Below are 42789 nucleotides of genomic sequence, written 5' to 3'. Positions count from 1 at the left end.
CAGGGCACGTTGAAAAGTGCTTGGATGACTTGTGGCTAGGGGTGAAATTCCAATCGAACACGGATATAGCTGGTTCTCTCCGAAATAGCTTTAGGGCTAGCCTCGATAAGAGTCTACTGGAGGTAGAGCACTGAATGGGTGATGGCCCCACCTCGGGGTACTGATCTCAATCAAACTCCGAATGCCAGATAGATATGATCGGGAGTCAGACTGTGGGTGATAAGGTCCATGGTCAAAAGGGAAAGAGCCCAGACCGCCAGCTAAGGCCCCCAAGTGTCCGTTAAGTGGAAAAGGATGTGGAGATGCACAGACAACTAGGAGGTTGGCTTAGAAGCAGCCATCCTTTAAAGAGTGCGTAATAGCTCACTAGTCGAGTGACTCTGCGCCGAAAATGTACCGGGGCTAAACGGACCGCCGAAGCTGCGGATTGACACGAAGTGTCAGTGGTAGGAGAGCGTTCTAACAGCGGAGAAGCAGTACCGGAAGGAGCTGTGGAGCGGTTAGAAGTGAGAATGCCGGTGTGAGTAGCGAAAGATAGGTGAGAATCCTATCCATCGAAAGCCTAAGGTTTCCAGGGGAAGGCTCGTCCGCCCTGGGTAAGTCGGGACCTAAGGTGAGGCCGAAAGGCGTAGCCGATGGACAACAGGTAGAGATTCCTGTACCACTTAATAAACTGAAGGAGTGACGGAGAAGGCTAAGTTGAGCGTGTGAATGGATTCACGTGTAAGCAGTGAGGTGGTCATGTAGGCAAATCCGCATGGCGAAACATTGAGCTGTGATGCCGAAAGCCCGAAAGGGTGAAGTCAGCTGATGTCACGCTTCCAAGAAAAGCTTCTAGGGATAATTTATTAGGTGCCCGTACCGATAACCGACACAGGTAGGCGAGGAGAGAATCCTAAGATGAGCGAGAGAACTCTTGTTAAGGAACTCGGCAAAATGACCCCGTAACTTCGGGAGAAGGGGTGCTTGTGAAAGCAAGCCGCAGTGAAAAGGCCCAGGCGACTGTTTATCAAAAACACAGGTCTCTGCTAAACCGCAAGGTGATGTATAGGGGCTGACGCCTGCCCGGTGCTGGAAGGTTAAGAGGAGAGGTTAGCGCAAGCGAAGCTTTGAATTGAAGCCCCAGTAAACGGCGGCCGTAACTATAACGGTCCTAAGGTAGCGAAATTCCTTGTCGGGTAAGTTCCGACCCGCACGAAAGGCGTAACGATCTGGGCGCTGTCTCAACAAGAGACTCGGTGAAATCATAGTACCTGTGAAGATGCAGGTTACCCGCGACAGGACGGAAAGACCCCGTGGAGCTTTACTGTAGCTTGATATTGAGCACTGGTGACACATGTACAGGATAGGTAGGAGACGAAGAGACCAGGACGCCAGTCTTGGAGGAGTCGCTGTTGGGATACTACCCTTGTGTTACTGGGGTTCTAACCCGTGGCCATGAGCTGGTCAGGGGACAGTGTCAGGTGGGCAGTTTGACTGGGGCGGTCGCCTCCCAAAGAGTAACGGAGGCGCCCAAAGGTTCCCTCAGAATGGTTGGAAATCATTCGAAGAGTGTAAAGGCAGAAGGGAGCTTGACTGCGAGACCAACAAGTCGAGCAGGGACGAAAGTCGGGCTTAGTGATCCGGCGGTACCGAATGGAAGGGCCGTCGCTCAACGGATAAAAGCTACCCCGGGGATAACAGGCTGATCTCCCCCAAGAGTTCACATCGACGGGGAGGTTTGGCACCTCGATGTCGGCTCATCGCATCCTGGGGCTGTAGTCGGTCCCAAGGGTTGGGCTGTTCGCCCATTAAAGCGGTACGCGAGCTGGGTTCAGAACGTCGTGAGACAGTTCGGTCCCTATCCGTCGTGGGCGTAGGAAATTTGAGAGGAGCTGTCCTTAGTACGAGAGGACCGGGATGGACACACCGCTGGTGTACCAGTTGTTCTGCCAGGAGCATAGCTGGGTAGCTACGTGTGGAAGGGATAAACGCTGAAAGCATCTAAGCGTGAAGCCCCCCTCAAGATGAGATTTCCCATTCGAAAGAAGTAAGATCCCTTGAAGACGACGAGGTAGATAGGTCAGGAGTGGAAGTTTGGTGACAGATGAAGCGGACTGATACTAATCGATCGAGGACTTAACTAAATAGGAAAGGCAAAAACGAGCGGTTATCACAGGCAGAAAGTGAAAAGAACTGAGGAATCACGAAGGTGATGAACAGTTATTGAACTTTACCACTGTGATGCGAGAGTTGCCGGACAAGAAGAAGTAAGCAGAAGATATCTAGTTTTGTGAGATTGATAAGATCTGACAGAAGGTCTAGTGATAAGGGCAAGGAGGGCACACCTGTTCCCATACCGAACACAGAAGTTAAGCTCCTTAGCGCCGAGGGTAGTACGCAAGTGCGAGAGTAGGACGTCGCTAGGCCGAAAAAAATGCGGGTGTAGTTTAATGGTAGAACTTCAGCCTTCCAAGCTGACTGTGAGAGTTCGATTCTCTTCACCCGCTCCAAATAGCCAATTAACATCCTTCGGGATGTTTTTTTATATTATGAAGCTTAAATCGTATGTTGTGGGAGATAAAGAAGGATACGAAATGAGATTTCCCGTCTATTTATAAAAAATCTATAAAAATAGCTTGCATTTATGGGTTCCATCATTTAGAATATAACTAACAATTTAGTTTGAATAAATCCTTTGATAAAGAAAGTAGCAATAAGTTAAACTGTTAAGCGAGCTAGTGAGGGTGGGAGTCTAGTCAGTACTTATTCGTGAAACGCCCTTTGATGGAGATTATCACAAATATATGATAAGTATAGAGTATGATAATCGGGTACTCCCCTTACAGAGCAGAGTGGATACAATTTAGTTGTATTAATTAGAGTGGTAACGCGGTGAATCATCGTCTCTTATGGTAAATAAGAGGCGATTTTTTTTATCTGTCATAATTTCTAATAAATTTAACTATAATGTATCAATAAGAGTGGTACCGCGGTAAAAGATCGTCTCTTATTCAAGAGAGGGTCTTTTTTTCTTGGTCAAAAAGGAGCTCAAATTAAATCATGAAATTTAAGAGGAGGAGATTGTAATGAAAAAGGTATTATTAATGATCATGCTCGTATTCATTGGAATGGTAGGATGTTCAAAACAGGGGGTTAGCATTGAGGATATTCAAAAGGAAGGAACGCTTTTAATCGGGTTATCGGGGGATTATCCTCCATTTGAGTTTTATAAAATGGTAGATGGGAAAGAGACACTTGTTGGTTTTGACGTCATGTTAGGTGAAAAAATTGCGGAAGAACTAGGCGTAGAGGTTAAATTTAAAAATATGGACTTCAACTCATTAATTGGGGCCTTACAGTCAGGGCAAGTGGATATGGTTATTTCAGGAATGTCACCTAATGAAGAGCGTTTAAATCAAGTTGATTTTTCAGACTTTTACTATACGGGAGAAAATGCAGTCTTAGTCAGAAAAGAAGATGCTGATCGTTATCAAACAACAGAGGATTTAAAAGATGTTAAAATCGGGACACAATTAGGTAGTATTCAGACACCAATTGCGCAATCATTAACAACAAATGTGAAAGAACTCGCATCAACACAATCCATTGTTTTAGAGTTAAGTAATGAAAATGTTGAGGCCGTTATTTTAGGAAATGATATTGCGGCACGTTATGCAGAACAATTTGATAACGTGGTTGTCTCAGACATTAAAATTGAATCTGAGGAAAAAATGGCCGTTGCCTTACCAAAAGAATCAACAGAATTAACAGAGCAAGTCAATAAAATTATTTCTACATTAAAAGCCGACGGAACCCTTGGAAAAATGTTAGAAGAGGCAATGCAGTTGGCAAACTAGATGATGCTTTTCTTTAAAGATAAAGAATAGCCAGATTACAAATGAAAAAATATAGTTTAAACGCCGTGACACAACGTTCGGTGAAGAGTGGGATCCTATTTAAGGAATAGGGTTCCTACATTTAAAAAGGATTCCTTTAAAAAGGCTAAAAATTCCTTTACTAACTTCTAAAAGAGTGAGGAACGAGAATGAGGGAGCCTGTTAGAGGAAAAGAAGAATTAAAATGAAGTAGGTGGAAAAATGTTTGACTTTATTATTGATTATTATCCCATGCTTTTAAAGGGAACTGGGATCACAATATTATTAGCTTTATTAACGGTTGTTTCAGGAACATTAATCGGAATTTTAATTTCTATTTTAAGATTTAATAATAAAGGGATTATTGGTAAATTACTCAATAAGTTAGCGGATGCATACATCGCCTTTTTCCGTGGAACACCGCTCATGATTCAGTTATTTATTTTTTGGTTTGGGATTCCTCAATTATGCGGAATTCGTTTAAAACCTCTTGGTTTTATTCCAGCAGAATTTATCGTAGGGGCAATTGCCTTAGCTATTAATTCAGGGGCCTATGTAACCGAAATTTTTAGAGCAGGAATTCAGGCGGTCGAGGTTGGACAAATGGAGGCGGGACGTTCACTTGGATTAAGTGAACGACAAACGTTAAAGCATATCATTTTACCACAGGCCATTAAAAATGTTCTCCCTGCACTTGGAAATGAGTTTGTTGTTATTATTAAAGAATCTGCTATTGTTTCTGTTATTGGATTGGCTGATTTAATGTATAACGCAGATAAAGTAACTGCAGCTACATTTAATGCGTTTGGTGTTTATATAGTAGCTGCCCTGATTTATTTCCTTTTAACATCAGGCTGCTCAAAACTTGTGACTATATTTGAAAGGAGATTACAACAAGATGCTTAAGGTAAAACAATTATCAAAGTATTTTCACGGAAAACAGGTGCTTCATGAGATTGATTTAGAGATTAAAGAGGGAGAAATTGTAACTATTATTGGTCCCTCAGGATCGGGAAAGTCAACCTTATTAAGATGTTTAAACTTACTTGAAATTCCGGAATCAGGGGATGTTTTATTTGAAGAAACAAACCTTTTAGATAAAAAAACGAATTTAAATGAAATTCGTGAGCAAATCGGGATGGTATTTCAAAGTTTTAATTTATTTCCAAATAAAACAGTTGGAGAAAATATTACATTAGCGTTAAAACTTTTAAAAAAAATGGATGAGGCGCAGGCAAATGAAATAGCTCTGGGGTTATTAAAACGTGTTGGCTTAGAGGATAAATTTAATGTCTATCCCTCTAAACTATCAGGGGGTCAAAAGCAACGTGTTGCGATTGCTCGTTCACTGGCCTTAAAACCAAGGGTGATGTTGTTCGATGAACCGACATCTGCATTAGACCCGGAAATGGTAACCGAAGTACTTGATGTGATGAAAGAGTTAGGAGAAGAGGGAATGACCATGGTCATTGTTACCCATGAAATGGGGTTTGCTCGACAAGTTGCCTCACGTGCCATTTTTATTGATGGTGGAAAAATCTTAGAAGATACTACGCCAGAAACATTATTTACTCGACCGACGCACCAACGAACGAAAGAATTTTTAGCAAAAGTATTATAAAGTCATAAAAAGCTACCAGCGAAAAGGCAGGTAGCTTTTTTTCTCGTTCATTAATTTCCTCGGAAATTAAGAGAAATATTCGAAGATTAGCAGGGAAAGAGGGATGATATAGAAAAAAACTGAAATTTGTTGTATAATAGGAAAATAGGAAGGGGGGGCAATGAATTAGTTATGAGAGAGAAAAATTAGGTGTGTGAAGAAGGGAATGAAATAGAGCTTTAAGTAAAAATGGGAAAAGGGGGAATTGTTTTTGTTAAGGGTCTTATTGGTGGATGACGAGGAGGATGTTTTAAATAAACTTTTTTATATTGTCGAATGGAAGCGCTTTGGTTTTTGTGAGGTGAGACGATGTAGTGATGCAACAGAAGCACTGATACTCTTGTCTCAGGAAATGTATCATTTAGTGTTTATTGATTTAAAAATGCCTAAAATATCGGGGATTCAGTTAATTCAAGAGATGAAAAGGCGCTATCATCGGGCCCTAATTGTTGTGCTTAGCAATCATGAGGACTATGACCAAGTGTCCCAGGCCATGCGATTAGGAGTGTTTGATTACTGTATCAAGAAACATTTAAATTCCGAGGAGATGCAATCTTTGATCAGGCGTGCATCGATTTGCTATCCGACGAGTCAGGAGATGGCACACACAGGTCCTTTTCTTTTGTATTATCTTACTTTTCAACGCAGTCTCGACACCAGACACGGTAAGTTAGTTGAAGAGCGAGTTAAAAAAGTATTTCTTGGATGTAATGTTTTTCGATTAAATGATAGTGGATTTGCCGTGGTTATCGCAAAAAATGGAGTTTTTCATGAAATCAGTTGCTTCGATTATTGGATGAAACTGCGTGCTCAATTAAGGGACACCTTAAAGGTGAAGAATGAGGTCTCCCGTGGAATTATGGTGGAGTCTATAGAAGCGTTACGGAATTACCTGACTTCGGGGATTGAAGAAACAGCTAGCTATTATCGACAAGAGGTATTTAATAGTTTAATCTACATTCATCAATTCTACATGAAACGAATCTCAGGATGCGAGTTAGCACGAATGGCCTGTTTACATGAATCGTATTTAGCCCGTCTTTTTAAACAGGATACTTCTAAAACGATTTGTACCTATATTAATGAATTAAGGGTATATAAGGCGACAGAACTGTTGAGAATTCCTGGTATTAAGATTAAGGAAGTCGCCCAATTAGTTGGCATTCAGGATCAACTGTATTTTAACCGGTTATTTAATCGTCAATGTGGGGTTAGTCCGAAGCGTTATCAGGAGAGAATAAAGTTCGACGGCATCATTTAGAACAATTCGATAGAATATGAAAAAAACTGTCTTTTAAAAGGCAGTTTTTTTCATATTTTTGTTGAATGATGACTAAAATGAAGTAGGAGGCGATGTAAATGAAAAAGGGGTGGCTTCTTGTTGGAACTCTTTTTTTACTAAGCGGATGCATAAATAGTGGAGAAAATAAACTTTCTTCTGTTAATCGGGTGGAGGTTCGATTTGGAGAGGAGGTTAAATCTACGATTGAAGAGCCCGAGGATGTCGAACAACTTGTTGATATTTTATTGAAAGCAAAAAGAGGAAATCTTGTTCGTGAAGAATCCTATGTCTTATCTGAACCGCTTGTTTATGAATTTTATGAGGGGGATCAGTTGGTACAGACGGTGCTGTTTAATGGGGAGGATACGACGCGCATCTTAAAGGGAGGACTTTGCTATGAAGTAGAATACGAGGGGATTTCTGTATCAGAGTGGTATGAAAAGTTAATTCTTCCTTAAGAAAAAATTAAGAATGATTCTATCTTTTTATTAAGATTTTTGCGTTATAGTTTTAAAGTAAACGAATGAGGTAGGAGGAGGCGGAAGTCGATGAAAAAGGAGCGACGCATGGGATATTTCAAGAATGAACAAAGTATAGGTTATATTCTCCAAAATCTGATGACGGTAGCTTTAATTGTTGGCGTGATGATTCATTTCGTTATGCGATAAAAAAATGTTGGAAAATATCAAAATTAATGTATAATTGTAAATAGATAATAGAGTATTGTCGTTAAGGGGGATATAAGGTCGATGCAGCGTAAAGCGATGTATTATGGTGAGCAAAATCATGTTGGAATTGGATATGTATTGAAGAATATGATGACGATTCTTCTTGTTGTTTTAGTGATGTATCATTTCATAATGAAAGGTTGATGATTTCTAAGGTAGAAATCATCTTTTTTTATGTGACAGATTGTAATATTAAGTGCGACAAATAAAAAAAGCTCATAAATAGAATTCTTTGTTATAGAATGAAGTTACCACACCAAATTCTTAACAAGGAGATCTATTTATGAGTTATAAACATCTTAACACATTTGAGCGTACACGTATAGAAGTTCTTTCAAAAATGGGTTATTCAACGAGACAAATTGCGGGGCAATTAAATCGTCATCATTCAACCATTGCTCGTGAACTAAAACGAAATACTCAAAAGACGTATCAAGCAGAGCTAGCAGATGAATTAGCCGAGCAACGTCGCTTAGTTTGTCATCGTCCAGAGACCAAATCTGAAGAAGTTATTCAAACCATCCAACATTATTTAAAGTTAACCTGGTCGCCTGAACAAATTTCTAATACGGTTTTAAAGGGTGTTATTTCATTCAAAACTATTTATCGTTGGATTTATGACGGAACGATTTTGTTAGGGGATTTAAGCTGTTTAAGGCAAAAGGGAAAACGCCGAAAACCACGAGAAACACGCGGACGATTTAACATTGGGACATCAATTCATCAACGTCCGAAAGAGGTAAAAAAACGTCAGGCATTTGGTCATTGGGAACTTGATACAGTTGTTTCAAGCCGTGGTAAAAGTAAAGGATGTTTAGCTACATTTATTGAACGTCAAACACGATTTTATGTCGCCGTTAAAATCGAAAATCGCTCAGCATCTGAAATGTACCGAGCGATTAGTGAGTTATATGAACATTTTCCTAAAGACACCTTTAAAACTTATACCGTTGATCGAGGAAAAGAGTTTGCTTGTTATTCCAAAGTAGAAGCAGATTTAAAGGTTCCTGTTTACTTCGCTGACGCCTATTCCTCTTGGCAAAGAGGAAGTAATGAAAATGCCAATGGTCTTCTTCGAGAATTCTTTCCGAAGAAGACGGACTTAGCACGAGTTAGTGAGAAAGAGATTGATGAAGCCCTCCTCCTCATTAATCATCGACCACGAAAATGCTTAGGTTGGAAAACTTCATTCGAGCTATTTCATGAGAAACTGTCGCATTTGTATTGACAATTCGTCATGTAGAAATATAATTCATGATAAACGCCTCGGGGTATTAAGAAATTATTAAGAATTAATCATGTTTTTTATTAAGATATTTAGGGTAAAATGGGGGAAGTGATAGTTTATTGAAAGGTGGGTTATGAATGAAGAAGCGAGCTAACATCCATAAAGTGTTGATTAGAGTGATCGTTATTCTGATGATTGGCTTAGGTGCTATCGGTATTTATTCACGCTACCCGCAAATGCGAGAGCGTGCCATTAAAATGACGGATAATTTTTACGAGTCTTACATGTTTTTGTGGAATTTTTCCGAAGGAATCTATTCGTTAGACAGTGTCTTAAAAGAAGGGGAAGCAAGTCAGTTTTATACGTTGTCGCAAAGTTGGCAACGGGATTACCAAAAGGACATGGATTATTATCTTAAACAGGGGGATGAGGTATTAGAACATAAAGGGGATCAATTAGCCGAGCTATTAACGGAAGGGGCAGCCGAAAAGACGGATGATTTGTCAGCGTATCAGTATGTGCTCGCCTTACAATTTGATGGGGAAGGACAACTAACGATTAAGAAGATTATCGGGGCCAGTTCGACGGAAACACGGCAACGATTAGAAGGGTATTTATCAAACTATCCAACCGATATCAAAGATACAACGATGGTTTTTGGTGTCCATCAGAGTTTGTCTAAGGATGGATTGCTCAATCATAAAATTGAAAATTACTTAGGTGGGGAGTATTTACAAATTGTCGTTGTCTATTTAGTATCCATTACGCTTATTGTTTTAGTTATTGTCTTTATCCTCCCATTTTCGTGGTTTGAGGAACTTGCTACTGTACGAGGATTATTGCTTGTTCCATTGGAACTGAGATTCATTTTTGTCATTGTGACGGCAATTGCCTCAGCGTTTGCTCCACTCCTTGTTGTGCTGACGCAGGCTCACCAGTGGACACAGTTGATTGACCCTGCACTTGTTCATTGGATTAACCTCATTTGTTGGGGAGGATTTATTGCGGTTGTCCTACTTCATGCCCTTTATGTAAAAGAATTTTTTGTGATTGGCCCATGGCAGATGATTCGTCAACATACGATTTTAGGTCAGTTAGTCTATTTTTGGACTCGACCAAAAGTAGTGGTTGAAACAGAAACAGTAGAAAAAGTGATTTTCAAGGAAGACCCTCGTGTTGATTTGATGGTTTCACGTCTGGAACTTTTAAAGGAAACGTTAACGAGAGTGAAGCATTCTGTTGAGAATACCGCCGATATTGAAAATGTTGCTGTCCAAATCGAGTCTCTTTTGAAATTATGTGCACTAAATCGCCCAAAGACAACGGTTAATTTAACGAAACTCATCTCTGATACATTAGTGCAATTGGAACAAGAATATATACCATTAGAAGTCAAACTAAGATTTCCAGAAAAGACAGTATCTATTCAGGCGAATGAGGAGGACTTAAAACTCTTGATGGATTCTTTATTAATGGGAATTGCCACGTCAGCTTTACAACAGACGCGCGTGTATTTACAATTAGCAGAATCGGAAGATTTAGTGGTGTTTACAACACGTAGTGTGATTCGCTCAGAGGTGAATGAGACATGGCCTGCAAGTTTAAATCAGTTAGCCGAGTATATGGATGCCCAATTAGAAGTAGTAATAGATGGGGATTTATTAAAAATGGATATCGCATTTAAAAAATAAAAGAGGGGTGAACCCCCTCTTTTATTGTAAAAAAGTATACTTTTTAGGTCGATAATGGTATAATTTGTTTGAAATTGTTAAGAAATTTTTATTAACAGTTTAAAGGATGTAGGCCAAAAAAAGTAAAATGAGGTGTATTGAAGTGAAGAAACGATGGAGTTTGCTACTTATGAGTGGTTTATTATGTTTGGCAGGGTGTCAAGGAAAGACGCAGCAAAATGAAATGGAAATGGTGACGTCGATTCAGGAGCCAGTTGAGATTGAGTTTTGGCACGGAATGAGCGGGGCGTTAGGTGAAACAATGACGGAATTAGTAGCCGATTTTAATGAAGGAATTGGAAGCGAAAAAGGAATTAAAGTAAAGAGTACATACCAAGGTAATTACGAAGATTTAAAGGCTAAAACGATGGCTGCGATTAAAGCCGGAAATAATCCCGCAGTTATTCAAGGGACAGTTAATAATATCATGGAGTTTATTGGGTCTGGGATTGTTCAACCGTTAGATGATTATATTTTTAACCAAGAAATCGGAATGAATGATTTCGAAGATATTTATGAAGGGTACCGTTTAGAAAATTCAAGTTATTGTGAGGATCAACGCTACTATGCTTTACCGTTTTCTAAATCAACAGATTTACTCTTTTATAATCGCACATTTTTTGATGAACATGGATTAACCGTTCCAACAACGTGGGATGAGTTAACGGAAGTTTCTAAAAAGATCTATGAATTGACGGGGAAAACGGCGTTTAGTATTGATAACCCAGCGAATTATTTAATTACTTATTTAATGCAAGCAGGGGCTGAGTATACGAATTCAAAAGGAGACCTACTTTTTAATAATGAGGCAGCGATTGAGGCATTAACGATGCTTCAAGATAATGTGAATGCAGGGTATTGGCGTTTAGCAGGTGAGGATAGTTTTTCATCAGGTCCTTTTTTAGCTGAGAATGTTTATTTATATATTGGATCAAGCGCAAGTGAAGCTTTTTTACCAGAAGAAAACTTTGTTTGGGAAGCGGCAATGATCCCACAATTAAAAGTTGATCAACCGCAAAATATTCAACAAGGAAACAATGTTGCCATTTTAAACAAAAATAAAACATCGGAAGAGGTTTATGCGGCTTTTGAATTTATTAAATATTTAGCATCTGATGAAGCAAACTTAAAATGGGCAACAAGCACGGGGTATTTACCTATCCGTGAATCAGTGGCGACGTCAGAAGACTATGCGTCATATGTGCAACAGGCCAAGCAATCAGCTAAGGAAGCGGGAATTGAAGCTGCAAAGAGCGGATTTGTTGAACCGCTGTTCTTAATGGATCATAAAAATTCTAATTTAGTCCGTACCGAAGTGGGAGCAATGATTGAAGAAATCGTGTTAACAAATGCTGATGTTGTTGAAACAATTGAACGCTATATTCAAAAATTAAATTAGGAAAAAGGGACAAGTATTCCCTTTTTTATGTTATAAATACAAAAAACGGAAGCCTATTTATGGTGTAGGAACGACACCTCTCACAACGTATGGCAAGCCAGGGCAAAATGTTTAGCCTTCTTTAATCAGGATTTATAAGGGTTTCTTTGTTTGAAATAAATTAAGAAATGGCACTTGATCGGGTTCAACTAAAAATTAGCTCTAATAGGGCTTCATTAGTAATGACAAAACGCCTAAATGCGACTGCTGTGATGTGGCAATTTTTATCAACTTTTTGTTAAAAAAATATTTAAAGATGAAATATGGGTGGGTAAAGTATATAGAGTCTATATGATATATAAATTAAAAAAGTAGCTGAGTGGCTACTTTTTTAATTTATTTTTATCTTCTCTTAATTGGCTAACAGTAAGTACGGGTAATCCCGTTTTAAACGCAATTGTTGTGTCATCTAGAACGTCTAATAGGTTCTTGGCGATTTCTAAATCCCGTTGCATCTTTCCTTGCTCAATTCCTTCATCTCGTGCTGTTTGTAGACGGCTTGTTTCATCAAGTAGAGCCTTTAAGCGAGCCTCATAGTATAAACGGTATTTTTCATTACAGCTTAGGACAAGGAGTTCGTCCTTTGCTTCGCGAATCGTTTCATCCTGACGTGCCAACTCATAGCTGACTTGACTTTCGGGATGTTTAATAAATTCGAGCCAGGCTTCTAATTGTGTTTTTATTTCATCCGCATGGTGGATGTCTTTTATCTTATCTAATTCAATGAAATGGATTTCTAAAAGGTCGCTTAATTGTTCATTTCGCTCGCGTTCTTTTAAAACGTAACAACTATGATACTCGGCAGTTTCAAGTAAGTCAAAAGATAAGAGATTGATGCAGACTGTTCGTTCTAACTTCTGATAAGGAATACCACTTTGAAGTTGCCCAGAAAACAAACGACTCCAATAAAATAAACTGCATTCAATCATATTTTTTTCATCTGCCACTTGAACCTCGACATTAATTAACTCCCCTTTATTGGTGGTCGCTAAAATATCCAAAGTCCCCATTTTATCCTCTTTGTATTGCTTGTCAATAGTTCGGTCCTTAAAGGTAATCGAAGTAATCGGTTCATCTGGCGTCAAAACGGCATTTAAAAATGAAATTAACAGTTCTGGTCTCTTCTCGTTTCCAAACAGCCCCTTAAATACAAAGTCCATTGTTGGGGGTAATAATACCGGTCCCACGTTTTCTCCAGCCCCTTTCGGTTGTTTCATTAAATCATCTAAATTTATCATAATTAATTACCTCCATTATAACATATTAACGATGTCAAAACCTCTTTCTATCTTACAATACGCGTATAAACGGAGATTTCCTTTTTAAATTAAAATATTTTGAATCTTCACAGCAAATGGCACGTGATCGGGTTCAACTAAAAATTAGCTCTAATAGGGCTTCATTAGTAATGACAAAACGCCTAAATGCGACTGCTGTGATTCGGCTATTTTTATCAACTTTTTGTTAAGACTCAATTCTTGTGGTGATCCTGAAAATGGATTAGTTAAATTTAAGCCTTTAAAAATAGCTCGTTTTTGCCTGACAGTTAATGCTAGATAAGTTAATATGTAAAAAAAGGAAGATGGGTGATGGGGTGAAACAGATACTATATAAAAATCCAGTGGCTTCAATGGTGACATTAAATTTATTTACTTTTCTTATTTATATATTTTGGTTTTATAAAACAATCGGTATTTTGATTTTTATCCCGTTAGCTGTTTTAAATCGACGGGTTATCATCAATCATCTAACTCTTACGCAATTAAGAAAACTCATTATTTATGGGAGTTTCTTTTTAATGTTTGGGGGTTCAGTTTGTTATGGTCTTTATCTCATTAATTTTGTGTCAAGATAACGGATGAGTTTCAAAAATTAAATGAGGTAAAAGGAGGATTTGAAAGAATCCTCCTTTTAATATTTATATAACTTTCATAATCGAAACGCTACCATTTATCATAAGATAAAGTAGGGCTTTATCTGTGAGGGAGGCGGATGAGATGAAAAGAGTGATGCGATTGATTGTTTATATGATGCCCTTAGTGATTGTGTTTTTAGGGGAAGTATTAGCTAAAACAGAGGGAAGCCGAGCCCAAATTTATGTTCCTTTATTAGCATTATTTCCATTTCTTTATTTTTTGCAAGGAATGCTCGTTTCTTTTTATGGAGGAAATTTGCATGTCGCTGTTATGATGACTTCCATTTCCTATGCCATCACGCTTTGGCTATTTTTAAGTCCAGCTTCATGGGGAATGATTTTGATTTATCTACTTGTTGTCTTCTTCCTTGGATTATTTTTGGAAATGAGGCATAAGCACTAGGAAATGGCAGGTTAGTGAAAGCTATTTTCATAAAGTTGAGCGAGTTCTTTAAGACGACGATCGATTCGTCGTTTTTAATTTGGAGGAATTCACGAAAGGGGTTTTAGTGACCACTTATGTTTATTAGATGAAAAAGGCTCTTTCACTTCAAGGGAGTCTTTTTTTCATTGAAAAAAGCCCGATTCGAATCGGGCTTTAATAATGACGGCAACCGTTTTTTTGGATGAATCCACCGTGTTCTAGTTGATAAAATTCATGAGATTCTCCGACGACGCGTGGTAAGGAACCAATTCGTAAAACTGTCGTGGCGTGAGAGGTTGTCGCAGGTTCAGTGTAAACAGCTGTGTTACTAATGACTTTAACGACGAAACTTTCCGGTAATGGTTGTACAACTTCATTTGATGATTGATCTAAGACATGACAAGCTTCTTTAGCAATCCAACCCACTTTTGTTTTAAAGTGTTGAGGTGTTTCGCTTGTGACTGCAAAGACTTGGTCCTTTGCTAGATGAGCGGTGACCTTTGATTGAGGATTGTCCTCTTTGTGCGCTGTACACGATTCATTGATTGCAACTAGAAATTTATCTTTTGGGACATAAAAACTTGACGCATTAAATCTAACATTTGCCATTTTTCATCATCTCCCTTAGTGAAACATCGTTTGCCATTAGTAATATATGTTTCTAAACAGAGAAATACGACAAGATAGGATGTTGTTTTTGAAAGGGGCAATGGGCTGAAAAAAGGAAGCCTCTTTTCAAGGCTTCCCATCAGTTATTTGTTGTTTTTTAACCACATGATGGCATTATAGGCGTGCATCGCGGCACCAGTAGGTAAAATATCTTCATTAAAGACTACTTTTTCATTATGCATCGGTTTTCCGAATAATGGGTTTTCCTGCTCTGTTCCAGCTCCAAGTAAGAGATAAACACTTGGCACATGGTAGGCGTATGACGCAAAGTCTTCAGAACCCATGCCTCCCTGTTCAAATTGAATGACAGCCTGCTCACCAAGTAGGTCTTTCATATAAGAAGTTATTTCATGTGCTAACGGTGTATCATTCGTTAGCGGTGGAACAGAAGAGAGCTCAATCAGTTCAGCCGAGCCTCTAAACATTGTCGCTGTAGAAACGACGATTTCATTTACTCGATTAACCATGTAATCTAAAAGTTCCTTATCAAGGCTGCGGATGGTTCCCTCCATCACAACTTCTCCGGGAATGACGTTCGGTGCTTCCCCTCCAACAAATTTTCCAATGGTGATGACAGCTGGTTTTGAAGGTGACACTTCACGTGCAATGATTTCTTGAAGTGCGAGGTAGATATGGACGGCGATGTTAATCGGATCAACACCTGTTTCTGGCATTGCCCCGTGGCACCCTGTCCCCTTAACTACAATTTGGAATCGGTAACATCCGGCAATCGTTGTGCCAAGTCCACATAAAACGAGATTAGACGGTGTTTGGGAGTGAACATGCATCGCCAAAGCGGCATCAACTTTAGGATTTTCTAAGACACCGGCTGCTATCATTTTTTTAGCCCCGGTGAAGCCTTCTTCATCAGGTTGGAAAACTAGCTTAACGGTTCCCTCAAGTTGATCCTGATTCTGTTTTAAGAGTTTTGCAGCCCCAAGGAGCATGGCAGTATGCATATCGTGTCCGCAAGCGTGCATGCAACCATTTGTTGATTTAAAGTCGCAGGCTGACGTTTCTTTCACTGGAAGAGCATCCATATCGGCACGTAGCATTATGGTTTTTCCAACCGATCCTGTAAGGGTCGCTACAATTCCACTTTCACAAATTTCAATCGGATCATAACCCAATGATTTTAGTTGTTCCATGACATAAGCTTTCGTTTGAGGTAAAGTTGCGCCCACTTCAGGAATTTGATGAAGGGCGCGACGGTAACCGATTAATTCGTTCTTAATGGCTAGTGCTTGTGTTATTAATGTGTTCATCGGAACATCCCCTTTTTCTTTAATTTTATTGATTATAAAACATTATACAACAAAATTTTAAGATTCTTAAAGGGTGAATAAAAATCTCTCTCTTATGATGCACATCACGTCAGGTGAACAGGGAGGGCGTGAACTTAAACACGAGCACACGGTATTAAAAGAGATCGATGTCTTTCCTCTTCTAAAAGGCTCATTAAACCATCATCGTTTTTAAATAATCCGCAATATTGTATAGTGCCGCGCCAATAGCGGGGGTGTATTTTCCTTCAATTCCAAGAATAATATTTTCACGGGTGAGTGGGAAAGGGGCAATTTCTTTTAAGTAATGTTGAATAAAGGTGAGATCTTCTTGATTAAAGTAAGGGGCAAGGTGTCCGCTAATAATGACGACGCCATCGACGATAACGGTAATATTTCGAATCGCCTCTGCCAAGTGAGTCAAGTAAGTTTTCCAAATGGTTTGACAGTGATCATCGCCGGCGCGTAACTTTTCAAAGAAGTCAGGAACACTCATTTTTGCTTGGGAGACAAGTGCATGGATAGAACAGTAAGTCTCTAAGCATCCACGGGAACCGCAGTAACAAGTGGGGCCTTGTTTATTAAGGGAGAGGTGCTCAATAATTCCACTTCTCATTTGAAGTCCATTATGAACTTTACGGTGGGTCATAATAGCGCCACCTAGGTTTTCATTTAAAAGGAGAAGGATGGCACTATCAAGCTCTTGGTGGTGCCAAAGTTCGAGGTAGGCAGCTGCCTTAGAGTCGTGAGTCAATCGACAAGGATAGGGAATGAACTCAGCAAGCGTCGAGCGTTTTAACTGGTCATTTTGAAGGATGGGGCCATAACTGACGGACTCACCATCTGAAGAAATGATGCCTTGAATAGCAATGGATACACCTAAAAGGCGATCGGGGTTAATGTTGTTTTTTTCGATAAATTGTTGAACGAGCTTACCTATTGTTTGATAGTACGGTGTTTCATCCGAGTAGGGGATGGGATGGGTTTGTTTATGCGTGACCTCACCGTATAAGTTGACGTGGACAAGCTGAATACAATCCTTTAAAATGCCAAGACCGATTGATGTTCGGGCTAATTTATTAATGGTGATTAAGTGGGCACGTCTTCCCCCTGTTGATTCTAAATATCCCGTTTTAAGGATAAGTTCTTGATCTTCTAGCTCTTTAAGATTTTGGCTAACGGTGGAAAGCCCCATCTGTAAAGATTGAACCAATTGTAGTTTTGATGTTTCCTTCTCTTGATAAATGGCAGTGTAGACTTTCTTTAAATTAATTTGTTTAATGGCCATGGTGGTCATTCCTTTGCTTATCATCGGGTACCTCCTAGTTTTCATCATCTATTTCAATCTAAATATAAACGCAAAAATGTTGCTCGCCAGCGATTAGAGTGTGGGTCTTATCAGGGGGGGCGCGTGTTGCCAGCGTAGGAATTGGCGTAGAGATTTAGGCAAGGAAGAGTTAGACTCATTCAGATTTCTAGGGTCGCTATCGTCAATTTTCTTTTGGATCGGTGAGGAAAAAATAAGGATCTGTGAGAGAATGCGACCACTTGTGCACTCAAAATTACACAAAGTCTGGCTAATCTTTTTCACGGTAAATATTTAACAAGAAGTGGTGGGCAGTGCTAGGCTGCGAGAAACATTTAGGACAAAATCATCCAAAAGAGCCGATTTTTTTAGTTTTAGTTTATATATAGAAAATATTTCTGTTTTTCTCTAGTCGTAATTATAGTACATTCAAGGCAATAAATCAAAAAAAGCTCAAGGGAGTAAAAAAAATATAAAAAAAATTTTAAAAAAGCGTTTACAAAACAGAAAGTTTAGGCTAAAATAAACTTACACTTAACATTAAGTCTAAAGTTAAAGTGGAAAGTTTCTAGGAGAGAAAGGATGAATAAAATGAAAAGTGCGGTATTTTACGGGAAACATCAATTGAAAGTAGAGGAAGTGACTCTTCCTGCTGTTGGAGAACATGAGGTATTAGTTGAAGTAAAAGCATGTGGTGTATGCGGGACGGACGTCCATATTTATGAAGGTGATGAGGGAGCGGCACCTGTTACACCACCGACCATTTTAGGACATGAATTTTCGGGGGTTATTAAAGAGGTAGGTACCGCAGTTAAAAGTTGCGCGGTTGGAGACCGTGTGAGTGTGGATCCGAATTGTTATTGTGGGGTTTGTGATCCATGCCGAAATGGAATGGCACATTATTGCGAAAATATGATCGGGTATGGAACAACAGTGAATGGTGGATTTGCTGAATACTGTGTGGTTAAAGAAAGCCAAATTTATAAATTAGGTGATCATACGTCTTTTGAGCAGGGAGCAATGGGGGAACCTGTGGCTTGTTGTTTACATGGAATTGATATGTGTGAAATTAAACCTGGACATCAAGTAGTGGTCATCGGTGGGGGAATGATTGGATTATTAATGATTCAATTGGCTAAATTAGCGGGGGCAGCAAAAGTCGCTTTATTAGAGCCAGTCGCGAGTAAACGTGAAGTGGGATTATCGATTGGAGCAGACGTTTGTATCGATCCGTTAACAGAAGATGTTGAAAAAGTACTTAAGGAAAATGGCATGACATGGATTAATACGGTTATTGAATGTGTTGGGCGAATCGATACGATTGAGACAGCGATTAAGGTTGCAGGAAATAAAGCAGTTGTCATGATGTTTGGATTAACAAAACCCGAAGAAGAGTTACGCATTAAACCGTTTGAAATTTTCCAAAAAGAGTTAGTCTTAAAAGCGTCTTACATTAATCCATATACACAAAAACGTGCGTTAGATTTAATTGATTCAGGTCGTTTAGATGTTGAGAGCATGATTTATGAGGTATGTGGACTTGAACAATTAGAAGAGATTTTAAGCGATCCAAAGTTACGTGCGAAAGGGAAGTATTTAATTTCTCCTTCTAAATAGGAAGAGATTAGAGGGGGGATAGTATGAGTCCAGCATTTATTGCAGATCCACAGCGGCTAGTGATAGCCGCCTTATGTGGCGTTTTGTTATTACTCGTTTTAATTGTTAAATTTAAGCTTCATCCGTTTATTTCGCTCCTTATTTCCGCGTTTGTTATAGGACTTGGAAGCGGTCTTCCTGTCCCAATGCTTGTGTCTGCTGTTGAAGAGGGAGCGGGACAAACGTTACAGGGGATTATCTTACTGATTGGACTGGGATCTATGTTCGGGGGAATATTAGAGGTCTCAGGTGGGGCCCAGGCAGTAGCCCAAGCCTTAATCAAAAAATTCGGTGAAAAAAGAGCGGGACTTGCTCTTGGGTTAACAGGGTTAGTCGTAGGGATTACCGTATTCTTTGAAGCAGGTGTCGTTATTTTAATTCCACTGGCTTTTGGGTTGGTGAAAAAGACGAAACGATCAACGCTTTATTATGTGATTCCGTTATTGGCCGGATTGGCCTCAGCCTTTGCGTTTATTCCACCTTCTGCGGGCTCAGTGCTAGTCGCTAATCTTTTAGGGGTTGACCTAGGGATTATGATCGTCGTTGGTGTGATTGTCGGGCTAATGGCCTTACTTGTGGGAGGAATCTTTTTCTCACGCTTTATTGGTCATCGCTTGCATACCACTTTACCGACCAATGTGTTGGAAGTAGAGGAAATTGATGAAAGTCAACTTCCATCTTTTAAGCTAGTGGCAACTATTATTCTCATCCCACTTCTTTTAATTCTAGCGAGTACTGTATCGGTTTATCTTGAGGGGCTTCGCCCGATTCGACCGATTCTTGAGTTTTTAGGGACGCCGTTTGTGGCATTAGTGATAGCTGTATTAAGTGCCGTTTATCTTTTAGGGATTAAACAAGGGTATAATGCGGAACAAGTGCGAAAGATTTTAGAGCGCTCTTTACGGCCAACTGGACAAATTTTACTTGTCATTACAGGTGGAGGTATAATTAGCTTTATTTTACAAGCTTGCGGCGTAGGAGAACTTGTGGGTGGCCTATTAGAAAGTAGTGGCTTACCTTATGTTTTAGCAGCTTTCCTCATTGCTGGATTTATTCGTTTTTCTGTCGGAGCTGCGGTTGTGGCGATGACGATGGCTGCCGGAATTATGGCATCGATGCCTGCTGTGATGGAATTGTCACCCCTTTATTTAGCCGCCATGGTTTGTGCGATTAATGGGGGAGCGACGGCCTTTAGTCACTTTAATGATTCAGGGTTTTGGTTGGTGAGCTCACTTTTAGAAATCGATGAAAAAACAACATTAAAATCATGGACAGTTATGGAAACATTAATTGGAGTGACAGGGTTGGTTTGTGCCCTTGTGATTTCGATGTTTGCTTAAAGTCGAAAAAAGGAGGATAAAAACGTGTTTCAAATTGAGGTTGTTTTAAATAGTATCACGCATGCGAAAGATTTAGTTTCAATTGCAGAAGGAACACCGTGTGAGGTTTGGCTTCATTGTCATCGTTACGTGGTTAATGCAAAATCATTACTAGGAGTGCTGAGTTTACCTTTTATGGAAGAGGCGAAATTATCACTTGAAACAGAGGATCAACAGGTGATTGATGAGGTTTTAAAAAGATTAAGCACTTTTCATTTACTAAAAGGTGAAAGCGCTATTAATGATAAGGCGTATGATTTAGTGGCGCTTGGGGAAATTTTGATTGATTTTACACAAGAGGGTGTCACGGCATCCGGCCAAAAAATATTTGTTCAACATGCTGGAGGAGCTCCTGCTAATGTTTTAGTTGCTGCTAGCAAACTGGGATCAAAAACGGCATTTTTAGGAAAGGTGGGTACAGATGCTCACGGTAGGTTTTTGAAAACAACACTAGAAGCGGAAGGAGTGGAGACTAAGGGACTCATTCTTGATTCAAATTTCTTTACGACGCTCGCCTTTGTAGAATTAGATGAAAGCGGGGAGCGAACCTTTTCATTTGCTAGAAAGCCGGGGGCGGATACCCAAATTCAAAAAGAGGAACTTCCATTAGAAATTTTAAAACAGAGTCGCATCTTTCATGTAGGATCGCTGTCTCTTACGCATCAACCGAGCTATGAGACGACGTTTTACGCGGTTAAATATGCAAAGGAACATGGGGCGATGATTTCCTATGACCCAAATTATCGGGCGTCCTTATGGGAGAGTGAAGAAATCGCGAAAGAGGTCATGCGCCAGATGATTCCTTATACGGATATTATGAAAATCTCGGAGGTTGAGATGGAGCTTTTAACGGATCAATCGACTCCAGAGGCTGCTGCCACGTGTTTAATTAATCAAGGGGTTCAAATCGTATTGATTACACTCGGAAAGGATGGCGCGTATCTTTATACGGAAGAAGGCGGGCAGTTGATTCCAGGGTATTTAAGCCATGTCATCGATACAACGGGAGCGGGAGATGCCTTTCTAGGCGGCTTTTTACATAGTCTTTCACAACACCCTATTTTGATGTCACAACTATCTTTAAAGGGATTAACGTCTCACGTCAGACTTGAAAATGCGGTTGCAAGCTTATGTGTTGAACAAATGGGGGCGATTCCAGCGATGCCTCTTAAAGAATCAGTTTGTAAACGTTTTATTGGATTTGCGTAGTCTAGTAGGGACGAGGGTGATCAGGACAAGTCGCCCCCCTGGTTAAGAACAAACAAAAGGATGACAGTTGACACTCGTCATCCTTTTGTTTACGTTTTAAGCGCTCTGTGCATCAGATCTTAAGAAACCTTAGCTGATTGCAACTGACGGAAGGTTAAATCGCGAATCGCTATCTTTTATGAAATAGTTGCAGATGAGTGATAGGCGGGCTTTGATATGTTATAATGAAGAAAATGAATGATGTCCTCTTTTGAAATCGTTATTTTCTTTATAGGGGCCCCTTGCTCATCAAGTGTCTGACCTCTTATAGGAGTTCCCAACAGAGAGAGTCACGTAAAGGTGAAAAATTCAGTAGGATGGTGGGTCGCTATTTTATTTATCGGACGTAAGAAAGGGGTTGTAGCCAAAAATGACGCTTGCTAGCGGATGAAAAAAAGGCGAGATGTTTTAATAAAAGGAGGATAGCTTGCATAAGTTATTAAAAAAGGGCATAGGGTGGGATTTCTATGAAATTATTTGCATCAGATTACGATGGAACCTATTGGAAACATACATTTAAAGGTCAGGTAGACCTTGTTAAAAATATTAAACAAACGAAACAGTGGCGTGAAGAGGGGAATCTTTTTGTTTTTGCAACGGGACGTCCTATTTCCATGATGAGGCTAGAAAAATATATGCATGGCATTGTTTACGATTATATTGTAGGGCTAAATGGTGGAATCATTATCTCTAAAACAGGAGATATTTTATTTCGGGAAACTATCAATAACTCGATTGCTCGAAAAATCATGATTTTAATTCAACAAAAAGAGGTGTTACATTACTCGGTCAGTGATGGATTATGTGGCCACTATCATACGGCTTTTGGATGGTCCCACAAGACTTTTTATTTATTTGCCTTTTTTAAATTATTTTTAAAAACTTATGGGCTTACTTTAGATGAGGCGTTAAATCGACCCGTTGTTCAAATTTCAGTCAAATTAAAAAGTGCCGACGAAGCGTCTTCCTTTGCTCATCAAATGAATCAATTGTTTGGAAAAGATATTGTGGCTTTTTCTAATCTACGCCATGTTGATATTGCGGCTAGGGGTCTTTCGAAGGCAACGGGAATTGAATATATTGCGAATCGGCATGGGATTGATGCGAATGATATTTATTGTATGGGAGATAGTTTTAATGATTTGCCTATGTTAAAACGCTATCATGGATTCACGCTTCCAGAGGCCCATCAGACGATTAAAGAAAATGTACGTGGAGTATTTGAAACGGTGGGCGATGCGCTCACACAAATTTTAAAGGGGTAAGGAAAGGTCAAAGGGAACTTTGGCTTTTTTTGTGTGAGCTATCACCAATCGGGGCTAAAGTGGATATACTATCAGTGAATCGTTCTATTGACGTGTGATATCATTTGTCAACAGATTGGTTAAAGGGGAGTGAGTTTATGTATGATCGACCACGTTTTAATCGCCGTAATCCTTATTCTTTTTTAAGGGGATATCGTGAGAATCATGAAGGGGGCTTTGACCCAAATTTTGTTCCGGTTCCGTATCCAGGTGAATTTGGTGGATTAGGTTCATTTATTGTCGGAGGGTTAGCGGGTGCCTTTTTGGCGAGTGCCTTTGGTAATAAGCATGATCAGGCGGCGCATCCAGCACAAGCTACGACCAGTTCGGTTCAACCCGTCATTCAACCGGTACCGGTCGTCCAAGGAATGCCTTATAATTATTCGCCTTATGGATATATGTCACCGACATCGCAATTAAAGGAGCCTAAGGTGAAAGAAAAAGATGACGACGAGGAGTTATATCCGGATTTTGATGAGTGGAAAGGAAAACAACCGGTAAAAGAAACACATCAAGTCTATACCATCCCAAATCAGGCAACGTCTAACAAAATGCCAACGTACCAACAGGCGCCCATGTATCAACAAGTGCCCGTGTATCAACAGGCGCCCGTGTATTACCAACCGATGATGCCGGCTTATCAGGTGATGCAACAATCCATGATGCCTTACCCATCAAGAAATGGTTCGGCCCGTTGGATAACAACAGATGTTTCTCCGTATCAGGAAAGTTCCGGTCCGTTTATGGCAATGGTTCCGGTCGTGACACATCAAGTGGCGTTAGAAAGTCGTCCAGCAACTCAGGTGATGCCTTATTATATGATGCCTGTCCAACAAAGTCCGCTTCTTTAACAGTGGAATAAAAAAACTCGAAGAATGTCCCGCTAATTTGGAGTTTTCCTCGAGTTTTTTTATGATTATTTTGTTAAAAATCATCATTTTCTTCAATCGCGTGGTATTTGTTTGGCGGGTCTTCCGGTAACTTGAACGGGTTAACGTGAACGGTACAGTGTTTAATTTGAGGAAGGTGATGTTCAAGTTGATAGTGGACCTGCTCTGCAATCGCATGGGCTTTAATAAGGCTTAAAGTAGGATCGACAGAAATTTCTAGATCAACATAAATTCGATTGGAATGGATCCGCGTTTTTAATGAATCGATGGCAAGGACGCCGTCTACCTGTTCGATTTGCTGTTTGATTTGAGCAATGAGTTGGGGGCTTGCCGCTTTATCAATCACTTGGTTTGTGGCCTCAATGAAGATTTGAATAGCTACTTTTAAAATAATGACGGTAATAATAAGGGCCGCTAATGGATCAAGGATGGGAAACCCTAAACGAGCCCCGATAATTCCAATGAGAGCTCCAATCGATGAAAGAGAGTCGCTTCGATGATGCCACGCATCAGCGGCAAGGGCCGTGGAATTTATTTTTTTCGCCTGGTATAAGGTATAATGATACATCCACTCTTTAACAGCAATCGATAACAAGGCGGCCCAGATTGTCACTGATCCCGGGGTTAAATAATGGTGGGATACAATGGTTTCAATAGCGGAATAGCCAATAGAGAGTCCAGTTAAACATAAAATAAACGATAGAATTTTGCTTAAAATAGGCTCGAACTTTTCATGCCCATACGGATGGGAACAGTCAGCAGGTTTTTGTGAAAGACGAAATCCGATAAGGACCCCAATAGAACTAATGACATCGGATAAGGAATGAATCCCATCAGAAATCATTGAGGCACTGTGTCCCACGAGTCCAGCAACTAGTTTAATCATCGTTAAAATCGTATTCATCACAATTGTGACGAGTAAGGTATGATTTCCAATCTGCTCCCGATTAGATGAATTCACATCAAACACCTCCATTAGTGGTTTGTTACTTATAGTTTATGAGAAAAAGTTAGGATATGTGCCTAAAAATGTATAATCATCGGTGAGTCGGGGATATTAAGAGTAACCCAGTTAGAAAGGAAGGGGATTTCAATGAATATGACATTAATGATTCAAATTGGATTAATGCTTTGTGTCATTAGTATTGTGATAATGGGACTTGTCTTCTTTATTGCCTATGATCATCAACTCAGACGAAGACAGGCTTTACAATATCATTTAGATGAAAAAAAAGGTAATCCTTTTCCTTTTTAAAGGGTTACCTTTTTTCTATTGTGAAGTAAATGTGATTAAAGATCGGCAGGCCGTTGTCCCAAAGTTGTAAGAAGTAATCGGTTGATAATGTTCGATTTCCCGGTGCCTCACCGTTTTCATCGTCCTGACGAAGCGAATCAAAGAAATAGACCTCGCTTAGTGATTGATCAAATCCAACAAGTGTCATGTAGTGTTGCCAATTTAAACCATCACCGACTAAGACAATAACAGGTGTTCCCTCAATCAATCGACTTTTTAACGTCTCAAATGTTCCGCGATAGAGTGTCGCCTCATAGGCACTATCTTTAAAATAACTTAAAATTCCCTTCGGTAAAACATAACCAGAAAAGGGTAACTTATAGCCGAATTTTTCGTACAGCTCAAGCCCCGTCTGAGACTCCCCAAAGTGTCTTAATACGTAGGCGGTTGAGAAGGCCGAGCACTCGTTATGAACTTGAGTTTCAAAGCTATTTTCCTGATCAATTGAATAAGAGGAAGGAACGCTTTTTGTTAGAGAATCCCGTTGGGGAAAGGGGGTTAAATAATAAAAAATGATGAGCACGAGAAGAAGTAGACCTAAACTGCCCCAAAATAACCATCGTTTCATTGCATATCTCCCTTTGTTTTAAATGTATCCTCAGTATAGCATAGTTCCTTAAAAAGCGTCAAATATTGGTATTATAAGTAGGGAAGATTTTGATAGGATCTAAAAGGCTAATCGTCCTTTTTAAATCGTAGTTTTTTTGTCTAAGAAGTGATAAAATAAGAGAAAATGTGAACGATGAAGGTTTGGAGGAGTAGCGATGAGTAAACGTGTCGTGTTGGCGGAAAAACCGTCTGTTGGTCGTGACATTGCTCGTGTGCTTGGATGCACGAAGCAAGGTCAGGGATATTTAGAAGGAAAAGATTATGTCGTGACATGGGCACTTGGTCACTTAGTGACACTTGCGGACCCAGAGGCATACGATGTGAAATATAAATCGTGGAATTTAGAAGATTTACCCATGTTACCGAAAGCGTTTAAATTTGTGGTGATTAAAAAGACGGCGAAGCAATTCAAGGTAGTGAAGGAACAGCTGTTAAGAAAGGACGTTTCTGAAATTGTCATCGCGACGGACGCGGGGCGCGAAGGAGAATTAGTGGCACGTCTCATTATTGAGAAATCGGGTGTAAAAAAACCACTTAAACGTTTATGGATTTCTTCAGTGACGGATCAGGCGATTAAACAAGGATTTAAATCATTAAAAGATGGACGTCACTATGATGATTTATACGCATCAGCGTTGGCGCGTTCTGAGGCGGATTGGATTGTCGGAATGAATGCGACACGGGCCTTAACAACGAAATACAACGCTCAACTTTCATGTGGTCGCGTGCAGACCCCAACCTTGGCCATGATTTCAAAAAGGGAAGAAGAAATTAAACAATTTAAATCAGAACCTTATTTTGGGTTAACGGCCATGAGTGAGTCCGTGAAGTGGACGTGGCAAGACGGAAAGTCAAAAAGTACACAGACATTTGAAGAACAGCGTATCGATGAGTTAATGCGTGCGCTTAAAGAGAAACCGTTACAAATTATAGAAGTTAAAAAGGCCGAGAAAAAGGTTTATGCGCCGGGCTTGTATGATTTAACGGAATTGCAGCGGGATGCAAATAAAAGGTTTGGATTTTCGGCGAAAGAGACGTTATCAACGATGCAAAAATTATATGAACATCACAAGGTGCTCACATATCCGCGAACGGATTCACGCTATCTTTCAACGGATATTGTTGCTACTCTCCCTGAGCGCTTAAAAGCGGTCGCTATCGGACCTTACCGAGGGGTGGCGAACCAACTGTTAAAGGGTAAAATCGTCACAAATTCTTCGTTTGTCGATAATAAAAAGGTAAGTGATCACCATGCGATTATTCCAACCGAGCAAACACCCCTGTTAAGCGATTTAAGTGATAAAGAACGAAAAATTTATGATTTAGTCGTGAAACGATTCCTTTCTGTCTTTATGAAGCCATATATTTATGAGCAGACGACGATGTTGGCTAAAATGGGTCAGGAATCGTTTGTTGCGAAAGGAAAGCGTGTCGTGTCATTGGGGTTTAAAGAAATCTACCACGTGGATGAAGAGGAAGGGGATGGGTTAGCCAATCTCCCAGTTGTTGAGGAAGGGACGGTCTTATCTCATATTAAATTAATCAAAATATCAGGACGGACTCAACCACCCGCTTATTTTAATGAAGCGACACTTTTATCAGCGATGGAGAATCCATCACGATATATGAATCAGGCCTCAAGTGAGGTGGTTAAAACATTAAAGGAAACGGGTGGATTAGGGACGGTAGCGACACGCGCCGATATCATTGAAAAGTTATTCAATAGTTTTATGATTGAGAAAAAGGGCCAAGATATTTATTTGACATCAAAAGGGCGACAATTATTAGAACTGGCGCCTAAGGAGTTAAAGTCACCTGAATTAACAGGACAGTGGGAGAAAAAACTTCAAGATATTTCAAATGGGCGCTTAAAGCGCCAACAGTTTGTCGGGCAGATGCGCGAGTATGCAAGTCAAATTGTGCATGAAATTAAAGGAAGCGAAGCCACGTATAAACATGAGAATTTAACAACAACGAAATGTCCAACGTGTGGCAAGCCGATGCTTGCCGTGAATGGAAAGCGTGGAAAGATGCTCGTATGCCAGGACCGTGAATGTAACACGAAAAAGACGGTTTCTCAATTGACGAATGCTCGTTGTCCAAATTGCCATAAAAAGTTAGAACTTCGTGGTGAGGGAGACAGTCGAATGTTTAGCTGTGTGTGTGGGTACCGTGAGAAGCTAAGTACGTTTAATAAGCGAAAATCGGAACAGAAAAAACAAGGAAGCAAACGTGACGTCCAAAAATATTTGCGTGAACAAGAAAAGCAACAAGAACCAATGAATTCAGCGCTCGCTGATGCGTTAGCTAAATTAAAATTATAAAAAAATAGGCCTTTGGGTGAATTTCATCGAGGGGCCTATTTTTTACATTTTCTGTTGTTTTTATACACGCATTATATGATTTTTTAGAAGTTATGTGGTAGGGTGAAATAGACGGGAGAGTCATGAATAGGATGGCAGTTGCATAGACTGTTAGAAGTTTTATAAAGGAGGAAATAAAACGTATGATTAAGAAATCGATTCTTACCTTGGGATTGGCTATTGGGTTAAGTCTTTCAACGCCAGTTTTAGCAAAGACGTCGTTTAGCGGTGAATACCGTCAGGGGGAGATTTTATCTTTTGGAACAAGTTTAACAAAGAGTGAAGAGGCTGCTCTCCGGGAGTATTTCGGGGTACCCGCGGATATGGAAGCTATTTATGTTGATAATGCCACAGCGATTGAGCAATTAGGGTTAGCACCTGATGCGTTAGATGATTATACGGGAGGCTGGTATTCATCGGCGTATGTTAAGTTAACGGATCAAGGAGGGGTTCAAGTTTCATCGAAAAACGTAAGTTTAGTCACGAATGAGATGTTTGCGAATGCCCTCATCACGTCAGGAATTTTAAATTGCGAAGTTAATGTTTCAGCACCGTTTATGGTGACTGGAGAGTCAGCATTGGCAGGAATTTTAGCCGGTGCGGAAGAAATTATGGGTGAGAGTCTCTCTGAGGAGAATAAAGTTATTGCGAAAGAAGAAATTGATACAACGCTAGAGGTTGCTGATGAAATTTTAAACGATGAATCAAATAATATTGATTCAAAAAGTGATTCATCAACCGTTGCATCAGGAATTATGAACGACATTAAAGAGCAAGTCATTAAGGATTCACCAAATTCAGTTCAAATTGGTCAAATCATTACGAATGTAACAAATAATTATGGAGTCGAATTAAGTGACGAAACGAAAGCACGCGTTGCCTCTTTAATGGAAAATGTGAATGATTTAGATATTGATTACTCAGAGATTAAAGATACAATGAAAAATATCGGAAATAGCATTGCCGACAGCCTCAAAGAAGCAGGCGTGCATTTGAAGGAATCTGGCCTATTAGAAAGTATCGGAAACTGGTTTTTAGATTTATTTGCCTCTTTTGGTGAATGGATTAAACAGTTATTTGTTTCTATCCCAGATTCGAATCAGGCTGAGACAGATAACAATGAGTTAGAATCAACAGTGGCACCAACGGTTGAAGAAGAGCAAGACTCACTTCCAACCAATATTGACTCAAGTTCATTAGACGAATCATTACTGGAATCGACACAGGATACAGAGGAATCTGTTGAATTGCCAGAGGCTAAGGACACGGAACAAACTCAAGTGGACGGTGTTTTGCAGGCAGACGAATTAAATCCAAATGATGAAACACAAGAGGCTCTAAATTAATAAAGAAAAAGACAGAATAACAGTTAACTGTTATTCTGTCTTTTTCTTTAAATAGCATTAATGACGATAATAAGTATAATGACGGTTTAAAGGGATAAAGGTTTGATAAAAAATATGGATTTGTCCAGAGAAGGTGTGACTCTCATTTTCAAAATTAAAGGTTCGAGTTCCCCATCCATAGCAATTATCCCATGATATCGTATGAGGACTTTCGTTGTAGTAAGTCCATTGTTGTGGGCTTGGAGGAACCGGCTCTCCCTGGTGGTCTTTAACGGGATAAGGAAGAATAAGACGGTACGTGTGAAGAATGATGTTAGGAAGATGGACGGTTTGGTTGGTGGCGGAAAATTTCTGTGTGAGTGGAGAACCTTTTAAGGGTGAAAGATCGCAGACGTGATTATTATCAAGTGTGAGGGAAATCAACTCTGTTTTGTCAGCGAGTGGCGAAATATCAGAAATTTGATTGTCGTGTAATGTTAACGTTTGGAGTTCAGTCATGTTTTGAAGGGGAGTAATATCGGTAATTTCATTTGTATATAAGTCTAAAATTGTAAGATTCGTTACTGTCTTTAAAGGGGAAATATCATGAATCTGGTTTTGATTAAGGGTTAATAAGGTTAATTTTGTCATATCTTCTAAACCGTTAATCGATTGAATTTGATTGTAATGTAACCATAAGTGAGTTAAGTTCACTAGTTTTTTTAACGATGTAACTGTTGTGACCTTTGTGTCAGAAATATAGAGTTTTTGCAAGTTTGTTAAATTCGCAAGAGGTGTAATGTCTGTTAGGTCGGTATTCATATAAAGTTGTAATTCTGTTAAACTGGTTAGGCCAGCTAATGCGCTTAAGTCGGTAATTTGATTATTGAATAATAATAATTGTGAAATCGAGTTAGGAAGTCCTGCTAAACTTGAAATATCGGATATCTGATTGTCGCCAAGCTGTAAGGATTCTAAATTAATAAGATGTGAGAACGAATCTTGTGAGGGTAAGGTTGCAATCTGATTGGTATTTAACAGAATAGTTGTTAAACTCGATGGAAGATTTGAGACGTTTGAAAGGTCGTTAATTTGATTATCGATTAAATCTAAAATTTGGAGATCGGTGAGAGCAGACAAATCCGGAAGGGTTGTCAGGTTGTTGTAAGGAAAATAAATATCTGTGACGTTGACACAGTATTCGATTCCCGTAAGGTTTGATATTTTTTGTGTTACGGGTTTTCCGTCTCCAGAATAATCAAGTTCATCTAATTGGGCGAGATCGTCATCTGTAAGTTGCAGAGTCTCAGAAGTGATTATCCCTTTATCTATGAGGGTATTGCGAAGATATGTATAAAAGGCAGCATCGGGGATATTAACGGGTGTGGCCAAAGCCATCACCTCCTTTTTAAAATTTCTACTTTAGTATATGTCTTTAGCAACAAGAGGGTGACACGATAACAAAGCATGAAGAATGTACAAAATGAGTTCCCTATGAAAACAATTTAAAAAACCATTTGAGCACGATAAAGCTCGGAGGAAATACATCCGTATTTGTGTGTGGATTCAATGGTTTTTTTATGATTAAGGAGTAAGCACGTAATAATAACACGGATACAAAAATAGCTACCAATCCTGTAAACTAAAAGTACAGAGTTGGTAGCTTTTATCTTATATTGTTACTGACAAATCTCTTGGACTGTTTTCGCCCATGGCAAAAAGTCCACCAATACGCCTGGATTTCGTATGAAGTCCGTATTAGGTAGTTTTTGAAAAAGATAAGTGAGATATTTGGATGGATTTAGACTGTTTGCCTTGGCTGTCTCCAGGATTGTGTATGCCATCGCATTAGCAGTCGCACCCTTCATACTGGTTGAAAAAAGGTAGTTTTTACGACCAATCGCGATGGGGCGAATCGCTTGTTCAGCTAGATTATTCGAGGCTTCAAGATTTCCATCATCTAAAAAGCGCAAAAGCTCTACCTTTTGATTGAGGGCATACATCACCGCTGTTTGAAGTTTTCCTTTCATCACATAGAAGGATTCGAGCCACTTGAAAAATTCTTCGATGACTGGTTTGATGATCAGTTGGCGCTGTTTTTGACGTTGCTCAGGAGATAAATCTTTAATCGTCTTTTCAAAACGAAAGATTTGATCGCAGTATTCGACTGCCTTTTTTGCCTTACCGTTATTTCCAGGTATCTCAAAAAACTTTCTTCTGACATGAGCCCAACATCCAACTAATTTCACGTTGGGAATATTTTTATAGCCGGAGTACCCATCACAGTGAAGATAACCTTTAAATCCTTCTAAGATAGTGGTTGCCACCGCGCGTTCACGTGTTAGATCAGCGTGGTAATAAGCTACAGGATGTTGGGCATTTTTGATGGTTCTAAATAACCAAATCCTTGATTGAGAGGTGGCAGGTTTTCCATCCGCTCGATTTAAAATTTGATACGGTGTTTCATCTGCGTGTAAAACGGTCTGTTGAACTAGTTCATCTCTCAATCGCTCATAAATCGGAAGTAACCAATCATAAGAGGTAGTGATTATCCAATTTGAGAGCGTCTTATCACTCACACTTAATCCATAGCGTGCCCATTCTGATACTTGTCGATAACAAGGAATACTTAAGACGTATTTTTGATGAAAAACTTCAGCTAACATACTCGCTCCGGCAAAGCTTCTTTGAATCGGAGCTTTTGGAGTTTCGGCACAACGAATCGGTTTAGCTTCGATCGATGCATCATGACAATCACATGCATACGCGTAGCTAATGTATCGCTTTTTATATAATCGGGCTGGAACGAAACAAACTTCGTCACGAATGATCTTTTTTCCTATCTGTTTCATTTCGTTTCCACAATTTGTACATAAGCAGTCTTCTCCATGTAATTGACAATGGATTTCCTCAATTGGTAAGTCCTTGATTAATTCTGCCTTCCTTCCCTTTTGTTTTTTACGTCGATAGGTTATTTCTTCGACGGTTTGGTCTTCAGTTGTCTCTGTCTCTTCAAAAAATTATCTGGATTAAATAATGAAATTTGGCCGTCGGCTACTTTAGTCTTTTCACTCGAAGATCCAAATAGCTTTTTATTTAGGTACTGAATTTGTTCAGTTAGTTGGCGAACTTGTTCCAGAAGTGCCTTATTTTGTTCCATTAATTGTTGTTCAAGTTCTGTCATCAAATTCACCTGCTTTCAAAAAGGTTTCGTGTTAAGATTAGTATACCTAATCTTACAACTTATGAAAATAGAAATAAGAGATTTTTGTCGAAAATCCCTTATTTCTATTAGTATAAACATCCTGTTTTAGCAGGTTTAATGGCTTTGGGTTGTTGAATGGATAACCCCTCTAATAACCAACGGAGTTCTTGGGCCGTTAATTTCTTAACTTCATCTTGATCTTTAGGCCATTGTAAATTTCCATTTTCAATTCGTTTGTACAATAACATAAATCCCTCACGATCCCAGTACAAAGCTTTATATCGATCCTTTTTTCTTCCACAAAACAAGAAGATAGCATCATTAAATAAATCTAAGTTGTATTTATCCGAGACGACACTAGCTAAACCGTCAATCCCACAACGCATATCAGTATGGCCACAAACGATAAAGATATTTTGAACCGTAGTAAAATCAACGAGCATACTTAGACATCTCCGCTAGAACAGTATGTAAGATATATTTGTTCACACCATTGTAAAACGTGACTTCAGCATCCTTAATTTTAAAGTGACAAACAGGTGTATTTTTATTAGTCTCAGATACTGAATGAGACTTTAAATTAGAGTCACTCAATGCGACTGGAACTATAATAGGATTTTCTTTCATAAAAAATAGACCTCCTTTACTTTGATAGCTACAGTATAGCTCAAAGTTGAAGGTCATAATAGACATGTTTATATTACGTGCTTACATTAAGGATTGATAGGATAACGGAGAACTTTTAGGTTTAAAACATCTGGGACCTAGCATGAAAGAAGCTGAAGGGAAAAATAAAAGGTGAGTTAAACGACTAGGAGTCAATAAATTTTTAAAAAAGAGATGATGCACGCGTAATAGAGGTTTATTAAAGCTAAATGACTTCTCAGTATCTATAAATTTTAAAAAGTCATTTCTACGAGTGTCATTTGTCGTGCTTTTTTAAAGCGAATAAAAAATTAATTTTTTTCTAAAATTTTATTGAGTTATGTTAGCAAGTTTTTGTTGTTATTAGGTTGGTTTAATGATAGGCTTAATTTATTAAGTTAAGATAAAAAGGATGAATTAGATGAAGACATGGATGATGGTGCTAGGCATGAGTATTTGTTTAGCTGGATGTGATAAAAAGGTAGAAAAGCAGGAGGAGGTCACTCCAAGCGAATTTAAAAATTTATTAATGATGGATGAGGTTCATCGAGAGGCATATGAGAGTGACGTGACGTATCAAGTGGGGGACCCCGTTATTTTTTTAGATGATTCAGGCGTTCTTTGGCAGGTGACGCTTACTTCTTATGAAGTTGTTAAGGATCGGTATGCCGCATCGAAGGAAGCACTTGTTCTTCACTTTAATTATCGTTATCTGTTAAAAGATTTTGAGATGAATGAAACAGTGATGCCTGTCTCAATTCCAACTGTTTTTTATGAGAAATGGGCACTAAAGCCTCAAAGCTTAGCTGAGGCGAAGATTGCGTATCAATTTGGTGAATATGAAAAAAGTCCGCACATTCTTTATGAGCCAGTTATTAATCAAGAGGTAACGTGTCAACTTGTGCAACTAAAACCGAATAAAGAACAAAATTGTTTTAGTTATTATAGTTATGCGGGGGAGGGAAACTATCTGATTAGTTTTGAGGGGAACAAAAAAGAGCGTTTCAACTACTCTCTCGACATTAAACCGGAGTCGAATTTTTAGAAAAAATAACCAAAAAAATCAATATTATTCAAAAATATGCCAGGTGTGGTATGATAAATAAGGATTAGGAAAGAGCTAAAAATATAAAAGAAGGGACCATGTTATGAGTATGAAGAAAAAAATTTTAATGGGTGGGGCCATTAGCGTTTTAACCGTCGGACTTTTATATGGAGGTTATAAAGGGTACGAGTATTATACGGCAAAAGAACTTGTTGCCACTTATGAGACAAAGACATTTCCAAATATTAAAGTCAATGGACAAGATGTATCTAATTTGTCGAAGAAGAAGTTAACTCGTGCGCTAGAAAAAGAAGTTGAAAAATTTGCAACACGTAGCATTGAAATTAAAATAGATGAACATACTTTTACAAAAACATTAGATGAATTAGGGTTAACGATTGAAGAAAATCTTGAGAAATTAGCGGATGAAATTTTTACGCTTGGAAAAGATTTAGAATTGATAAAACAAGCGAAACGAATTAAAGAGGCGCCATTAAAGGAGTATCAGATTGATTATTCGTATGATGAGACATTAGTTGATGGGTGGCTTGAAACGATTGCAAATGAATTGTATGTGGAAGTAGAAGAGCCAACCTTAACGATGGTATCAGCCGGAAACTTTGAAGTGACCGGGGGCCGAGATGGATATCGTGTGGAAACAGCGGAGATTGAAGAGCAAATCAAAAAGGCTTTAAATAAGAGCTCAACAAAAGCAGTCAAAATAACAGCTGAAGGTGTTGTCACACATCCCCAACGTGATAAAGAGGCGCTTGCATCGGTTAATCATCGAATTTCAAGTTATAGCTCGACTTTCCCAGCAGGTATTCCAAGAGCCCGCAATGTGGAGTTGGCCACATCAAAAATTAATAAAACCGTGTTAATGCCAGGTGATGAATTCTCTTATACGGAAAAAGTTTCACCTGTTATTTATTCAAACGGTTATGTTGATGCAACCGTCTTTATCAATTCTAAGCCGGTTGATGGAGTAGGAGGCGGAATTTGCCAAGTATCCTCTACACTTTATAACACGGTATTAAAAGCCGGAATCTTACCGACTGAACGTCGAAACCATAGTTTACCTGTTGGATATGTTCCAAGTGGGTTAGATGCGACGATGGCAGAAGATTTAATCGATTTTAAGTTTGTGAATACGCTCGATTATCCTATTTATATTAATGCATATACGAGCGGTGGAACGTTAACCATTGATTTTTGGTCACACGAAAGTGCCCTAAACGGTGTAACGTATAAGCCTCAAGTTAGACAGTTAGCAGCGAATAAATATCAAACGTCTTTATTAGGATATGATGCAGCTGGAAATGTCGTATTTAATAAGTATATTGATACAAGTGTTTATAAATAATAAAAAGTGTTTCCATTTAGGTGGAAACACTTTTTTTCATGATTAAATGGCGCCTCACGTGTGTTAGAAGGGGCCTTTGAGGTGCCACTGATTTTAAAAATTGAATATACTAGGGTGTATCCTACTTAACTTAATCGTTCAAACCATAAAACTAATTTAACAAATGAAGGAATGTGAGGAGCACTCATGAATGTGATAGTGGATCAACAATTAAAAGCCGCACTCAATCAACAGTATTTAAATCAACCATTAGAATCAGATATAACTAAAGAACAGTTAATGAATTTACAAGGAATTCTCGTATTAGAAAACAAAGGAATAAAAGATTTAAGTGGGATTCATCATGCGATTCATGCCACGCAGATTCATCTGGGTAGCAATCAAATTAAAGATCTTTCTCCCTTAAAGGGATTAAAAAATATTGAGCAATTAAACCTTAGCCATAATCAAATTGACGACCTAAGACCGCTAAGTCAATTAAAGCAGTTAACACGCTTAGATGTGAGTAGAAATCACATTCGTAGTTTATGGCCGCTAACTAAGCTCGACCGTTTAAAAATGTTACTCGTCGACTACAACCCCCTTCAAGGTTACGAAGAGTTACGATTTATGAAAAAACTGACGTTTCTTTCTTTAAAGGGATGTGGAATTCAGACGCTATTTCCGCTCGAACCGTTAACACAGTTGCAAACGTTAACGTTAGAAGAAAATAAAATTGAATCACTTGTACCGATTAGTGAACATTTTTTATTAACCCAACTTCATTTAGGCCATAACCAGATCAGTGATTTATCACCGCTTTCGAAGTTAACTCATTTACGTGTGCTATTTGTCGAAAATAATCAGATCAGCGATTTAAGTCCATTGCGCCGATTAAAACATCTTCAATTTTTGGATTTAAGTCATAATCGAGTCCGTCATCTAGACTCACTGAGTGGTCTTGAATTTTTAGAGGCCCTAAATTTAATTAATAATCAGGTGAGTGATTTGAAACCGATTGAAAAGCTTCCGTTATTAAAGGTATTATTAGCTCAGGGAAATCAAATTGCGTCTATTTCGGGGTTGAAAAAGTTATTAATTGTTAAGTTAGAACGCCAACATATCCAGTGGGAAATAGAGGGAGATAATCTTTCCTGTTTGGATCTAAGAGGACGAATCACAGATATAAATGGAACCGTTCCAATGATTTGTGTAGACCCTAAAATGGGAAGTTATGACCCTCGGAGCAAGATCGTTAGTATCCCTGAGGGAAAGACACATCTTACTTTAGGATTTGAAGGGGAATGTGAAGATGTTCCCTTTAGCGGGACAATTGATTGTGTCTTAAAGCCAAAGGTTAAAGAATAAAAAAAACACCTCTTAATAAGAGGTGTTTTTTTTATTCACTCATTGGGGGATTCATTGCTTCAAGGGCCGCTTGATATCCCGCCTGATAGCCTTCTTCAAATCCTTGGTCATAAAATTGGTTGTTCTCTTCTTCCTGTCCCACTTTATATTTTGCAGATGTACTAAGAACGTGATTAGTGACCGTCACTTGTTGAATTGAAAATTGATCTTCTTCATTTAACGTATAATCAGGAACCTTTAATGTATTTGAATCAACATAAATGGTTTCATGGGCGTTATCATTGATTTTTACACGACTAGAGTCGGTAAAGTTTTGTCCTTTGACGATGAATTGCCCTTCCTCATCTTGGTAAACCTCAGAAATGGAAATTTCATTAACCCCCATTTGTAATTTAGTTGGTTCATAAGGGTTCACTCCATCGTAAACATAGCGTTCACCGTATAGCATATCGTATTGTAGAAGTTTAAGATTTTCTTGATAATCAGCTTCATCTTTAAATTGTTGATGGTAGTTAGTTAACGTTCCATGATGGATCCCTAATTGGTCTAATACGTGTGCCCCAAGTTGATAGGCTTCGATATTAGCGTCTTGTTTTTCAAGGCCGAAATTATTCCAAATAATATACTCTGTTTGGAACATATCGCCGTTAGCTAATTCTTCATTTGTAATATCAAGGGTTGGCAAGTGATCCCCATACATGACAAGCACCGTGTCTTCGTTAATTAACGAAAGGGCAGAAATGAGCTCTGCAATAAAAGTATCCATTTCATGAATTTCATTCGTGAAATATTCAAATGAGTTTAAGCGTTCGGTGTCATCAAATCCACTTAATTTAATTTTAGAGTGATTTTCAACAGGTGTACTTGGATAATCTCCATGCCCTTGAACAGAAATCGTATAAATATAATCTGAGTTTTCAGTCGATTTTAAGGCATCAAGAATAGGTTTAATTAAATATTTGTCTTTTGCCCATCCGCGTGGGGTAAGCTCTTCTACGTTCATGTATTCAACTGATGTAAAGGTATCAAAGCCTAGCATTTTAAATACCTTTTGGCGACTATAGAACGTTCCTTTATTATTGTGAATCGCATGTGTTGAATAACCAAGGTCTTTTAAATCATAATTGATCGTTTCTGCTGTTGTCTTACGTAAGATTGATTTATACGGGTACTCTCCGGCTCCGAAGAATTCTAAGTTCATTCCTGAGATAACTTCAAACTCCGTATTAGCAGTTCCCGCACCAACAGAAGGCACAGTTAAGAAACCTGAAGAAAATTGTTCTTTTAGTTTACGGAAGTTCGGCACAGGATCCTCTGAAAATTTTAAATCTTTCATATAAGTTGGATCAAAGAATGATTCTAATTGAAGCATAATAATATTAGGTGCCTTTTTTTGTAACATCAATTGGTTATCATTGTTGGCAACTAAATTAGAACCCCCAATCGTTGTTGATTCAGATGATGCAAGTTGCTCTTTTAGTTGATCAACTGATGCTTCAGAGTAGTTTGCTGGACGAGTAATCCCAGTGTTTAATAATGTATTTGTAAAACAGTAAGGGAATCCGTAATCGAGATATGCGAATGCAATGTTTCCAAAGTAGCTAGCCACTACATTTGTTTTTAATGCCCCTTGTGTTAAACAGAAGAAGCAGAGGATTCCGCCTAAAAACATGGGTACAGCTTTTTTATAATTGACCTTATCCCTTGATTTTGGTGCTTTAAAGAACGCAATGACGACACCAATTAGCGCTAAAGCAACGCCAAGGATGATTAATCCAATTTGAAATTTTGAAAAGTATTTTTCTAAAATATCGAACGTTGATGAGATTAATTTTAATTCGTTTGCCGTAAATGGTGTGACACGGTTGTTGAGGACAATCCCATTTGTAATTCCCCCCGCTAACCAAATGACTGAAATCGCAGTGAAAGTGAAAACTTTTCGGCGAACGAGTAGCGAGATAGATAACGTCAATAAGATTAATAACGTATTGTAAAGAAAAACGAGTGGTGAATGAACGAGATAGTTAAGTGCCGCAACAACTGAATGACGACTAAAGCTTTCGATGAGAAAGTTTAATAAGATGGCAACAAGTAACGAAATCGTATAATTGTTATATAAATATTTTTTTATCATTTCTTTCATCTGAAACCCCCATAGATAAAACCTCGGTTTGTGATGATTTTTTCGAGGTTATTAAGTTGATGAATCTTATGTCTAACCTATCAGACATTGTAGCAATCTCGTCCCTTAAAATCAATTAGAAAAATTTACTACATTTATAGGTGCCCTTTCTACGCTTACGATAGATAAGGTAGGCTAATCAGGGATGCTATTGTCTATTTTAGTGAGACTCAATTCAAGTAATTATTATACGGATAAAAATAAAGAATTCATCTCCTAGATGTGTCTTTTTATAAAATTCCTCAAACTTTTTACTTCTTATAGGTGCGGTTAACTGATGTAATCGCTTATTTTGTTTATTTCACCATAGAATGTCGAAGGTTGTAGGGCAGGAAGGGGTTATCTTTATTTATATAGGGGAGGTAGAGGAATAAAAAAAGAGAACATAAAAGTTCTCCTTTTTTAGATTCTTTTGTTAGAAAGGGTATTTTAGCTAGCTTTAGGACGTAAACATTGACTAACGCGAGAGACAATTGTTTCTTTCTCAGCGTCATTACTTCCGTTCCATAAGATTTCAAAAATAACACCGAGCCCAGGAAGTGTTTTTTCTTCCCCTGACTCAATTGCATCAATAATCGTTTCACGGATTTCATCATAGTTAGAATCATCTAAGTTTGCCATGACGGCTTTTCTTAAATCTAAGTTCATCAACATCACCTCATCATTTTATCTTTCAATTATAGTTTTTCAAAATGCACCGAAAGTATACGCGCTTTATTTGATGAAATTTTTATGGAGAAGTGGTCTATACTAAGGATGTTAGTCGTTTAAGAAAAAGGTGCCACGGATAAAAGGTGGATCGTAAGGTGTCAAGGGCTACCTTGGTTGAAAAAAAAAGAAAATGTCTTTTTACCGTAAACGCTTCATCCTATAAAATGATTTGGAAAGTTTATAAAATTATAGTAAAATAATAAAATAAATCCGTTTGCAAAGCGGTATGAACGAAAAGAAAGTAGGTCGAGGATATGGGGAATCGCTTTTTAAAGGGGGCCATGATTTTAAGTATTAGTATGTTCGCGACGAAGTTCTTAGGAATTTTGTATGTTATTCCATTTCAACAATTAGTTGGAGCTTCTGGGATGGCATTATACAACTATGCTTATACGCCATATGCCCTGTTTATTAGTTTATCCACGTTAGGAATCCCAGTTGGAATTGCAAAGTTTGTGTCAAAATATAATGCGGCTAAGGAGTATGATACGGCACGGACGATGTTTAGGTATGCAAGTTGGTTTATGATTGCACTCGGATGTGTTGGCTTTTTAACGATGTATAATATGGCGCCTTGGTATGCTAATGTCGTATTAGCAGGTCAAAGTGAGTTAGCAAATACAGTGGAAGATGTAACGATGGCGATTCAAACGATTAGTTTTGCCTTATTGATTATTCCAGTTATGGCAATTTTCAGAGGATTCTTTCAAGGGAATCAAAATATGGTTCCAACGTCAGTTTCTCAGTTTGTTGAGCAGGTCGTACGAATTGTTTTTATCCTTGTAGGCTCTTATTATATTATTCATATAAAGGGTGGAACGGCGAAGGAAGCGGTTGGTTTTTCTGTCTTTTCGGCTTTCTTAGCGGGGATTACAGCTTTTTTAATTTTGTATTATTATTGGAGAAAAAATGTAAAGCAGTATAATCAGTTGCTGAATGAAACGGTTTCTCATGAACCAAGAAATTTTGGAAATTTATTTACAGAGTTAATTGCGTATGCGATTCCGTTTGCGATTTTAGGATTGGCAACTAATCTATTCCAAATTGTGGATCAGACAACATATAATCATTACATGTTAAAGAGTGGCTTAGATGGAGTAATTGTTGAGGATTCTTACGGGATGTACGCAGGATCATTGTATAAGATTATTATGATTCCTGTCTCGTTTGCGATTTCGTTTGGTCAACCTTTAATTCCAGAGTTAACGTATCATCTGACGGAAGGAAATATGAAGTCGGTTCGTAAAAATTTAATGTTGGCGATTCAATTAACTTGTTTTATCACTGTCCCTGCCGTCGTAGGAATGGCGCTTCTTTCGGAGCCTATTTTTATCATGTTTTTTAACTCATCGGTCAAAGGCTATAATGCGATGGGAGGAGATATTTTTAGATTAGGATCGTTGCTTGGATTATTTATGGCACTTTATAGTATTGTCACGGCGATTTTACAAGGGATTGGTAAACAGTGGAATGGTATTATTTTCTTAGTGCTTTCGTTAGGAATTAAATATCTTGGAAATGTGTTATTAATTCCGATTTTTAAAACAGATGGAGCAACGATGGCGACGATGATTTCGTATACCTTCTGTATTGTCATGAGTTTAGTGGTCATTCAACGGGAGACAAAGTTTAAAGTGGCTAACTTAATTCGCCGATTGGTTGCGATTTTTGTTTTTACAGGGGTCATGGCCCTTGTTGTGGTGGGCGTGAAGTTTATTTTAGATTTATTTATGAACTATCAGGTTCATCATATGCTCTCATATTTATATGTAGGAATTGCGGGACTTTTCGGTGTTATAGTTTACTTCGGACTCGCGTGGTATTTTGATCTCATTGAGACCCTTTTTGGGACGAAATTTTCGTTAAAACGATTGAAGGGACGCATAGTTCGTCGTCGCTAGTTCATACTAAACAAAAGACAACTTAGTATGAAGGTGATGAAATGAAGCGGTTAGTTTCGTATGTCGTGTTAGGATTCGCGGTAGTAGGGCTTTTATTTGTGGGCGGTTTTCGAACGGAGATTCAGTTGACACAACAGGCCAAACTGAATATGGCGCGCTTAGGCCATGAAATTCAAGAGGTCAAAGGGTATGTTAGATCCTGGTTGGGTGAAGATAAAGAAGAGACGGTGGTGGTGAGCACTGATAATAGTCCGCAACGAGCGAGCCTAGATGTTAATTACGATGCTGCCTTAGAGATAGTAGAGGAAATGTTAAAGGATTTAGAACATTTATTTACAGCGGATCAGCAACAAGCAGTTCAAAAGGAGATGGATCAGCTGTACAAGCAACATTTATTACAACAATATAAGGATCAACTTGCACCAAGTTATTATGAATAAAAAAGTTGTTTTACATCAAATATAAAAAGAACGCCTAGGCGTTCTTTTTATATGGTCGTTTCAGGGCGAAATCCAAGATAACTTTCTACTTTTCGAAGTCTGATGTTCATATTATCAACTTTACTTTGGATGTCTTGTGGCGCTTGGGATGGACTCATATCTTGAAAAGGGGGAGTGGGATTAACGACAGGTGATCCATTAGATGTTTGTGTAGGGTTTTGTGCAGGAATGCCTGGGACACGGGTAGGTGTTGTATCAGGCGTCAAGGTGAGGGGCTGATTAGAAAAATATTGATTGCCGAGGATATTCGTTTGTGTTAAATCTTCAAGGGAAGGGGTCAAATCCTGGGGTGCTTGGGTGGG

At 38.8% G+C, this 42789-nt stretch carries 38 protein-coding genes, 1 tRNA gene, 2 rRNA genes and 1 other annotated feature (2 of these 42 running past the window's edge); of the genes, 27 read left to right on the top strand and 14 right to left on the bottom strand.

What is annotated here, in order from left to right:
• From VXM77_RS08165 to VXM77_RS08110, 12 genes are all read left to right on the top strand, one after another.
• Positions 1 to 2126, top strand: a 23S ribosomal RNA gene (locus VXM77_RS08165) (it extends 768 nt beyond the left edge of the window).
• 173 nt (positions 2127 to 2299) lie between these two features.
• Positions 2300 to 2408, top strand: a 5S ribosomal RNA gene (gene rrf, locus VXM77_RS08160).
• 10 nt (positions 2409 to 2418) lie between these two features.
• Positions 2419 to 2492 (top strand) — tRNA-Gly (locus VXM77_RS08155).
• Positions 2493 to 2668: 176 nt separating this feature from the next.
• Positions 2669 to 2893, top strand: a binding site (T-box leader).
• A gap of 175 nt (positions 2894 to 3068) precedes the next feature.
• Complete coding sequence (locus VXM77_RS08150) at positions 3069 to 3839, top strand: transporter substrate-binding domain-containing protein (RefSeq protein WP_161832913.1); 771 nt, start codon at positions 3069 to 3071, stop codon at positions 3837 to 3839.
• 240 nt (positions 3840 to 4079) lie between these two features.
• Positions 4080 to 4763 (top strand): amino acid ABC transporter permease, encoded by a 684-nt coding sequence (locus VXM77_RS08145; RefSeq protein ID WP_338505957.1) that lies wholly within the window; start codon positions 4080 to 4082, stop codon positions 4761 to 4763.
• A complete protein-coding gene (locus VXM77_RS08140; RefSeq protein ID WP_161832915.1) occupies positions 4756 to 5478 on the top strand; it encodes an amino acid ABC transporter ATP-binding protein in 723 nt (240 codons plus the stop codon). The genes VXM77_RS08145 and VXM77_RS08140 overlap by 8 nt, the downstream gene beginning before the upstream one ends.
• Before the next feature lie 250 nt (positions 5479 to 5728).
• Entirely contained in the window at positions 5729 to 6778 is a 1050-nt protein-coding gene (locus VXM77_RS08135; RefSeq protein ID WP_338505953.1) for a response regulator, read from the top strand.
• A 98-nt stretch (positions 6779 to 6876) separates the two neighbouring features.
• Positions 6877 to 7257: a hypothetical protein gene (locus VXM77_RS08130; protein WP_161832917.1), complete on the top strand. Its 381-nt coding sequence runs from the start codon at positions 6877 to 6879 to the stop codon at positions 7255 to 7257.
• Between the two features lie 291 nt (positions 7258 to 7548).
• Complete coding sequence (locus VXM77_RS08125) at positions 7549 to 7671, top strand: hypothetical protein (RefSeq protein WP_255421511.1); 123 nt, start codon at positions 7549 to 7551, stop codon at positions 7669 to 7671.
• 139 nt (positions 7672 to 7810) lie between these two features.
• A complete protein-coding gene (locus tag VXM77_RS08120; protein WP_289461060.1) occupies positions 7811 to 8755 on the top strand; it encodes an IS30 family transposase in 945 nt (314 codons plus the stop codon).
• A gap of 137 nt (positions 8756 to 8892) precedes the next feature.
• Complete coding sequence (locus VXM77_RS08115) at positions 8893 to 10446, top strand: hypothetical protein (RefSeq protein WP_338505950.1); 1554 nt, start codon at positions 8893 to 8895, stop codon at positions 10444 to 10446.
• A 169-nt stretch (positions 10447 to 10615) separates the two neighbouring features.
• Positions 10616 to 11884, top strand: coding sequence for an ABC transporter substrate-binding protein (locus VXM77_RS08110; RefSeq protein ID WP_237658990.1), 1269 nt, complete (start codon positions 10616 to 10618; stop codon positions 11882 to 11884).
• 362 nt (positions 11885 to 12246) lie between these two features.
• Here VXM77_RS08110 and VXM77_RS08105 read toward each other — a convergent pair whose 3' ends face one another.
• Positions 12247 to 13161, bottom strand: a complete 915-nt coding sequence (locus VXM77_RS08105; protein ID WP_338505945.1) for an Rpn family recombination-promoting nuclease/putative transposase — start codon at positions 13159 to 13161, stop codon at positions 12247 to 12249.
• 356 nt (positions 13162 to 13517) lie between these two features.
• Here VXM77_RS08105 and VXM77_RS08100 point away from each other — a divergent pair, with 356 nt between their 5' ends.
• Entirely contained in the window at positions 13518 to 13778 is a 261-nt protein-coding gene (locus tag VXM77_RS08100) for a hypothetical protein (RefSeq protein ID WP_161832795.1), read from the top strand.
• 142 nt (positions 13779 to 13920) lie between these two features.
• Positions 13921 to 14241: a hypothetical protein gene (locus tag VXM77_RS08095; protein WP_161832794.1), complete on the top strand. Its 321-nt coding sequence runs from the start codon at positions 13921 to 13923 to the stop codon at positions 14239 to 14241.
• A gap of 195 nt (positions 14242 to 14436) precedes the next feature.
• Here VXM77_RS08095 and VXM77_RS08090 read toward each other — a convergent pair whose 3' ends face one another.
• From VXM77_RS08090 to VXM77_RS08080, 3 genes are all read right to left on the bottom strand, one after another.
• Complete coding sequence (locus VXM77_RS08090) at positions 14437 to 14871, bottom strand: hypothetical protein (protein WP_161832793.1); 435 nt, start codon at positions 14869 to 14871, stop codon at positions 14437 to 14439.
• Positions 14872 to 15014: 143 nt separating this feature from the next.
• Positions 15015 to 16196 carry a M20 family metallopeptidase gene (locus VXM77_RS08085; protein ID WP_161832792.1) on the bottom strand — a complete coding sequence of 394 codons (1182 nt, stop codon included), beginning with the start codon at positions 16194 to 16196 and terminating at the stop codon, positions 15015 to 15017.
• Positions 16197 to 16389: 193 nt separating this feature from the next.
• Complete coding sequence (locus VXM77_RS08080; RefSeq protein WP_338505942.1) at positions 16390 to 17526, bottom strand: ROK family protein; 1137 nt, start codon at positions 17524 to 17526, stop codon at positions 16390 to 16392.
• A gap of 576 nt (positions 17527 to 18102) precedes the next feature.
• Here VXM77_RS08080 and VXM77_RS08075 point away from each other — a divergent pair.
• From VXM77_RS08075 to VXM77_RS08055, 5 genes are all read left to right on the top strand, one after another.
• Complete coding sequence (locus VXM77_RS08075; protein ID WP_237658988.1) at positions 18103 to 19137, top strand: zinc-dependent alcohol dehydrogenase family protein; 1035 nt, start codon at positions 18103 to 18105, stop codon at positions 19135 to 19137.
• Positions 19138 to 19160: 23 nt separating this feature from the next.
• Positions 19161 to 20516 carry a gluconate:H+ symporter gene (locus VXM77_RS08070; protein WP_338505939.1) on the top strand — a complete coding sequence of 452 codons (1356 nt, stop codon included), beginning with the start codon at positions 19161 to 19163 and terminating at the stop codon, positions 20514 to 20516.
• Between the two features lie 24 nt (positions 20517 to 20540).
• Positions 20541 to 21764: a PfkB family carbohydrate kinase gene (locus VXM77_RS08065; RefSeq protein WP_338505937.1), complete on the top strand. Its 1224-nt coding sequence runs from the start codon at positions 20541 to 20543 to the stop codon at positions 21762 to 21764.
• Between the two features lie 506 nt (positions 21765 to 22270).
• Positions 22271 to 23068: an HAD-IIB family hydrolase gene (locus VXM77_RS08060; protein WP_161832919.1), complete on the top strand. Its 798-nt coding sequence runs from the start codon at positions 22271 to 22273 to the stop codon at positions 23066 to 23068.
• Between the two features lie 137 nt (positions 23069 to 23205).
• On the top strand, positions 23206 to 23958 hold the full coding sequence (locus VXM77_RS08055; protein WP_262950797.1) for a hypothetical protein: 753 nt from the start codon (positions 23206 to 23208) through the stop codon (positions 23956 to 23958).
• A 73-nt stretch (positions 23959 to 24031) separates the two neighbouring features.
• Here the strand turns inward: VXM77_RS08055 and VXM77_RS08050 are convergent, their stop codons facing one another.
• The gene (locus VXM77_RS08050; protein WP_262950800.1) at positions 24032 to 24958 is read right to left on the bottom strand and encodes a cation diffusion facilitator family transporter; all 927 of its coding nucleotides are present in this window, start codon (positions 24956 to 24958) and stop codon (positions 24032 to 24034) included.
• A 132-nt stretch (positions 24959 to 25090) separates the two neighbouring features.
• Between VXM77_RS08050 and VXM77_RS08045 the strand changes: the two genes are divergently transcribed.
• Complete coding sequence (locus VXM77_RS08045; protein WP_161832911.1) at positions 25091 to 25252, top strand: hypothetical protein; 162 nt, start codon at positions 25091 to 25093, stop codon at positions 25250 to 25252.
• A gap of 4 nt (positions 25253 to 25256) precedes the next feature.
• Here VXM77_RS08045 and VXM77_RS08040 read toward each other — a convergent pair whose 3' ends face one another.
• A complete protein-coding gene (locus VXM77_RS08040; RefSeq protein ID WP_161832910.1) occupies positions 25257 to 25859 on the bottom strand; it encodes a C39 family peptidase in 603 nt (200 codons plus the stop codon).
• A 196-nt stretch (positions 25860 to 26055) separates the two neighbouring features.
• Here VXM77_RS08040 and VXM77_RS08035 point away from each other — a divergent pair, with 196 nt between their 5' ends.
• Both VXM77_RS08035 and VXM77_RS08030 read left to right on the top strand, forming a co-directional pair.
• Positions 26056 to 28224 carry a DNA topoisomerase III gene (locus VXM77_RS08035; protein WP_338505934.1) on the top strand — a complete coding sequence of 723 codons (2169 nt, stop codon included), beginning with the start codon at positions 26056 to 26058 and terminating at the stop codon, positions 28222 to 28224.
• Between the two features lie 182 nt (positions 28225 to 28406).
• The gene (locus tag VXM77_RS08030; RefSeq protein WP_161832908.1) at positions 28407 to 29609 is read left to right on the top strand and encodes a DUF1002 domain-containing protein; all 1203 of its coding nucleotides are present in this window, start codon (positions 28407 to 28409) and stop codon (positions 29607 to 29609) included.
• Positions 29610 to 29666: 57 nt separating this feature from the next.
• On the opposite strand, the gene VXM77_RS08025 is transcribed toward VXM77_RS08030, so the two are convergent.
• From VXM77_RS08025 to VXM77_RS08005, 5 genes are all read right to left on the bottom strand, one after another.
• The gene (locus VXM77_RS08025) at positions 29667 to 30980 is read right to left on the bottom strand and encodes a leucine-rich repeat domain-containing protein (protein WP_338505931.1); all 1314 of its coding nucleotides are present in this window, start codon (positions 30978 to 30980) and stop codon (positions 29667 to 29669) included.
• 287 nt (positions 30981 to 31267) lie between these two features.
• Complete coding sequence (locus tag VXM77_RS08020) at positions 31268 to 32563, bottom strand: IS66 family transposase (RefSeq protein WP_338507421.1); 1296 nt, start codon at positions 32561 to 32563, stop codon at positions 31268 to 31270.
• The gene (locus VXM77_RS08015) at positions 32560 to 32772 is read right to left on the bottom strand and encodes a hypothetical protein (RefSeq protein WP_338505928.1); all 213 of its coding nucleotides are present in this window, start codon (positions 32770 to 32772) and stop codon (positions 32560 to 32562) included. The genes VXM77_RS08020 and VXM77_RS08015 overlap by 4 nt, the downstream gene beginning before the upstream one ends.
• Before the next feature lie 107 nt (positions 32773 to 32879).
• Complete coding sequence (tnpB, locus tag VXM77_RS08010) at positions 32880 to 33236, bottom strand: IS66 family insertion sequence element accessory protein TnpB (RefSeq protein ID WP_338505925.1); 357 nt, start codon at positions 33234 to 33236, stop codon at positions 32880 to 32882.
• Positions 33226 to 33420, bottom strand: coding sequence for a hypothetical protein (locus VXM77_RS08005; protein ID WP_338505923.1), 195 nt, complete (start codon positions 33418 to 33420; stop codon positions 33226 to 33228). Before VXM77_RS08005 ends, tnpB begins: the two co-directional genes overlap by 11 nt.
• A gap of 439 nt (positions 33421 to 33859) precedes the next feature.
• Between VXM77_RS08005 and VXM77_RS08000 the strand changes: the two genes are divergently transcribed.
• The 3 genes from VXM77_RS08000 (at position 33860) to VXM77_RS07990 (ending at position 37193) form a co-directional block, all read left to right on the top strand.
• Complete coding sequence (locus tag VXM77_RS08000) at positions 33860 to 34483, top strand: hypothetical protein (RefSeq protein ID WP_161832512.1); 624 nt, start codon at positions 33860 to 33862, stop codon at positions 34481 to 34483.
• A gap of 103 nt (positions 34484 to 34586) precedes the next feature.
• Positions 34587 to 35846: a VanW family protein gene (locus VXM77_RS07995; protein ID WP_161832511.1), complete on the top strand. Its 1260-nt coding sequence runs from the start codon at positions 34587 to 34589 to the stop codon at positions 35844 to 35846.
• A 186-nt stretch (positions 35847 to 36032) separates the two neighbouring features.
• A complete protein-coding gene (locus tag VXM77_RS07990; RefSeq protein ID WP_161832510.1) occupies positions 36033 to 37193 on the top strand; it encodes a leucine-rich repeat domain-containing protein in 1161 nt (386 codons plus the stop codon).
• A 31-nt stretch (positions 37194 to 37224) separates the two neighbouring features.
• Here the strand turns inward: VXM77_RS07990 and VXM77_RS07985 are convergent, their stop codons facing one another.
• Together VXM77_RS07985 and sspI are read right to left on the bottom strand one after the other, a co-directional pair.
• A complete protein-coding gene (locus VXM77_RS07985; protein ID WP_161832509.1) occupies positions 37225 to 39336 on the bottom strand; it encodes a sulfatase-like hydrolase/transferase in 2112 nt (703 codons plus the stop codon).
• Between the two features lie 468 nt (positions 39337 to 39804).
• Entirely contained in the window at positions 39805 to 40023 is a 219-nt protein-coding gene (gene sspI / locus VXM77_RS07980) for a small acid-soluble spore protein SspI (protein WP_161832508.1), read from the bottom strand.
• 344 nt (positions 40024 to 40367) lie between these two features.
• On the opposite strand from sspI, the gene VXM77_RS07975 reads away from it, so the two are divergent.
• A complete protein-coding gene (locus VXM77_RS07975) occupies positions 40368 to 41987 on the top strand; it encodes a polysaccharide biosynthesis protein (RefSeq protein ID WP_338505919.1) in 1620 nt (539 codons plus the stop codon).
• Between the two features lie 41 nt (positions 41988 to 42028).
• Entirely contained in the window at positions 42029 to 42427 is a 399-nt protein-coding gene (locus tag VXM77_RS07970; RefSeq protein ID WP_161832506.1) for a hypothetical protein, read from the top strand.
• 47 nt (positions 42428 to 42474) lie between these two features.
• Here the strand turns inward: VXM77_RS07970 and VXM77_RS07965 are convergent, their stop codons facing one another.
• Positions 42475 to 42789: the 3' end of a hypothetical protein gene (locus tag VXM77_RS07965; RefSeq protein ID WP_338505918.1), read on the bottom strand. Its footprint extends 846 nt past the window's final position; only the last 315 of its 1161 coding nucleotides appear in the window; its start codon lies beyond the right edge, outside the window; it ends in the stop codon at positions 42475 to 42477.

The sequence above is a fragment of the Turicibacter sp. KK003 genome, from assembly GCF_037014675.1.
Lineage (GTDB): Bacteria > Bacillota_I > Bacilli_A > MOL361 > Turicibacteraceae > Turicibacter > Turicibacter faecis.
The sequence above is the reverse complement of the archived record's forward strand: the minus strand, read 5'-3'. Positions and strand labels throughout refer to the sequence as shown.

Bases quoted from the DNA above. Each gene is read 5' to 3' on its own strand.
- VXM77_RS08130 (WP_161832917.1), top strand. From the start codon at position 6,877: ATGAAAAAGGGGTGGCTTCTTGTTGGAACTCTTTTTTTACTAAGCGGA.
- tnpB (WP_338505925.1), bottom strand. From the start codon at position 33,236: ATGCTCGTTGATTTTACTACGGTTCAAAATATCTTTATCGTTTGTGGC.
- sspI (WP_161832508.1), bottom strand. From the start codon at position 40,023: ATGAACTTAGATTTAAGAAAAGCCGTCATGGCAAACTTAGATGATTCT.
- VXM77_RS08105 (WP_338505945.1), bottom strand. From the start codon at position 13,161: ATGATAAATTTAGATGATTTAATGAAACAACCGAAAGGGGCTGGAGAA.
- VXM77_RS07990 (WP_161832510.1), top strand. From the start codon at position 36,033: ATGAATGTGATAGTGGATCAACAATTAAAAGCCGCACTCAATCAACAG.
- VXM77_RS08145 (WP_338505957.1), top strand. From the start codon at position 4,080: ATGTTTGACTTTATTATTGATTATTATCCCATGCTTTTAAAGGGAACT.
- VXM77_RS08120 (WP_289461060.1), top strand. From the start codon at position 7,811: ATGAGTTATAAACATCTTAACACATTTGAGCGTACACGTATAGAAGTT.
- VXM77_RS08075 (WP_237658988.1), top strand. From the start codon at position 18,103: ATGAATAAAATGAAAAGTGCGGTATTTTACGGGAAACATCAATTGAAA.
- VXM77_RS08035 (WP_338505934.1), top strand. From the start codon at position 26,056: ATGAGTAAACGTGTCGTGTTGGCGGAAAAACCGTCTGTTGGTCGTGAC.
- VXM77_RS08030 (WP_161832908.1), top strand. From the start codon at position 28,407: ATGATTAAGAAATCGATTCTTACCTTGGGATTGGCTATTGGGTTAAGT.
- VXM77_RS07995 (WP_161832511.1), top strand. From the start codon at position 34,587: ATGAGTATGAAGAAAAAAATTTTAATGGGTGGGGCCATTAGCGTTTTA.
- VXM77_RS08000 (WP_161832512.1), top strand. From the start codon at position 33,860: ATGAAGACATGGATGATGGTGCTAGGCATGAGTATTTGTTTAGCTGGA.
- VXM77_RS08080 (WP_338505942.1), bottom strand. From the start codon at position 17,526: ATGATAAGCAAAGGAATGACCACCATGGCCATTAAACAAATTAATTTA.
- VXM77_RS08095 (WP_161832794.1), top strand. From the start codon at position 13,921: ATGAAAAGAGTGATGCGATTGATTGTTTATATGATGCCCTTAGTGATT.
- VXM77_RS08110 (WP_237658990.1), top strand. From the start codon at position 10,616: ATGAGTGGTTTATTATGTTTGGCAGGGTGTCAAGGAAAGACGCAGCAA.
- VXM77_RS08045 (WP_161832911.1), top strand. From the start codon at position 25,091: ATGAATATGACATTAATGATTCAAATTGGATTAATGCTTTGTGTCATT.
- VXM77_RS08040 (WP_161832910.1), bottom strand. From the start codon at position 25,859: ATGAAACGATGGTTATTTTGGGGCAGTTTAGGTCTACTTCTTCTCGTG.
- VXM77_RS08055 (WP_262950797.1), top strand. From the start codon at position 23,206: ATGTATGATCGACCACGTTTTAATCGCCGTAATCCTTATTCTTTTTTA.
- VXM77_RS07975 (WP_338505919.1), top strand. From the start codon at position 40,368: ATGATTTTAAGTATTAGTATGTTCGCGACGAAGTTCTTAGGAATTTTG.
- VXM77_RS08090 (WP_161832793.1), bottom strand. From the start codon at position 14,871: ATGGCAAATGTTAGATTTAATGCGTCAAGTTTTTATGTCCCAAAAGAT.
- VXM77_RS08005 (WP_338505923.1), bottom strand. From the start codon at position 33,420: ATGAAAGAAAATCCTATTATAGTTCCAGTCGCATTGAGTGACTCTAAT.
- VXM77_RS08150 (WP_161832913.1), top strand. From the start codon at position 3,069: ATGAAAAAGGTATTATTAATGATCATGCTCGTATTCATTGGAATGGTA.
- VXM77_RS08125 (WP_255421511.1), top strand. From the start codon at position 7,549: ATGCAGCGTAAAGCGATGTATTATGGTGAGCAAAATCATGTTGGAATT.
- VXM77_RS08015 (WP_338505928.1), bottom strand. From the start codon at position 32,772: ATGACAGAACTTGAACAACAATTAATGGAACAAAATAAGGCACTTCTG.
- VXM77_RS08070 (WP_338505939.1), top strand. From the start codon at position 19,161: ATGAGTCCAGCATTTATTGCAGATCCACAGCGGCTAGTGATAGCCGCC.
- VXM77_RS08060 (WP_161832919.1), top strand. From the start codon at position 22,271: ATGAAATTATTTGCATCAGATTACGATGGAACCTATTGGAAACATACA.
- VXM77_RS08085 (WP_161832792.1), bottom strand. From the start codon at position 16,196: ATGAACACATTAATAACACAAGCACTAGCCATTAAGAACGAATTAATC.
- VXM77_RS07970 (WP_161832506.1), top strand. From the start codon at position 42,029: ATGAAGCGGTTAGTTTCGTATGTCGTGTTAGGATTCGCGGTAGTAGGG.
- VXM77_RS08115 (WP_338505950.1), top strand. From the start codon at position 8,893: ATGAAGAAGCGAGCTAACATCCATAAAGTGTTGATTAGAGTGATCGTT.
- VXM77_RS08140 (WP_161832915.1), top strand. From the start codon at position 4,756: ATGCTTAAGGTAAAACAATTATCAAAGTATTTTCACGGAAAACAGGTG.
- VXM77_RS07985 (WP_161832509.1), bottom strand. From the start codon at position 39,336: ATGAAAGAAATGATAAAAAAATATTTATATAACAATTATACGATTTCG.